54 protein-coding genes and 1 pseudogene (1 of these 55 running past the window's edge) are annotated in these 57671 nt (G+C 67.3%); 42 read left to right on the top strand and 13 right to left on the bottom strand.

Annotated features, from left to right (window positions below):
- The 3 genes from A5724_RS08365 to A5724_RS08355 form a co-directional block, all read left to right on the top strand.
- Window positions 1-339 carry the final stretch of an ArsA family ATPase gene (locus A5724_RS08365; RefSeq protein WP_067799137.1) on the top strand. The gene continues 930 nt to the left of window position 1, outside the view, so 339 of the gene's 1269 nt are visible here — the last part of the coding sequence; the start codon falls outside the window, past its left edge; it ends in the stop codon at window positions 337-339.
- Window positions 336-722 (top strand): hypothetical protein, encoded by a 387-nt coding sequence (locus A5724_RS08360; protein WP_067799273.1) that lies wholly within the window; start codon window positions 336-338, stop codon window positions 720-722. The genes A5724_RS08365 and A5724_RS08360 overlap by 4 nt, the downstream gene beginning before the upstream one ends.
- A gap of 85 nt (window positions 723-807) precedes the next feature.
- On the top strand, window positions 808-1533 hold the full coding sequence (locus tag A5724_RS08355) for a 1-acyl-sn-glycerol-3-phosphate acyltransferase (protein WP_067799134.1): 726 nt from the start codon (window positions 808-810) through the stop codon (window positions 1531-1533).
- Here the strand turns inward: A5724_RS08355 and A5724_RS08350 are convergent.
- On the bottom strand, window positions 1493-2746 hold the full coding sequence (locus tag A5724_RS08350) for a glycosyltransferase 87 family protein (RefSeq protein WP_067799131.1): 1254 nt from the start codon (window positions 2744-2746) through the stop codon (window positions 1493-1495). The two genes, A5724_RS08355 and A5724_RS08350, sit on opposite strands and share 41 nt — an antisense overlap.
- A gap of 84 nt (window positions 2747-2830) precedes the next feature.
- Between A5724_RS08350 and A5724_RS08345 the strand changes: the two genes are divergently transcribed.
- From A5724_RS08345 to A5724_RS08335, 3 genes are read left to right on the top strand one after another with little or no spacing between them, the layout of a single operon-like run.
- Complete coding sequence (locus A5724_RS08345) at window positions 2831-3712, top strand: hypothetical protein (RefSeq protein WP_067799128.1); 882 nt, start codon at window positions 2831-2833, stop codon at window positions 3710-3712.
- A 2-nt stretch (window positions 3713-3714) separates the two neighbouring features.
- Complete coding sequence (locus A5724_RS08340; protein ID WP_067799125.1) at window positions 3715-4212, top strand: polyadenylate-specific 3'-exoribonuclease AS; 498 nt, start codon at window positions 3715-3717, stop codon at window positions 4210-4212.
- 33 nt (window positions 4213-4245) lie between these two features.
- Complete coding sequence (locus tag A5724_RS08335; protein ID WP_067799122.1) at window positions 4246-5643, top strand: class II 3-deoxy-7-phosphoheptulonate synthase; 1398 nt, start codon at window positions 4246-4248, stop codon at window positions 5641-5643.
- Here A5724_RS08335 and A5724_RS08330 read toward each other — a convergent pair.
- Complete coding sequence (locus A5724_RS08330) at window positions 5585-7282, bottom strand: FAD-dependent monooxygenase (protein WP_067799119.1); 1698 nt, start codon at window positions 7280-7282, stop codon at window positions 5585-5587. The genes A5724_RS08335 and A5724_RS08330 overlap by 59 nt on opposite strands.
- Before the next feature lie 189 nt (window positions 7283-7471).
- On the opposite strand from A5724_RS08330, the gene A5724_RS08325 reads away from it, so the two are divergent.
- Window positions 7472-7672, top strand: a complete 201-nt coding sequence (locus A5724_RS08325; RefSeq protein WP_156752189.1) for a hypothetical protein — start codon at window positions 7472-7474, stop codon at window positions 7670-7672.
- A gap of 1 nt (window position 7673) precedes the next feature.
- Here A5724_RS08325 and A5724_RS08320 read toward each other — a convergent pair whose 3' ends face one another.
- Complete coding sequence (locus tag A5724_RS08320) at window positions 7674-8891, bottom strand: protein kinase (RefSeq protein WP_067799113.1); 1218 nt, start codon at window positions 8889-8891, stop codon at window positions 7674-7676.
- A 36-nt stretch (window positions 8892-8927) separates the two neighbouring features.
- On the opposite strand from A5724_RS08320, the gene A5724_RS08315 reads away from it, so the two are divergent.
- Window positions 8928-9332 (top strand): Rv2175c family DNA-binding protein, encoded by a 405-nt coding sequence (locus A5724_RS08315; RefSeq protein ID WP_067799110.1) that lies wholly within the window; start codon window positions 8928-8930, stop codon window positions 9330-9332.
- On the opposite strand, the gene A5724_RS08310 is transcribed toward A5724_RS08315, so the two are convergent.
- The 4 genes from A5724_RS08310 to A5724_RS08295 all read right to left on the bottom strand — a co-directional run bounded on the left by A5724_RS08310 (window position 9253) and on the right by A5724_RS08295 (window position 13296).
- Window positions 9253-10824: an alpha-(1->6)-mannopyranosyltransferase A gene (locus tag A5724_RS08310; RefSeq protein WP_067799107.1), complete on the bottom strand. Its 1572-nt coding sequence runs from the start codon at window positions 10822-10824 to the stop codon at window positions 9253-9255. The two genes, A5724_RS08315 and A5724_RS08310, sit on opposite strands and share 80 nt — an antisense overlap.
- A gap of 4 nt (window positions 10825-10828) precedes the next feature.
- Entirely contained in the window at window positions 10829-11917 is a 1089-nt protein-coding gene (idsA2, locus tag A5724_RS08305) for a bifunctional (2E,6E)-farnesyl/geranyl diphosphate synthase (protein ID WP_067799104.1), read from the bottom strand.
- 74 nt (window positions 11918-11991) lie between these two features.
- The gene (locus A5724_RS08300) at window positions 11992-12657 is read right to left on the bottom strand and encodes a DUF3153 domain-containing protein (protein WP_067799101.1); all 666 of its coding nucleotides are present in this window, start codon (window positions 12655-12657) and stop codon (window positions 11992-11994) included.
- Between the two features lie 36 nt (window positions 12658-12693).
- Entirely contained in the window at window positions 12694-13296 is a 603-nt protein-coding gene (locus tag A5724_RS08295; RefSeq protein WP_067799269.1) for an N-acetyltransferase, read from the bottom strand.
- Between the two features lie 227 nt (window positions 13297-13523).
- Here A5724_RS08295 and A5724_RS08290 point away from each other — a divergent pair, with 227 nt between their 5' ends.
- The 13 genes from A5724_RS08290 to A5724_RS08230 all read left to right on the top strand — a co-directional run bounded on the left by A5724_RS08290 (window position 13524) and on the right by A5724_RS08230 (window position 29154).
- On the top strand, window positions 13524-13928 hold the full coding sequence (locus tag A5724_RS08290; RefSeq protein ID WP_067799098.1) for a DUF3040 domain-containing protein: 405 nt from the start codon (window positions 13524-13526) through the stop codon (window positions 13926-13928).
- A gap of 312 nt (window positions 13929-14240) precedes the next feature.
- On the top strand, window positions 14241-14672 hold the full coding sequence (mraZ, locus tag A5724_RS08285) for a division/cell wall cluster transcriptional repressor MraZ (protein WP_067799096.1): 432 nt from the start codon (window positions 14241-14243) through the stop codon (window positions 14670-14672).
- Window positions 14647-15783 carry a 16S rRNA (cytosine(1402)-N(4))-methyltransferase RsmH gene (rsmH, locus tag A5724_RS08280; protein ID WP_197518590.1) on the top strand — a complete coding sequence of 379 codons (1137 nt, stop codon included), beginning with the start codon at window positions 14647-14649 and terminating at the stop codon, window positions 15781-15783. Before mraZ ends, rsmH begins: the two co-directional genes overlap by 26 nt.
- Window positions 15784-15785: 2 nt before the next feature.
- Window positions 15786-16712, top strand: a complete 927-nt coding sequence (locus A5724_RS08275) for a hypothetical protein (RefSeq protein WP_067799094.1) — start codon at window positions 15786-15788, stop codon at window positions 16710-16712.
- Complete coding sequence (locus tag A5724_RS08270; protein ID WP_067799091.1) at window positions 16709-18634, top strand: penicillin-binding protein 2; 1926 nt, start codon at window positions 16709-16711, stop codon at window positions 18632-18634. The genes A5724_RS08275 and A5724_RS08270 overlap by 4 nt, the downstream gene beginning before the upstream one ends.
- A 42-nt stretch (window positions 18635-18676) precedes the next feature.
- Window positions 18677-20200, top strand: a complete 1524-nt coding sequence (locus A5724_RS08265; protein WP_067799088.1) for a UDP-N-acetylmuramoyl-L-alanyl-D-glutamate--2,6-diaminopimelate ligase — start codon at window positions 18677-18679, stop codon at window positions 20198-20200.
- On the top strand, window positions 20197-21681 hold the full coding sequence (gene murF, locus A5724_RS08260; protein ID WP_067799085.1) for a UDP-N-acetylmuramoyl-tripeptide--D-alanyl-D-alanine ligase: 1485 nt from the start codon (window positions 20197-20199) through the stop codon (window positions 21679-21681). The genes A5724_RS08265 and murF overlap by 4 nt, the downstream gene beginning before the upstream one ends.
- Window positions 21678-22757: a phospho-N-acetylmuramoyl-pentapeptide-transferase gene (gene mraY, locus A5724_RS08255; protein WP_067799082.1), complete on the top strand. Its 1080-nt coding sequence runs from the start codon at window positions 21678-21680 to the stop codon at window positions 22755-22757. Before murF ends, mraY begins: the two co-directional genes overlap by 4 nt.
- 1 nt (window position 22758) lies before the next feature.
- On the top strand, window positions 22759-24150 hold the full coding sequence (murD, locus tag A5724_RS08250) for a UDP-N-acetylmuramoyl-L-alanine--D-glutamate ligase (RefSeq protein ID WP_369830615.1): 1392 nt from the start codon (window positions 22759-22761) through the stop codon (window positions 24148-24150).
- Between the two features lie 6 nt (window positions 24151-24156).
- Window positions 24157-25680, top strand: a complete 1524-nt coding sequence (gene ftsW / locus A5724_RS08245; protein ID WP_067799076.1) for a putative lipid II flippase FtsW — start codon at window positions 24157-24159, stop codon at window positions 25678-25680.
- 53 nt (window positions 25681-25733) lie between these two features.
- The gene (gene murG / locus A5724_RS08240; RefSeq protein WP_232004748.1) at window positions 25734-26786 is read left to right on the top strand and encodes an undecaprenyldiphospho-muramoylpentapeptide beta-N-acetylglucosaminyltransferase; all 1053 of its coding nucleotides are present in this window, start codon (window positions 25734-25736) and stop codon (window positions 26784-26786) included.
- Window positions 26783-28255, top strand: a complete 1473-nt coding sequence (gene murC / locus A5724_RS08235) for a UDP-N-acetylmuramate--L-alanine ligase (protein WP_067799073.1) — start codon at window positions 26783-26785, stop codon at window positions 28253-28255. The genes murG and murC overlap by 4 nt, the downstream gene beginning before the upstream one ends.
- On the top strand, window positions 28252-29154 hold the full coding sequence (locus A5724_RS08230; RefSeq protein WP_067799070.1) for a cell division protein FtsQ/DivIB: 903 nt from the start codon (window positions 28252-28254) through the stop codon (window positions 29152-29154). The genes murC and A5724_RS08230 overlap by 4 nt, the downstream gene beginning before the upstream one ends.
- A 1-nt stretch (window position 29155) precedes the next feature.
- Here A5724_RS08230 and A5724_RS08225 read toward each other — a convergent pair whose 3' ends face one another.
- Window positions 29156-29791 (bottom strand): hypothetical protein, encoded by a 636-nt coding sequence (locus A5724_RS08225; RefSeq protein WP_067799067.1) that lies wholly within the window; start codon window positions 29789-29791, stop codon window positions 29156-29158.
- A gap of 269 nt (window positions 29792-30060) precedes the next feature.
- Between A5724_RS08225 and ftsZ the strand changes: the two genes are divergently transcribed.
- The 7 genes from ftsZ (at window position 30061) to A5724_RS08190 (ending at window position 35156) form a co-directional block, all read left to right on the top strand.
- Window positions 30061-31212, top strand: coding sequence for a cell division protein FtsZ (gene ftsZ, locus A5724_RS08220; RefSeq protein ID WP_067799064.1), 1152 nt, complete (start codon window positions 30061-30063; stop codon window positions 31210-31212).
- Between the two features lie 30 nt (window positions 31213-31242).
- Complete coding sequence (pgeF, locus tag A5724_RS08215; protein ID WP_156752188.1) at window positions 31243-31959, top strand: peptidoglycan editing factor PgeF; 717 nt, start codon at window positions 31243-31245, stop codon at window positions 31957-31959.
- Complete coding sequence (locus A5724_RS08210; RefSeq protein WP_067799060.1) at window positions 31956-32705, top strand: YggS family pyridoxal phosphate-dependent enzyme; 750 nt, start codon at window positions 31956-31958, stop codon at window positions 32703-32705. The genes pgeF and A5724_RS08210 overlap by 4 nt, the downstream gene beginning before the upstream one ends.
- A 64-nt stretch (window positions 32706-32769) precedes the next feature.
- Entirely contained in the window at window positions 32770-33405 is a 636-nt protein-coding gene (locus A5724_RS08205; RefSeq protein ID WP_067799058.1) for a cell division protein SepF, read from the top strand.
- A 101-nt stretch (window positions 33406-33506) separates the two neighbouring features.
- Entirely contained in the window at window positions 33507-33797 is a 291-nt protein-coding gene (locus A5724_RS08200) for a YggT family protein (protein WP_067799052.1), read from the top strand.
- Between the two features lie 217 nt (window positions 33798-34014).
- Window positions 34015-34827: a DivIVA domain-containing protein gene (locus A5724_RS08195; RefSeq protein ID WP_067799050.1), complete on the top strand. Its 813-nt coding sequence runs from the start codon at window positions 34015-34017 to the stop codon at window positions 34825-34827.
- A gap of 11 nt (window positions 34828-34838) precedes the next feature.
- Window positions 34839-35156, top strand: coding sequence for a hypothetical protein (locus tag A5724_RS08190; RefSeq protein ID WP_067799048.1), 318 nt, complete (start codon window positions 34839-34841; stop codon window positions 35154-35156).
- On the opposite strand, the pseudogene A5724_RS08185 reads toward A5724_RS08190, so the two are convergent.
- Window positions 35153-35818 (bottom strand): annotated as a pseudogene (locus A5724_RS08185) (phosphoribosyltransferase); the annotation flags it as partial. The gene A5724_RS08190 and the pseudogene A5724_RS08185 overlap by 4 nt on opposite strands.
- Window positions 35819-35887: 69 nt before the next feature.
- Here A5724_RS08185 and A5724_RS08180 point away from each other — a divergent pair.
- Window positions 35888-37228: a TIGR01777 family oxidoreductase gene (locus tag A5724_RS08180; RefSeq protein WP_067799046.1), complete on the top strand. Its 1341-nt coding sequence runs from the start codon at window positions 35888-35890 to the stop codon at window positions 37226-37228.
- On the opposite strand, the gene A5724_RS08175 is transcribed toward A5724_RS08180, so the two are convergent.
- Window positions 37207-37926 carry a type 1 glutamine amidotransferase gene (locus A5724_RS08175; protein ID WP_067799045.1) on the bottom strand — a complete coding sequence of 240 codons (720 nt, stop codon included), beginning with the start codon at window positions 37924-37926 and terminating at the stop codon, window positions 37207-37209. The genes A5724_RS08180 and A5724_RS08175 overlap by 22 nt on opposite strands.
- A gap of 143 nt (window positions 37927-38069) precedes the next feature.
- On the opposite strand from A5724_RS08175, the gene A5724_RS08170 reads away from it, so the two are divergent.
- The 5 genes from A5724_RS08170 (at window position 38070) to A5724_RS08150 (ending at window position 44963) form a co-directional block, all read left to right on the top strand.
- Window positions 38070-39617 carry a phospholipase D family protein gene (locus A5724_RS08170; RefSeq protein ID WP_067799043.1) on the top strand — a complete coding sequence of 516 codons (1548 nt, stop codon included), beginning with the start codon at window positions 38070-38072 and terminating at the stop codon, window positions 39615-39617.
- Window positions 39618-39670: 53 nt separating this feature from the next.
- Window positions 39671-41143, top strand: a complete 1473-nt coding sequence (locus A5724_RS08165; protein WP_067799254.1) for a phospholipase D family protein — start codon at window positions 39671-39673, stop codon at window positions 41141-41143.
- Between the two features lie 272 nt (window positions 41144-41415).
- Window positions 41416-43011 (top strand): HNH endonuclease signature motif containing protein, encoded by a 1596-nt coding sequence (locus A5724_RS08160; protein ID WP_067799041.1) that lies wholly within the window; start codon window positions 41416-41418, stop codon window positions 43009-43011.
- A gap of 107 nt (window positions 43012-43118) precedes the next feature.
- On the top strand, window positions 43119-44540 hold the full coding sequence (locus A5724_RS08155) for a calcium-binding protein (protein ID WP_067799039.1): 1422 nt from the start codon (window positions 43119-43121) through the stop codon (window positions 44538-44540).
- 108 nt (window positions 44541-44648) lie between these two features.
- Window positions 44649-44963 carry a hypothetical protein gene (locus A5724_RS08150; RefSeq protein ID WP_067799036.1) on the top strand — a complete coding sequence of 105 codons (315 nt, stop codon included), beginning with the start codon at window positions 44649-44651 and terminating at the stop codon, window positions 44961-44963.
- Here the strand turns inward: A5724_RS08150 and A5724_RS08145 are convergent.
- Both A5724_RS08145 and A5724_RS08140 read right to left on the bottom strand, forming a co-directional pair.
- The gene (locus A5724_RS08145) at window positions 44960-45628 is read right to left on the bottom strand and encodes a response regulator (protein ID WP_067799033.1); all 669 of its coding nucleotides are present in this window, start codon (window positions 45626-45628) and stop codon (window positions 44960-44962) included. The genes A5724_RS08150 and A5724_RS08145 overlap by 4 nt on opposite strands.
- Window positions 45621-47240 (bottom strand): sensor histidine kinase, encoded by a 1620-nt coding sequence (locus A5724_RS08140; protein WP_067799030.1) that lies wholly within the window; start codon window positions 47238-47240, stop codon window positions 45621-45623. Before A5724_RS08140 ends, A5724_RS08145 begins: the two co-directional genes overlap by 8 nt.
- 125 nt (window positions 47241-47365) lie before the next feature.
- On the opposite strand from A5724_RS08140, the gene A5724_RS08135 reads away from it, so the two are divergent.
- The 8 genes from A5724_RS08135 to A5724_RS08100 all read left to right on the top strand — a co-directional run bounded on the left by A5724_RS08135 (window position 47366) and on the right by A5724_RS08100 (window position 57163).
- Window positions 47366-48331: a tripartite tricarboxylate transporter substrate binding protein gene (locus tag A5724_RS08135; RefSeq protein WP_156752187.1), complete on the top strand. Its 966-nt coding sequence runs from the start codon at window positions 47366-47368 to the stop codon at window positions 48329-48331.
- Window positions 48328-48831, top strand: coding sequence for a tripartite tricarboxylate transporter TctB family protein (locus A5724_RS08130; RefSeq protein ID WP_067799024.1), 504 nt, complete (start codon window positions 48328-48330; stop codon window positions 48829-48831). The genes A5724_RS08135 and A5724_RS08130 overlap by 4 nt, the downstream gene beginning before the upstream one ends.
- Window positions 48832-50373: a tripartite tricarboxylate transporter permease gene (locus A5724_RS08125; RefSeq protein ID WP_067799021.1), complete on the top strand. Its 1542-nt coding sequence runs from the start codon at window positions 48832-48834 to the stop codon at window positions 50371-50373.
- Complete coding sequence (locus A5724_RS08120; protein ID WP_067799018.1) at window positions 50370-50762, top strand: universal stress protein; 393 nt, start codon at window positions 50370-50372, stop codon at window positions 50760-50762. The genes A5724_RS08125 and A5724_RS08120 overlap by 4 nt, the downstream gene beginning before the upstream one ends.
- A gap of 9 nt (window positions 50763-50771) precedes the next feature.
- On the top strand, window positions 50772-51881 hold the full coding sequence (cax, locus tag A5724_RS08115) for a calcium/proton exchanger (RefSeq protein ID WP_067799015.1): 1110 nt from the start codon (window positions 50772-50774) through the stop codon (window positions 51879-51881).
- A 64-nt stretch (window positions 51882-51945) separates the two neighbouring features.
- Window positions 51946-52665, top strand: coding sequence for a pentapeptide repeat-containing protein (locus A5724_RS08110; protein WP_156752186.1), 720 nt, complete (start codon window positions 51946-51948; stop codon window positions 52663-52665).
- Entirely contained in the window at window positions 52662-53156 is a 495-nt protein-coding gene (locus A5724_RS08105) for a hypothetical protein (protein WP_067799009.1), read from the top strand. The genes A5724_RS08110 and A5724_RS08105 overlap by 4 nt, the downstream gene beginning before the upstream one ends.
- Window positions 53157-53266: 110 nt before the next feature.
- Window positions 53267-57163, top strand: a complete 3897-nt coding sequence (locus A5724_RS08100; protein WP_197518589.1) for a bifunctional nitrate reductase/sulfite reductase flavoprotein subunit alpha — start codon at window positions 53267-53269, stop codon at window positions 57161-57163.
- A 4-nt stretch (window positions 57164-57167) separates the two neighbouring features.
- Here A5724_RS08100 and A5724_RS08095 read toward each other — a convergent pair.
- Window positions 57168-57671: cbb3-type cytochrome c oxidase subunit I (locus A5724_RS08095; RefSeq protein WP_197518588.1), on the bottom strand; the 504-nt coding region annotated here is incomplete at its 5' end.

Below are 57671 nucleotides of genomic sequence, written 5' to 3'. Positions count from 1 at the left end.
GGTGAACCGATCGGCCCCAAGGCGCTCGGCGAGCTGCTCGACTGCGCGCGGCGGCGCGACGGATCGCCGCCGCCCGCGCCGCTGCGGCCGATCGTGGACCGCGAATCCGGAGCGGGGCTCGAATCGGTGTACCGCTTGCGGCTAGAGTTGCCGCAAATCGATTCCGCCGCCTTGACGCTGGGCCGGGTCGACGACGACTTGATCATCGGTGCGGGCGGGCTGCGGCGCCGGGTTCGGCTGGCGTCCGTCCTGCGGCGGTGCATCGTGATGGACGCTCAGCTGAAGGGCAGCGAACTGACCGTGCGATTTCGACCGAATCCGGAGGTGTGGCCAGCATGACGGAGGGCCACTCCGATATCGTTCCCGAACTGCGGCAGCTGGCCCAGACCATCCTCGACAAGCTCGACCCCGTGGTGCGACTGGCGGCCGAGCGGGCTGCCGGTAGTGCAGGCGGGCCCGGCGCGTGCCAGCAGGTCTGGTGCCCGGTGTGCGCGCTGGCGGCCTTGGCCGCGGGTGAGCAGCATCCGCTGCTCGACGTCATCGCCGAGCACAGCGTTGCGCTGCTGGCGGTGGTGCGCGCGCTCGTCGAAGGCACAGCGAACGGCCCGGGCGCACCGCAGGGCCCGTCCGGTCCTGGCGAACCGCCGCCGCCACCGGACGGTGAACCCCCGCCGAACGGCCCCGGGCGCTATCAACACATTCCCGTGACGGTGGAGGAGTGAGCGTGCGGCCCTGTGGCCGCACCCACACCGTGTAGGTAAAGTTGTCGCAAAGCACCGTCCGGTGCTCCATTGGTGGGGAGGGTCCATGTGGTACTGGCTTTTCAAGTACGTCTTCATGGGCCCGTTGCTGTCTTTACTGGGACGTCCGAAAGTCGAAGGGCTGGAATATGTTCCGCACTCCGGCCCGATGATCCTCGCCAGTAACCACCTCGCCGTCGCCGACAGCTTCTATCTGCCGCTCGTCGTTTCGCGCCGGATCACCTTCCTGGCGAAGGCCGAATACTTCACCGGCACCGGCATCAAAGGGTGGTTCACCCGCTGGTTCTACACCGTCGCCGGACAGGTGCCGATCGACCGCACCGACGCCGACAGCGCGAAGAGCGCGCTGGACACCGCGCAGCGCATCCTGAACGAAGGCAAGTTGCTGGGCATGTACCCGGAGGGCACCCGGTCGCCCGACGGCCGGCTGTACAAGGGCAAGACCGGGCTGGCCCGGCTCGCGCTGGAATCAGGCGTCCCCGTGATTCCCGTCGCGATGATCGGAACCAATGTCGTCAACCCGCCTGGTAGCAAGATGTGGCGGTTCGGCCGGGTTCATGTCAAGTTCGGCAAGCCGATGGACTTCAGCCGGTTTGAGGGTCTGGCAGGCAACCGATTCATCGAGCGCGCCGTCATCGACGAGGTCATGTACGAGCTGATGCGGCTTTCCGGTCAGGATTACGTCGACCTGTACGCCGCCGATGTCAAAGAGGGAAAAGCTGAGGCGGCTATCAAGCCGCCGGCGCGGATGCCGGAAGCAGCTGCGGGCTGACCGGACGCGTGGCCCAACCCGCGGACACCGTGCCCGCCACCGCGATCATGGCGATCGCCCACCACGCGTACGAGCCGCCTGCCAGCTGACGCCACAGCGACGCCGACGTCTCGTGGTGCTCGGGCATCAGCGGTATGGGTGTCCACACCATCAACGCGATACCCACTGCGGCCACCACGCCGAGGCCGATGTGCCGCAGACGGACCGCCGTTACGATCATCACCACCAGCCCCGGCAGCGCCCACACCCAGTGGTGCGACCACGAGACCGGCGACACCACCAGCCCGAACATCGCCACGCAGGTCAGCGCGAGCACCGGTTGGTCGGCGCGCAGCACCCGGCGCACCGCCCACACCGTCAGCCCGAGCACCGCGAAGCAGGCCACCGTCCACAGCACGAAACGCTCGCCCTCGCCGAGGCCCAGCCGGGCCAGTGCGCCCGCGATGTTCTGGTTCGTGTTCAGCGTCGCGGTGCCGATCCGGTCGGTGTTGCGGACCGTGTCGGTCCAGTACTCCCACGAGTCCTTCCAGGCGAACGCGAAACCGGTAAGTGTGGCCACCGCCGCCGAGGCGACGGTGACCAGCAATGCGCGGGTATCGCGGCGCAGCAGGAAATAGAGGAGAAACACTGCGGGGGTGAGCTTCAGCGCGATCGCGACACCGAGCAGCATGCCGCGCGGCCACGGCGTCTTGCGCGGCACGCAGTCGGCGATCACGAGCGTCATCAGCACGACGTTGATCTGACCGAAGTCGAAGTTCGACCGGATCGGTTCCAGGTAGATGATCGCGGGGGCGACTATCGCGGCCGCTAGCCAGCAGCGGCGCACCGGTGAGGCCATTACGTCCAGCCCGCTCAGCACGATCACCGTCGACGCGATCAGGAGCACCAGTGTGGTCAGCGTGATCGCGACACTGGCCACGTTCAGCGTCAGCCAGGCGAACGGCGCGAACGCGACCGCGGCCAGCGGCGGATACGTGAACGGCAGGTCCAGGCCAGCGCGGGTGTGGAACATCGCGCCGTCGGCGTAGAGGGGACGGCCGTCGAGCCACGCGCGTCCGCCCATCCGGTACACCTCGATGTCGATGCGGTACGGGATGTGGCCCAGCAGCCGCCAACCCGCCCACACCAGGGCCGCCACGGTGAGCAATTGAAACAGCCGCCAGGCGAGTGTGGGCCACCAAACAGCCCCGCCGGGCGACCGCCGATTACTCATGTCGCAGACCAGCGTATCGGGGCCCACCGGCGAGTCGGGCAGTATCCCGTCCCTGACACGCGGCCCTCGGCGTAAGTTTTCTGCGTGCACGCGACGTTCGGCCTGAATCTGTCCATCCCACATGGGCGGCTTCCGCTGGTGTTCTGCCTCGTCGCGTTCATCTTGACGTTCTTCGTGACCCGCACGATCGTGCGGTACATCCGCAGCCACCAGGACAGCGATGCGCCACGCAAGTGGTGGCAGCCGCGCAACATCTCCGCCGGAGGCGGCTTGCACATCCACCACGTGGTCATCGGTGTGATCTTGGTCATGCTCTCCGGGGTCTCGATGGTGACTCTGGCGGTCGACGGGGGAGTACCCGAATTCACGGTCGCGGCAACATTTTTCGGCATCGGCGCGGCGTTGGTGCTCGACGAGTTCGCGCTGATCCTGCATCTGCAGGACGTCTACTGGGCCGAGGACGGCCGCACGTCGGTGGACGCGGTGTTCGCCGCCGTCGCGGTCGCAGGTCTGCTGATCCTCGGGTTCAACCCGCTGTCGTTCTTCGACGTCACCATCTGGCGCGAGGAGCAGTCCTTCGAGGCGCGGGCCCTGGTGGTCGCCGCCGCGGTGCTGACGCTGATGTTCGCGGTGATCGTGCTGCTCAAGGGCAAGGTGTGGACCGGGCTGGTCGGGATGTTCATGACCCCGCTGCTGCTCATCGGCGCCATCCGGCTGTCCCGGCCGCACGCACCGTGGGCGCGGTGGCGCTACTGCAACAAGCCGCGCAAGATGCACCGGGCGCTGGAACGGGAACGCAGGCTGCGCAGGCCGGTGGTGCAGGCCAAGTTGTGGCTGCAGCACGTGATCGCGGGGGAGCCGCATTTTCCGGAGGACAGCGAGGTCGACAAGCAACTCGACCTTGAGATTCACGCCGCCGCGGTACCGCAATCACGTTCCGACCTGGAAACGGCTCAGGTGTCGTAGGCGTGCGGTACTTCTACGACACTGAATTCATCGACAACGGCCGCACCATCGAGTTGATCTCGATCGGCGTCGCGGCCGAGGACGGGCGCGAATATTACGCCATCTCAACGGAATTCGACCCGGAGCGGGCCGGCAGCTGGGTGCGTAAGCATGTGCTACCCAAGCTGCCGTCGCCCGCGTCGCCGCTGTGGCGCTCGCGTCGGCAGATCCGGACGGACCTGGAGGACTTCTTCGGGGTGGACGGCGACGAGCCGATCGAGTTGTGGGCCTGGGTCGGCGCCTACGACCATGTGGTGCTGTGCCAGCTGTGGGGCCCGATGACCGACCTGCCGCCCGCGATCCCGCGCTTCACCCGCGAGTTGCGCCAGTTCTGGGAGGACCGCGGGTCGCCGCGGATGCCGCCGCGGCCCCGCGACGCCCATGACGCCCTGGTCGACGCGAAGCACAACCTGGTGCGATTTCGCCTGATGACCGAGGGGGAACTGCCAGCCCAGCGGTAAAAAGCACGTGCGGGCGCCCGTTACCATGAACAGGTGAACTGGACCGTCGACGTACCCATCGACCAGCTGCCACCGCTGCCGCCACTGCCGGATGACCTGCGGCATCGGCTGGACGCCGCGCTGGCCAAGCCCGCGGCGCAGCAGCCAAGCTGGGACGCCGAATCGGCCAGGGTGATGCGCACGGTGCTGGAAAGTGTCCCGCCGGTGACGGTACCCGCCGAGATCGAGCGGCTGCGCGGACTGCTTGCTGATGTCGCCCGCGGCGAAGCGTTCCTGCTGCAGGGCGGCGACTGCGCCGAGACGTTCACCGACAACACCGAACCCCACATTCGTGCCAACATCCGCACCCTGCTGCAGATGGCGGTGGTGCTGACCTACGGCGCCAGCACGCCGGTGGTCAAGGTGGCCCGGATCGCGGGACAGTACGCCAAGCCGCGGTCGTCGGACCTCGACGCGCTGGGCCTGAAGTCCTATCGCGGCGACATGATCAACGGCTTCGCCCCCGACGCCGCCGCCCGCGAACACGATGCGTCGCGGCTGGTGCGCGCCTACGCCAACGCCAGCGCAGCGATGAACCTTGTGCGCGCGCTCACCGCGTCGGGTCTGGCGTCGCTGCACGCGGTGCACGACTGGAACCGCGAATTCGTCAGGACCTCGCCCGCGGGCGCCCGCTACGAGGCGCTGGCCGGTGAGATCGATCGCGGGCTGACGTTCATGAGCGCCTGCGGCGTCGACGACCGCAACCTGCAGACCGCCGAAATCTACGCCAGCCATGAGGCTTTGGTGCTCGACTACGAGCGGGCCATGCTGCGGCTTTCGACGGAATACCCGTTGGAGAATCCCGAGCCGCGGTTGTACGACCTGTCTGCACACTACGTGTGGATCGGCGAGCGCACCCGCCAACTCGACGGTGCGCACGTCGCGTTCGCCGAGGTGATCGCGAACCCGATCGGCGTCAAGATCGGCCCGACCATGACACCCGAACTCGCGGTCGAGTACGTCGAGCGGCTGGACCCGCACAACCAGCCCGGGCGGCTGACGCTGGTCAGCAGGCTGGGCAACAACAAGGTGCGCGACCTGCTGCCGCCGATCATCGAAAAGGTCCAGGCCACCGGGCATCAGGTGATCTGGCAATGCGATCCCATGCACGGCAACACCCACGAGAGCTCCACCGGCTACAAGACCCGCCACTTCGACCGCATCGTCGACGAGGTGCAGGGCTTCTTCGAGGTGCACCGCGCGCTGGGCACCCATCCCGGCGGCATCCACGTCGAGATCACCGGCGAGAACGTCACCGAGTGCCTCGGCGGAGCGCAGGACATCTCGGATACCGACCTGGCCGGTCGCTACGAGACGGCCTGCGACCCGAGGCTCAACACTCAGCAGAGTCTGGAACTGGCGTTTCTGGTAGCGGAGATGCTGCGCGACTAGGAAGTCGGCGCGCCAGGTCGGCCAGCAACCGGTCGGCGGCGACCGGGCGGCCGCGGTAGCCGACGTATTTGTCGGGCCGGATCACGAACGCGCTCGGCACGGTGACCCCGTACTGACGGTGCGCCGCCCGCGTCGGATCGCCAAGGGCTGCAGCATGATCCGCATATCGTTCCGCGGTGATCACGCGCGCCGTGACCAGGCCCGGATAGGCCTGCTCGAGTTGTTCGGCGATTCGGCACAGTTCGACGGCGGGCCGGGCCTCGTCGTCGAGACCGGTGAACAGCAACACGGTGTGCCGGGTGCCGCGGAACACCTCGTAGAGGTGACCCGGTGCGCCGTCGATCGTGACGTCGGCCTCGCGGGCCCGGTCTCCGGGGGCGGGAGCGTGGCGCCAACCCGAACCATCCTCGGCATTGAGCGCGCTGTCCGGATAGCGGATCCGCAACTGCGCGAGCAGGCCGATGGCCCGTCTGCGTAGCCAAGACCGGGTGAGCAGATGGCTGGCGAGCAACGGCGCGACCCGGCCCCTGGCCAGTCGGGCCAGCGGGTTCTGCCCCCCGAACACCGAGAAGAGGCGATCGGTGGTCTTGAGCAGTTGGACGCCGACCGGGTGGCGTTCCTGCTCGTAGGTGTCCAGTAGGCCGACGTCGGCGATCCCGCGTTCGACCAGGGCGAGCTTCCAGGCCAGGTTGTAGGCGTCCTGGATGCCGGTGTTCATGCCCTGCGCGCCGGCAGGGCTGTGCACATGTGCGGCGTCGCCGACGAGGAACACCCGTCCGTCGCGGTACCTCGGCACGGTGCGACTGTGCACGCGGTACCGGGTTACCCAGTGTTCTTTGACGACCGTGGCCGGGAACGGGACACGCTCGTCGACCATGGCCTGGAACTCTTCGTGGGTGGGTTCGCTGTATTCGGCGCCAGAGCCCTGCGGTCCTGGCGGGAAGTTGCCGAAGATCCGATACCGGTTCTCGCCCGGCATCGAGAAGGCGGCGAAAATGCCTGCGGGACTGGGGAATCCGTACAGGCCACCGTGCGGCAGCTTCCAGTCGAGTTCGGCGTCGGCCATGATGAACTCGTCGCGATACGTCGACCCCGTGAACGCGATGCCCGTGGCCTTGCGGACGGCGCTGTGGGCCCCGTCGCAGCCGATCACCCACCGACAGCGCAGCGTCTCGGTCGACCCGTCCTCGCCGCGCAACGTCACCGTCGCCGCCTCGCCGTCCTGCGTCAGGTCGGTCAACGCCAGGCCGCGGTCGATCTCGACACCCTGCTTGGTCAGCAGTTCGGTGAGGATGCGCTCGGTGTCGTGCTGCGACAGCGTGCGCGGTTCGGGATAGGCGGTGCGGTTCTGCGGCCCGGTCAATTGGTCGGCGAATTCCAACTCGACCGTGTTGTCCGCGAAGGCGACCGTCAGGTTCGCCGCCGAGGCGCCCGCCGAGATCGCCTGATCGGCCACCCCGAGGTCGTCGAAGATCTCCAGCGTCCTCGGCTGGACGACCAGCGCCCGGGATGTCGTCGCAGGCGCTGGGTTGCGGTCGATGATCCGCGGCGCGATGCCGTGTCGGGCCAACTCGTTGGCCACCGTCAGCCCGGTCGGGCCCGCGCCCACGACCAGCACTGGGAGCACTGATTCCGTCATGTCAACCACCTCGTCGTGATCTCATCAAGTGATGAATTAATTCACTACGACTGTAGTACTCGAAGCTCGGCCGCGCAATACCCAGAAATCGAGATAGGGAAACACCCGATTTATTACTTGCGCCCCTGTCAATATTGTTTGTGGTGGCTACTTGGCACGAGCGGCCAGTTGAGGATGTGGGGGACTTTCTTGAGCACCGCAGTTGTCGACCTGAAACAGTTTCCTACCGCGCCGGCATTCTCCGGCGTGGTGACCGTCACCGACCGCACGGCGGGGTGCACCTGCGGGTGGTCCGGTCGCCGACGCATCGCGGTGTTCATGGCACGCCACGACGGCTGGATGCATGCCGCAACCGGACGCTGCCAGCCAGGTGTGCCGTTCGTCAGGTGAGCTAGACCAGGTTGCCGATATTGCTGCCGAGCGTCCACGCCGCGGCGGCGATCAGGGCCGTCAGTGTCAACACGGAAAGTACCCAGAGCACCAGCACGCGTCTGGCGCGCTGCCGGGCCCAGTAGAAGTCCTCGAGATCGATCCCGGCGAATTGCCCTGAGGCGGGCGCATATTCGGGCTGCTGCGGCCAGCTGACGCGAGTGAGTTCTCGGGTGTGCTGGCGTGGGGTCAGCACGGCAGGGGCGGGCGGTCTCGCGGTGGTCACGGCGGTCACCTGCTGATCCTGCATGTGGCTGTGGTGCAACGCCGCCGACGCGTGCTGCGCCGAGTTGCGGGGGGCCGGTACGCGGAACGGGGGGAGGGCGAGTTCCGCGACGATCGCCTCCAGGTCGGCGCCCATGTCGTGCGCGTCAGTGTAGCGGTCGGCGGGTTCGCGTGCGGTCGCATGGGCCACCAACTCGTCGAATTGTGCTGGCACACCGGCGATCCTGCGGCTGGGTGGCGGGACGTCGTTGTCCATCCGCTGGTATGCGACCGCCAGCGCCGAGTCCCCGGTGAACGGCGTGACCCCGGTCAGCAGTTCGTAGGCCAGGATGCCGACCGAGTACACGTCGCTGCATGGTCCCGCGTCGCCGGTGCTGACCTGTTCCGGCGACAGGTAGGCCGCCGTGCCCAAAATGACGCTGGTGGAGGTGATCTTGGCCTCGGCGACCGCTCGCACCAGACCGAAGTCGGCGATCTTGACTTCGCCGTCGTCGGAGATCAACACGTTCTCCGGTTTGATGTCGCGGTGCACCAGGCCGGCGCGGTGCGCCACCGCCAGTCCGCTGAGCACCGGCCGCAACACCGCGGCGACCGCGTGCGGCGGCATCGGGCCGCGTTCACGCAACAGTTCGCGAAGCGTGCCCCCTTCGATGAGTTCCATCACCAGAAAGGGATGCTGGCCGTCGATGCCCTGGTCGTACACCGCGACGAGGCCGGGGTCTTTGAGCCGGGCCACCGCGCGGGCCTCGCGCTGAAATCGGGTGAGGAACTGGTTGTCTCCGGCGTATCGGGAGTCCATGACCTTCAGCGCCACCGGCCGATCGAGCCGCAGATCGAGTCCCCGGTACACCGCGGACATGCCGCCCGTCGCGATCATCACCTCGACGCGATAGCGCCCGTCCAGCACGGCCCCGACGAGTGGGTCGGATTGCTGGTAGGCCTCCACCGAACACATGTTACGAGGCACCCCTTTGGACTTAGACTCTGTGCGGTGAGCAGCATTCCGGCCGCCGACGACGTTCTGGACCCCGGCGAGGCCGTTTACGACCTACCTACCGTTGCGAATTTGCTCGGGGTCGCCGTGACGAAGGTGCATCAGCAATTGCGGGACGGCCACCTGGTCGCGGTGCGCCGCGACGGCACGGTGGTGGTGCCCAAGGTGTTCTTCGACGACACTGGCCACGTGGTGAAGAGCCTGCCCGGGTTGCTCGTGGTGCTCCACGACGGTGGCTACCACGACACCGAGATCGTGCGGTGGCTGTTCACTCCGGACCCGTCGCTGACCATCAGCCACGACGGAAGCAAGGAGCGGCAGGCTAATGCGCGTCCTGTGGACGCGCTGCATTCACATCAGGCCCGGGAAGTGGTGCGTCGGGCCCAAGCGATGGCTTACTAGGCTCAGGCGCCTTCGCCAGCGAATACCACGCCGCCACAGCGCAAGCGGTGGCCAGCAGCACATGGATCCACGAGTACATGCCGTGGGCGCCGTCGGGTTTCCATATCACCGTGATCCACGTCGAAAGCCCCGCGATCACCGCGATCGCCTGACGCGACTGGGCCAGCGCCGCCACCACCGCCAGCGGCCAGGTGTAGTACCACGGCAGCGCTGCGGGGACGAACAGCACCACCACGATCATCACCAACGCGATGCCGACCAGCGCCTCGCGGTCGCTGTGCCGAAACCGCCACCACAGCAAGGGAAGTGATATCGCGATGATCGCGATCCCGATGATGCGGGTGACATCGAGCACGGCGTAGAAGTTCACCGGGAACAGCAGGCCGCCGATCGCATTGATCAGGTTCGACGCGGCGGTCGGTATGGTCAACCAATTGATGATCTTCACCGAACCCGCCAGTGCGGTCAGCCAGCCGATGCCCACTCCGGCCAGCCATGACAACACCGCGAACACCGCGACGAAGATCAGTCCCGACGCCGCCGTCGCCGCGGCGAACGCCTTCGCCGGGCGGTAGCCCCGCCGATCGCGGAGATGCCGCATCCACACCCACACCATGAACGGGAGGGCCAGTCCCGCTGTGGCTTTGACAGCCACTGCGACCGCGATCAATCCCACCCCCCAGATGCGGCGCCCGCTGAACGTCAGCGCGATGCCCGCCATCATCAGGCCGACCATCAGCATCTCGTTGTGCACCCCACCCATCAGGTGGATGATCACCAGCGGGTTCAGCACGCAGATCCACAGCGCGGCAGCGCCGTCGGCGCCGACGTGCCGGGCCACCCTCGGCGCCGCCCAGATCAACAGCGCCAGGCCCGGCAGCATGCACAGCCGTAGCAGCATGGTTCCCGCCACCACGTCGTTGCCGACCAACATCGTGACGAACTTGGCCACCAGAATGAACGCAGGCCCGTAGGGTGCCGTCGTCGTCGTCCAGATCGGACTGACGTTGTCCAACAACGAGTTCGGATTGTCGATCGGGCCGACGATGTACGGGTCGAATCCGTCGCGCAGCAGCGCGCCCTGTGCCAGATACGAGTAGGTGTCGCGACTGAACACCGGCACGCTCAGCAGTAGCGGCGCCAGCCAGAAGCCCGTCGTCGCCACCATCGTGTATTCGGTTGCGGTGCGGTCGATCAACTGGCGGCCCAGCCAGAGCCACGCGAACAGCATCAGTGCGACGCCGATCCACAGCAGCACCGACGACAGCACCAGGCCATGGCCGAACCGCAGCCAGGACACGTGCAGCGCCTCCAGCAGTGGATCGTGCAGCCTGGTGCTGCCCGCACCGAGGCCGCCTGCGGTGATCATCACCGCGCCCACCGCGCCGAGCAACGCTGGCCGCGCCTGCGGCGACGCCGCAAACGACTTCAGCCTCCAAAGATGATGCGCCAGACCGGTTTTCGCGGCCAGCGTGGGTGTCTGGGTCGTCATACTGCTACGCCGACCGGTTCGCAGCCAATCTGGCGAGTTCGGCGAGTCCGACCTTGGCTTGGGGATCGATCGGCGCGGCACTGAGGATCTCCAGCGAGCGGCGGGTCAGCGAATCGATGCGGCCCTCGACCGCGGCCAGCGCACCGACCGACTCGATCACCAGACACAATTCCCTCACCTGCGGCTCGGTCAGCTCGGTGCCGATCGATGTGCGCAGCAGCTTCGCTGCGACCGGGTCGACCTTCTCAGCGCGCTCGACCGCTTCGGCCAGCAGCACCGTGCGTTTACCGGATCGCAGATCGTCACCCGACGGCTTGCCGGTCACCGCGGGGTCGCCGAACACGCCCAACACATCGTCACGCAATTGGAAGGCCACGCCCAGGTTGGTGCCGAGTTCGTGGAAGGCGTCCTGCACGTCGGGCCGGTCGGCGGCGACCGCGGCGCCGAACTGCAGCGGGCGCGAGATCGTGTAGGACGCGGTCTTGTAGATGTTGACGGTCATCGCCGACGCGACGGATTCGGCTCCGCTGGACTCGGCGACGATGTCGAGGTACTGCCCGCCCAGCACCTCGGTCCGGATGGCCGACCACACCCGCCGCACCCGCGTCTGCGCATCGGCGGGCACATCGGCGGTGGCGACGATGTCGTCGGCCCACACCAGCGCGAGGTCGCCGAGCAGGATGGCGGCCGAGATCCCGAACTGTTCGGCCGAACCGTGCCATTGGCTGTCGCGGTGCTTGTCCGTGAACAGCCGGTGCACGGTCGGCGACCCGCGACGGGTAGCCGAGGCGTCGATCACGTCGTCGTGCACAAGCGCGCAGGCGTGCAGCAGTTCCAGCGCGGAGAACAGCCGCAGCATCGACGGATTCAACGGATCCTGCTGCCCGTCGGCCAGCGCCCGCCAGCCCCAGTAGGCGAACGCAGGCCGCAGTCGCTTACCACCGCGGAGCACGAATTCTTCGAGGGCGGCGGTGAACTCGGCATAGTCGGCGCCGATGTACGCAGCATCGCTGCGACGGCTGCGGAGATACTCCCGCAATTGGTCGGTGACGGCGCCTGCCAACTCGACGGCTGACGGTGCCGCTGCATCCACGCTCAGCGGGCGCCCCTTTCTGCAAGGTCAGTCTGTGTGTGTACTCGCCCCCGAGTGCTCTCAGACTAGAGCTTTCAGGTCGGCCGGGGCGAGCGGTCCCGACTCGTATAGGCAATACCCCCGATGATCCCGGCCACCAGTAACGACGCGAGGCCCAGCCAGATCGCCGCGCCGGTGAACGAGCGGGCACTGGGATCGGTGTAGCGGGCCTGCGCGTTCATGGTGCTGACCACGCCGGGTCGCAGCTTCCATTCGACCACCTCGGTCGACACCTGGTCGCCGTTGGTGGAGGTGACCTCGCCGGGGAACGCGACGGACAGCGAAACGTCGGCTTCGGGATCGTTGAGCGAGGTGAGGTCGGCGCGGCCCTCCAGAATGACCAGGTCACCCGCGCGGCGCAGCGAGATGTCGACCCCGGCGGCGTCCCGGTTCATATTGGCCAGCTGCGGCAGCTCGGCGAAGGTCAGGTCCGAGAACACGGCCTGGGACCCCACGTAGTCATCGCGGTCGTAGTCCGACACGGCCACCTTCTGCGCGAACGGCAGGTTGTTCAGCAGCTGCGGGCCCTTGTCGTCGGCGTTGCGCGGTTTGGCCGCGGCGACGATCTGCCCCGAGACCCGGTCGTCAGGAGACACCGTGATGGACGCGCGTACCCGCACGCAGCCCACGGCCAACGGCAGGACGAGCACCAGTAGCAACACCACCGCAAGCTTGCGGATCCGGCGGGAGCGAGCGGGCACGTGGTCATCGTGCCAGACCGGACTGCTCAGAGAGGCTCAGAGAGGCAAAGCCCGGCCCAGGATCGCGAAGGCGCGCGGATCACCGGCGAAGTGGTAGCCGCGGATGATGTCAACGAATCCGAGCCGCCGGTACAGCCGCCAGGCCCGGTTGGCCTCCCCGTTGATCTCCGGGGTCGACAACAACACGTGCGCCTCGCCGCGGTCGGCCAGCAGCCGTCGGGCCAGCGCTTCGCCGAGTCCCCGGCCCTGCGCGCGCGGCGCGATGTGCAACTCGGTGAGCTCGAAGTAGCTCGTCATCAGCTCCGCGATCCGGGTCCGGTCCGCGCCGACCCGGTGCAGACCCTGCACGACCTGCTGCTGCCACCACTGGTCGGGCGCACCGCAGTAGCCGTAGGCGATGCCGAGCAGCGGCGCCGAGGCCAGCACTGCCGGTGAGCGCGTTGCGTGGTCGGACGGCTCGGGCACCTCGACCGCTGCGACGGCCTTCCAGCCGTGTCTGCAGGTGTGCTCCAGCCACATCGATGCCCGCTGCTCCTCGGTGCCGCGCGGGTAGCGCATGGCGTCGACGTACACCGCGAGCGCATCACCGAGACGCCGTTGCATATCGCTCGGCGAGAGATCGATGAGAAACGTCGCCAACTCTCGTTGCCTCTCTCGGGTGTCGAGCGGACCGTCCACACCATTATTGGGTGACCGAGGCGTCCAGGTGGCACCGCCTCACACTCGCCGGCCCCCGTCATAGAATCGAGGATCCAAGTAGGTGGTACGGCTCAGATTGACCTCGTATCATGACTGTTAGGTGCCCGTAAATGCGAGCACACGCAAGTTTGAACGTTTGAGACGGCAGGGCCGGCAAGGAGGGACGAATGCCACTCTCCGATCATGAGCAGCGCATGCTCGACCAGATCGAGAGCGCGCTCTATGCCGAGGACCCCAAGTTCGCTTCAAGCGTCCGCGGTGGGACTCTGCGCGCACCCTCGGCTCGGCGCCGCCTTCAGGGCGCCGCGCTCTTTGTGATCGGTCTGGCCATGCTGGTTTGCGGTGTCGCATTCAAGGCCACCATGATTGGCAGCTTCCCGATCCTTTCGGTGATCGGCTTTCTGGTGATGTTCGGCGGCGTGATCTACGCGATCACCGGTCCGCGTGTCGCGGGCGGTCGCGACCGCTCAGGCGCTGAACCCGGTGGGCCGCGGCAGAAGAAGGCCAAAGGTTCGGGTGGTTCGTTCACCAGCCGGATGGAAGACCGTTTCCGCCGCCGGTTCGACGAGTAACGCCCACCGAGGCAAGGGGTAGCCCGCAGCGGGCTACCCCTTTTTCGTGCGCGGGCGTGTCGCGGCCCGCGTTCAGATCCCCCACATCGCCCCACCAGCGGCGCTGAGGGTGTTTACCTGCAGTTTTACCCTGCGCCCGGCCCTGCGCGTGGCGCTAACCCCTGGCAAAACGCCTCGATGTGGGGGCGTAGTGGGGACATTCGGCCAAGTTTTGCTATCAAATGGAGCAATGTGGGGGATTGTGGGGTAAAGTGGCGGACAACGGAGCGACCGGGGCTCTGTTGATAGGCAGGGTGGTTGGAGGTAGGCCAGATGTTTCTGGGCACCTACACGCCGAAGCTCGACGACAAGGGGCGGCTCACGCTGCCCGCCAAGTTCCGCGACGCGCTGGCAGGAGGGTTGATGGTCACCAAGAGCCAAGATCACAGCCTCGCCGTCTACCCGCGCGCCGAGTTCGAAAAGCTGGCTCGACGGGCATCGCAGGCCTCGCGCAGCAATCCGGAGGCGCGCGCATTCCTTCGTAACCTGGCCGCCGCCACCGATGAACAGCACCCCGACGCCCAGGGTCGGATCACGTTGTCAGCCGACCACCGCCGCTACGCGAACCTGTCGAAGGACTGCGTGGTGATCGGATCGGTTGACTACCTGGAGATTTGGGACTCCTCGGCATGGCAGTCCTACCAGCAGACGCACGAAGAGAACTTCTCCGCGGCCACCGATGAAGCTCTCTCCGACATCATTTGAGGTGGCCGACCCGCACCTTGCCCGTGCATCGTGGCCTCTGCCCGAACCGGCCCTGACGTACTTCCCCGACGTCAGGTCCGCGACCTCGGACAGGGACCTCGGTGCAGGGGCCTTCATCAAAGAGGTTGCGATGGACGCGAATTCAGGCGAACACCCACACATTCCCGTCCTGCTCGACAGGTGTGTCGAGTTACTCAAGCCGGCGCTCACCCGCGAACACGCCGACGGCAAGGGCGCAGTGCTGATCGACGCGACGCTGGGTGCGGGCGGACACGCCGAGCGCTTCCTGACCGAACTGCCCGGTCTGCGGCTCATCGGCCTCGACCGCGACCCGGACGCACTGTGGATCGCGGGCGAGCGGTTGGCGCGGTTCGGTGACCGGGTCGTGCTGGTGCGCACCCGATTCGACGGCATCGAACGGGTGTTGGCCGAAACCGGTTACCGGGCAAGTCGAGTGCACGGCATCCTGTTCGACCTCGGCGTCTCGTCGATGCAACTCGACCGCACCGCGCGCGGCTTCTCCTACGCTGCCGACGCACCGCTGGACATGCGGATGGATCCCGACGCGGACCTGACCGCGGCCGAGGTCATCAACACCTACGACGAGAAGACACTGAGCCGGGTGCTGCGGGAGTTCGGCGAGGAGCGGTTCGCGAGTCGCATCGCCGCACAGATCGTCCGCCGCCGCGCGCAGCGGCCGTTCGCCACCACCGGCGAGCTCGTCGAGTTGCTGTATCAAGCGATTCCCGCGCCCGCCCGGCGCACCGGCGGGCATCCGGCCAAGCGCACGTTCCAGGCGCTGCGCATCGTCGTCAACGGCGAGTTGGACTCGCTGCGGGACGCCCTGCCCGCGGCCATGAACGCATTGACCCCCGGCGGCCGGATCGTGGTGATGGCCTACCAGTCGCTGGAGGACCGCATCGTGAAGAACCAGTTCGCCACCGCCACCTCGTCTCGCACCCCACCGGGACTGCCGGTCGAATTACCGGGCCACGGGCCGGAATTCATCGCATTGACTCGCGGAGCCGAACGTGCGGGCGCCGAAGAGATCGAACTCAATCCGCGTAGCGCGTCGGTACGGCTACGGGCACTGGAAAAGGTGGGGGGTTGACCATGAAGGCACGCAAGCCGGTGCCGGTTCGCGGTGGTGACGAATCGCGTCGCACCGGACGCAACGCCACGCGCAGGCAGGCCGACGCCCAACCCCGCAGGCGCAAGCCAACGCGTGAGCAGCGGCCGCAGCGCTCGGCGCCCGCGACCAACCCCATTCCCCGGCCGACGGACGCGCCCGCGCGGCCGAAAAACACCAGCCAGGCCAAAGCGCGAGCCAAGGCGCGAAAGGCGAAGGCGCCCAAGGTCGTCCGCCCGCCGCTGCGCGAGCGTGTCATCGTCAGGCTGGCGTCGATCGACCTGAACCCGCGAACGCTTGTCGCGCGGGTGCCGTTCGTCGTGCTGGTCATCTCCTCGCTCGGTCTCGGGCTCGGCGTCACGCTGTGGCTGTCGACAGACGCCGCGGAACGCTCGTATGAGCTCGGCCACGTCCGCGAGACGAATCAGGCTCTGCTGCAACAGAAGGAAGCGTTGGAACGCCAGGTGCTCGAAGCGCAGGCCGCGCCCGCGCTCGCCGAGGCGGCCCGCAATCTGGGCATGATCCCCTCACGTGACACCGCGCATCTGGTCCAGGATGCGTCTGGCAACTGGGTGGTGGTCGGTACGCCCAAGCCCGCGCAGGGCGTCGCGCCGCCACCACTGAACACCCCGCTGCCCGAGGACGCCCCGCCGCCACCGCCTGCCCCGCCGGCCCCGCGCGTGGTGGATCCGCGCGAGCTCACCGTCCGGATGCCAACGCGCACCCCGTTGCCCGCTCCGCTGCCGGGTGTCGAGCGTTCGGTGCCGGTGCCAGGGGCGGTGCCGGGGGCGGGTCCGCTGGCGACGCCGCCCGGCGCGGAGGTGCCGCACGGGGTCACCGGTCAGGTGCCTGCGCTCGGCCCCGCGGTCACCGCACCTGCGCCCGCCGACGTGCCCGCACCGCCCGCATGAGCCGGCCAACTCCTCGGGGCCGTGTCCCCGGCGCGCCGAAAGGCAAGAAGGCCCAAGCCGGCCAGGAACGTCCCGCGAAAGCCCGCCGGACCCGGCAGGCCGCCGCCGAAAAGGGTTTGCGCAGTGCATCGTTCGTGTTCCGGCATCGAGCAGGCAACGCGGTCATCTTCCTGGTGCTGGTGGTTGCCGCCGCGCAGCTGTTCATGTTGCAGGTGCCGCGCGCGTCGGGTTTGCGCGCCGAGGCCGCCGGACAGCTCAAGGTCACTGATGTGGAGAAAGCCGTCCGCGGTGCGATCGTCGACCGCAACAACGACAAGCTGGCCTTCACCATCGAGGCGCGGGCGCTGACCTTCCAGCCGGTCAAGATCCGAAAGCAACTCGAAGAGACCAAGGCGAAAACCCCAGGGGCACCGGACCCGCAGCGGCGACTGCGCGACATCGCCGCCGAAGTGGCGTTGCGGCTCAACAACAAACCGGATGCCGCGACCGTGCTCAAGAAGCTCAAGAGCAACGAGTCGTTCGTGTATCTGGCGCGCGCGGTCGATCCCGCCATCGCCGACGCCATCACCACCAAGTTCCCCGAAGTCGGGTCGGAGCGGCAGGATTTGCGCCAATATCCCGGTGGATCACTGGCGGCGAACATCGTCGGCGGCATCGACTGGGACGGCCATGGCCTGCTCGGACTGGAGGATTCGCTTGATGCCTCGCTCGCAGGCACCGACGGTTCGGTCACCTACGACCGCGGCTCCGACGGTGTGGTGATCCCGGGCAGCTACCGCAACCGTCATGACGCGGTCGACGGGTCGACGGTGATGCTGACCCTCGACGACGACATCCAGTTCTACGTCCAGCAGCAGGTGCAGCAGGCCAAGGACATGTCCGGCGCCAAGCACGTTTCGGCCGTCGTGCTCGACACGAAAACCGGTGAGGTGCTTGCGATGGCGAACGACAGCACGTTCGACCCGTCGCAGGACATCGGCCGCCAGTCCGACCGGGATCTCGGCAACCCGTCGGTGTCGTCGCCGTTCGAACCGGGCTCGGTGAACAAGATCGTGACCGCGGCCTCGGTGATCGAATTCGGGCTGTCCAGTCCCGACGAGGTGTTGCAGGTACCCGGTGAGATCGAAATGGGCGGCATCACCGTGCACGACGCGTGGGAACACGGGGTCACGCCGTACACCACCACCGGTATCTTCGGTAAGTCGTCGAACGTCGGCACACTGATGCTGGCCCAGCGGATCGGACCGCAGCGCTACGCCGACATGCTCAACAAGTTCGGGCTCGGCCAGCGTACCGGCGTCGGACTGCCCGGTGAGAGCGCAGGTCTGGTACCGCCCATCGACCAGTGGTCGGGCAGCTCATTTGCCAACCTGCCCATCGGGCAAGGTCTTTCGATGACCCTGCTGCAGATGACCGCGATGTACCAGGCGATCGCCAATGACGGGGTGCGTATCCCGCCGCGCATCGTCAAGACCACCATCGCCCCAGACGGCACGCGCAAGGACGAGCCACTGCCGCAGGGTGTGCGCGTGGTGTCGCCGCAGACCGCGCAGACGGTGCGCCAGATGCTGCGCGCGACGCTGCAGCGTGATCCGACGGGCGTCCAGCAGGGCACCGGCTCACAGGGCGCTGTCGACGGCTACCAGATCTCGGGCAAGACGGGCACCGCACAGCAGATCAACCCCAGCTGCGGGTGCTACTACGACGACGTCTACTGGATCACGTTCGCGGGCATGGTCCCCACCGACAACCCCCGCTACGTGATCGGGGTGATGGCCGACAACCCGCAACGCACCGCCGACGGCCAGCGCGGCACCACGATGGCACCGCTGTTCCACAACATCGCCGCCTGGCTGTTGCAGCGGGAGAACGTGCCGTTGTCACCCGACCCGGGCCCGCCGCTGACGCTGCAAGCCACCTGACCGACGTGGCCTGCGCGGCCAGGTCGGTAGGGTGTCTACGCCATGAACCTGCGTCCCACTCATCCTGTCGGCGAACTGCTGGGGCGATTGGCGCAGCAGGTGCGGGCAGTGCCCGCAGGCGGAGGAGCCGTGCCGGACGTCCAGGTCACCGGCGTCACGCTGCGGGGCCAGAACGCGCAGCCCGGCGACCTGTTCGCGGCGCTGCCTGGCGCGTCGGCGCACGGCGGGCGCTATGCCGCTGACGCGGTGGCGCGCGGCGCCGTCGCCGTCCTGACGGACCCGCAGGGTGTCGACGCGATGGGCGCCGACGTCGACGTGCCTGTGCTGCTGCACCCCGAGCCGCGTTCGGTGCTCGGCGAATTGGCGGCCGCCGTCTACGGACATCCGTCGGACCGGCTGCGGGTGATCGGCGTGACGGGCACGTCCGGTAAGACCACGACGACGTATCTGGTGGAGGCGGGCCTGCGCTCGGCGGACCGGGTGGCCGGCCTGATCGGCACCGTCGGCGTCCGCATCGACGGCCGCGAGCAGCCCAGCGCGCTCACCACGCCGGAGGCGCCCGACCTGCAGGCGCTGCTGGCGGTGATGGTCGAACAGGGCGTCGACACCGTCGTGATGGAGGTGTCCAGCCACGCGCTGGTCTTGGGCCGCGTCGACGGCGTCCATTTCGCGGTCGGCGGCTTCACCAACCTGTCGCGCGACCACCTCGACTTCCATCCGACGATGCAGGACTACTTCGACGCCAAGGCGCGGCTGTTCGACCCCCAATCACCGACGCACGCAACGCTTTCCGTGATCTGCATCGACGACGACGCGGGACGTCAGATGGTCAGGGTCGCGCACCAGCCGGTGTCGGTCAGCGCCACCGGACGTGACGCCGACTGGCGGGTGGAGGACATCACCACCGTCGATCTCGGCGCCCAGGAGTTCTTCGCCGTCGACCCGGCGGGGGTGCACCACGGACTGCGGATCGGGCTGCCGGGCCGCTACAACGTCGGCAACTGCCTGCTGGCGATCGCGCTGCTGGACGCGGTCGGGGTGTCGCCGGAGCAGGCCGCGCCGGGACTGCGCACCGCCACGGTGCCCGGCCGACTCGAACCGATCGACCGCGGGCAGGGCTTCCTCGCGCTCGTCGACTACGCGCACAAGCCGGGGGCGCTGCGTGCGGTCCTCGAGACGCTGCGGGCGCAGAGCGACGGCAGGCTCGCCGTCGTGTTCGGCGCCGGCGGCAACCGCGACCCCGGCAAGCGGGAGCCGATGGGCCGAGTGGCGGCCGAACTGGCCGATCTGGTGGTGGTCACCGACGACAACCCCCGCGACGAGGAACCCGCCGCGATCAGGGCGGCGATCGTGGCCGGCGCCAAACAGGGCGCGGCCCAGGTGGTCGAGATCGGCGACCGCCGTGAGGCGATCGACCATGCGGTGGCATGGGCGCAACATGGTGACGTGGTGCTGATCGCGGGCAAGGGCCACGAGGCGGGCCAGACCAGCCGCGGGCGGACCAAGCCGTTCGACGACCGCGTCGAACTCGCGCAGGCCCTCGAAGCGCGAAGGCCGAGGCCGTGATCGAGCTGACCGTGGCCCAGGTCGCCGACATGGTCGGCGGCAGGCTCGCCGACATCTCGCCGCACAAGGCGGAGACCACGCGCATCACGGGAACCGTTGAATTCGATTCGCGCGCAGTCACTCCCGGCTCGCTGTTCCTCGCTCTGCCCGGCGCGCGGTCCGACGGCCACGACTTCGCCGCCGCCGCCGTCGACGCGGGCGCCGTCGCGGTGCTGGCCGCACGTCCGGTGGGGGTACCCGCGATCGTGGTCGACTCCGCGCCCGCCCGCGATGCCGGGGCGAGCGTGTTGGAACACGACACCGACGGATCGGGCGCCGCAGTGCTCGCGGCGCTGGCGCGACTGGCACAGGCGGTCGCGGCGGAATTGGTCGCGGGCGGTCTGACGATCGTCGGGATCACCGGTTCGTCGGGGAAGACGTCGACAAAGGATCTGCTGGCCGCGGTGCTCGCGCCGCTGGGCGAAGTGGTCGCACCGCCGGGTTCCTTCAACAACGAACTCGGCCACCCGTGGACGGTGCTGCGCGCCACCGAGTCCACCGACTACTTGGTGCTGGAGATGTCGGCGCGCCATCCCGGCAACATCGCGGCGCTGGCCGAGATCGCACCGCCGTCGATCGCCGTCGTGCTCAACGTCGGCACCGCGCACCTCGGCGAATTCGGCTCCAGGGAGGCCATCGCTGCGACCAAAGCCGAACTGCCGCAAGCAGTTCCAGCGTCGGGCGTGGTGATCCTCAACGTCGACGACAGCGCGGTGGGCGCGATGGCCGAGCAGACGTCCGCGCGGGTGGTGCGGGTGGGTCGATCGGCCACCGCCGATGTGCGGGCCGACGTCGTCACGCTCGACGCGCTGGCCCGGCCTCGGTTCACCCTGCACACCGAAGCCGGGCAGATCGACGTCGCGCTGGCCGTCCACGGCGACCATCAGGTGTCCAACGCGCTGTGCGCGGCGGCCGTCGCGCTCGAGTGCGGTGCGACGCTCGACCAGGTCGCCGCCGCGCTGGCCGCGGCCGCCCCGGTGTCCAAACACCGGATGCAGGTGGCCACCCGCGCCGACGGTGTGACCGTCATCAACGATGCCTACAACGCCAACCCGGACTCCATGGCGGCGGGGCTGAAGGCGCTGGCCGCCATCGCCCGCGAGGGCGGCGGGAAGCGGCGCAGTTGGGCGGTGCTCGGTGAGATGGCCGAACTCGGCGACGCTGCGATAACCGAGCATGACCGCATCGGCCGGTTGGCGGTGCGATTAGATGTGTCTCGACTCGTCGTCGTGGGAACCGGGAGGGCTATGAGCGCCATGCACCACGGGGCGGTGATGGAGGGATCGTGGGGCTCCGAGGTCACCATGGTCGCCGACGCCGACGCCGCGCTGGCATTGCTTCAGGCCGAACTGCAGGCCGGCGACGTGGTGCTGGTGAAAGCCTCGAACGCGGCAGGGCTGGGTGCGCTGGGCGACGCGCTGACCGCTGAGGCTCGCCGATGAGGCAGATCCTCATCGCCGTCGGCATCGCGCTGACGGTGTCGATCCTGCTCACACCGCTGCTGATCAAGTTGTTCACCCGCCAGGGGTTCGGCCACGAGATCCGCGAGGACGGGCCGCCGAGCCACCACAAGAAGCGCGGCACCCCGTCGATGGGCGGCGTCGCGATCGTGGCGGGCATCTGGGCGGGTTACCTGGGCACCCAGTTGATCGGCGTCGTGATGGACGGCAAAGGACCGTCGGCGTCGGGCTGGCTGGTGCTGTTCCTCGCCACCGCGTTGGGCGCCGTCGGGTTCGTCGACGACCTGATCAAGATCCGCCGGGCCCGGAATCTGGGGCTGAACAAGACCGCCAAGACGATCGGCATCCTGGCGGCCGCCGTGTTGTTCGGCGTGCTGGCCCTGCAGTTCCGCAACGCCGACGGGCTGACGCCGGGCAGCCCCGAACTGTCGTATGTGCGCGAGATCGCCACCGTCACCCTGGCTCCGGCGATCTTCGTGCTGTTCTGCATCGTGATCGTCAGCGCTTGGTCGAACGCGGTGAACTTCACCGACGGCCTCGACGGCCTCGCCGCGGGCGCGATGGCCATGGTGTGCGCGGCATACGTGCTCATCACGTTCTGGCAGTTCCGCAACGCCTGCGCCACCAGCCCCGGCCTCGGCTGCTACAACGTGCGCGACCCGCTGGACCTCGCGATCATCGCGGCGGCGACCGCGGGCGCCTGCATCGGCTTCCTGTGGTGGAACGCCGCGCCCGCCAAGATCTTCATGGGCGACACCGGGTCGCTGGCGCTGGGCGGCATCATCGCCGGGCTGTCGGTGACCAGCCGCACCGAGATGCTGGCCGTCGTGCTCGGCGCGCTGTTCGTGGCCGAGGTGACGTCGGTCGTCGTGCAGATCATGGCGTTTCGCACCACTGGGCGCCGTGTCTTCCGGATGGCGCCGTTTCATCACCACTTCGAACTCGTCGGCTGGGCGGAGACCACCGTCATCATCCGGTTCTGGCTGCTCACGGCGATCGCGTGTGGTCTTGGGGTCGCGCTCTTCTACAGCGAGTGGCTGACCACTGTCGGAGCCTGACGTGGAGCTGTCAGGGGCCAAGGTTCTCGTCGCCGGTGCCCGCGTCACCGGCCGCGCGATCCTGGCCGCGCTGACGCCGCTCGGCGCGCGCGCCACGCTGACCGACGACAGCCCGTCGATGCTGACCGAGTTCGCGCAGAACGGCGTCGCGGTCATCGACGCGGCCAGCGCCGCCGAGCGGATAACCGATTTCGACCTGGTGGTCACCAGCCCCGGCCTGCCGCCGACCGCGACGGTGCCTGCCGCGGCAGTGGCAGCGCGCGTGCCGATCTGGGGCGATGTCGAATTGGCTTGGCGGCTGGACGTTTCCGGCCGGTTCGGGCAGCCGCGTCGCTGGCTCGTCGTGACCGGCACCAACGGCAAGACCACGACCACGTCGATGTTGCACGCGATGCTGGTCGCCGCGGGCCGCAGCGCGCTGCTGTGCGGCAACATCGGCGACCCGGTGCTCGATGTGCTCGAGCAGAGGGCCGAGTTGATGGCCGTCGAGCTGTCCAGCTTCCAACTGCACTGGGCGCCGTCGCTGCGCCCGGAGGCGGGCGCGGTGCTCAACGTCGCCGAGGATCACCTCGACTGGCACGGGTCTATGGAGGCCTACGCCCGCGACAAGGCCAGGGTGCTCGACGGCCGCGTCGCCGTGGTCGGACTCGACGACCCGGTCGCTGCCGGCCTGCTGCCTCGCGCTGCCGCGGGTGTGCGGGTCGGCTTCCGGCTCGGTGAACCGGGGCCGGGGGAGTTGGGTGTGCGCGACGGGGTGCTCGTCGACAACGCGTTCGGCGACGACGTGCCGCTCGTCGACGCCGCCGCCATTCCGGTGGCGGGCCCGGTGGGGGTGCTCGACGCGTTGGCCGCCGCGGCGCTGGCCCGCGCCGTCGACGTGCCACCGGAGGCCATCGCCGCCGCGCTGCGCGACTTCGAAGTTGGTAAGCACCGCGCGCAGGTGGTCGGTGACGTCGACGGCGTCAGCTACGTCGACGACTCCAAAGCCACCAACCCGCACGCGGCGCAGGCGTCGATCACCGCCTATCCGCGGGTGGTGTGGATCGCCGGTGGTCTGCTGAAGGGCGCCTCGGTCGACGAACTGGTTGTTGCAGTGGCGAATCGCCTGGTCGGAGTGGTGTTGATCGGTCGCGACCGGAACCTGATCCGGGATGCGTTATCGCGACACGCCCCGGATGTACCCGTCGTGGAGGTTGTGACGGGGGAGGATTCTGGGGTGCGTGGGGTAAATGTGACTCGACTGATGACTGAGGTCGTCGACGCCGCCCGCGGCTTGGCGACTCCCGGCGACACCGTGTTACTGGCCCCGGCCGGTGCGTCCTTCGACCAGTTCAGCGGCTACGGCCAGCGCGGCGATGCGTTCGCCGCCGCCGTGTCCGCACTGATCCGGTAGCCGCCGGTGAGCAACATCCTGAGCCGGTTGCGGCACCGGCGTACGAAGCCGAACACCGAACCGGGCAGCGACGGGTCCGAGGCCGGTGTCGTCACGGCCGAGGCGCCCGCGCCGCGGACCAGATTCGGCGCGTGGCTCGGCCGGCCGATGACATCGTTCCACCTCATCATCGCGGTCACCGCGCTGCTCATCACGCTTGGCCTGACCATGGTGTTGTCCGCCTCGGGCGTGCACAGCTACGACGAGGACGGCTCACCGTGGGCGATCTTCGCCAGGCAGGTGCTGTGGACCGTTGTGGGATTACTTGCCTTCTACGTCGCGCTGCGCATGCCCGTGCAGTTGATGCGCAGGCTGGCGTTCACCGGCTTCGCGCTCACCATCGTGATGCTCGTGCTGGTGCTGATCCCGGGCATCGGCACCGAAGCCAACGGTTCCCGCGGCTGGTTCGTGATCGCCGGGTTCTCCATGCAGCCGTCCGAACTGGCCAAGATCGCATTCGCCATCTGGGGTGCGCATCTGCTCGCGGCGCGGCGCATGGAGCATGCCTCACTTCGCGAGATGCTGATCCCGCTGGTGCCCGCCGCGGTGATCGCGCTGGCGCTGATCGTCGCGCAGCCCGACCTGGGGCAGACGGTGTCGCTCGGCATCATTCTGCTCGGCCTGCTGTGGTACGCGGGCCTGCCGCTGCGGGTGTTCTTGTCCTCACTGCTCGCGGTCATTGCCTCAGCGGCCGTGCTGGCGGTCTCCGAGGGATACCGATCCGACCGGGTGCAGTCCTGGCTCAACCCGGGCGCCGACTCGCAGGGCTCCGGCTACCAGGCACGCCAGGCCCGGTTCGCCCTGGCCAACGGCGGCGTGTTCGGCGACGGACTCGGGCAGGGCACCGCCAAGTGGAACTACCTGCCCAACGCCCACAACGACTTCATCTTCGCGATCATCGGCGAGGAACTCGGGTTCGTCGGGGCCGTCGGGTTGCTGTGTCTGTTCGGGTTGTTCGGCTACACCGGCATGCGGATCGCGCGGCGCTCCGCCGACCCGTTCCTCCGGCTGCTGACCGCCACCGCGACGCTGTGGGTGATGGGTCAGGTGTTCATCAACGTCGGCTACGTGGTCGGCCTGCTGCCGGTCACCGGACTCCAGCTACCGCTCATCTCAGCGGGCGGAACATCAACCGCGACAACACTTTTGATCATCGGCATCATGGCGAATGCGGCCAGGCACGAACCAGAGGCGGTAGCCGCGCTGCGTGCGGGGCGCGACGACCGGGTCAACCGGTTGTTGCGGCTGCCGCTGCCGGAGCCGTACGTGCCGACCAAGACCGAGGCGTTGCGCGACCGGTTGCGCACCAAGCCCGGCGCGGGCTCCGCCAAGGCACCGCGCAAACCCGAGCGCAAACCGGACCGCAAGCCCGCGCCCGCCAAGAAGCGCAAATCCCAACCGGCCGACCGGCAGGGTCGGCGCGCAGGGCATCATGGAGGCGCCCAGCGACCGCGCCGGGCGCGAACATTGGAAGGTCAGCGTTACGGGTGAGCACGTCAGTCGTCCTTGCGGGCGGCGGCACGGCAGGGCATGTCGAGCCCGCCATGGCCGTGGCCGACGCGCTCACCGCGCTCGACCCGGAGATTCGCATCACGGCGCTGGGCACCCAGCGTGGCCTGGAAACGCGACTGGTGCCCGAGCGCGGATATCGCCTCGAGTTGATCACCCCCGTGCCGCTGCCTCGCAAGCCCTCGGGTGACCTGGTGCGGTTGCCGCTGCGGGTGCGACGCGCGGTCCGGCAAACCCGGGCAGTGCTCGACGACGTAGACGCCGACGTGGTGATCGGCTTCGGCGGCTACGTCGCACTGCCCGCGTACCTGGCCGCCCGCGGCGGGCCGCTGAGGCGTCGCGTTCCCGTCGTGGTGCATGAGGCCAACGCGCGCGCCGGGTGGGCCAACCGGGTGGGGGCGCGCTCCGCACAACGGGTGTTGTCGGCGGTCCCCGATCCCGGGTTGAAGCGCGTCGAGGTCGTCGGGGTGCCGGTGCGCGCATCGATCACGGCACTGGACCGCAAGGCGCTACGCAGCCAGGCGCGGGCCCACTTCGGCTTCGCCGAGGACGCCAAGGTGTTGCTGGTGACAGGCGGCTCCCAGGGCGCGCAGCGAATCAACCAGGCCGTCGCCGGTGCTGCGAAAGACCTTGCCGCCGCTGGCATTTCGGTGCTGCACGCGCACGGCCCGAAGAACACCCTCGACCTTAGCGAACCCGCCGACGGCGACCCGCCGTACGTCGCGGTGCCGTATCTGGATCGGATGGACCTGGCATATGCGGCGGCCGACCTGGCGGTCTGCCGGTCGGGGGCCATGACGGTCGCCGAGGTGACCGACGTCGGCCTGCCCGCGGTGTACGTGCCGCTTCCGATCGGCAACGGCGAACAACGACTCAACGCGCTGCCCGTGGTCACCGCAGGCGGCGGTCTGCTGGTCGACGACGCCGACCTCAGCCCGGCCTTCGTCGCGGACACGGTGACCGGCCTGCTCAACGACGACGCCAGGCTGCAGGCGATGACCGCCGCCGCCGCGCTCGCCGGGCACAGGGACGCGGCGCAGCGAGTCGCCGAAGTGGCGCTCGAAGTCGCGAGAAAGCGGTTGCGATGAACGGCAATTCGCTACCGGAAGAGCTGCAGCGGGTGCACATGGTCGGCATCGGCGGAGCCGGGATGTCCGGTATCGCGCGCATCCTGCTCGACAGGGGCGGCATGGTGTCCGGTTCGGACGCCAAGGAATCGCGCGGGGTGATCGCGCTGCGCGCCCGCGGCGCCTCGATCCGGATCGGACACGACGAGTCGTCGCTGGACCTGCTGCCGGGCGGACCGACCGCGGTGGTCACCACACACGCCGCCATTCCCAAGACCAACCCCGAACTGGTGGAGGCGCGTCGCCGCGGCATTCCGGTGATCATGCGGCCTGTGGTGCTGGCCAAGCTGATGGCCGGGCACACCACGCTGATGGTCACCGGCACCCACGGCAAGACGACGACGACGTCGATGTTGATCGTGGCGTTGCAGCACAGCGGCTTTGATCCGTCGTTCGCGGTGGGAGGCGATCTCGGCGAGGCGGGCACCAACGCCCACCACGGCAGCGGCGACTGTTTCGTCGCCGAGGCCGACGAGAGTGACGGATCGCTGCTGGAGTACACCCCCGACGTCGCCGTGGTCACCAACATCGAGGCCGACCACCTCGACTTCTTCGGCAGCGCCGAGGCCTACAGCGCGGTGTTCGACGGCTTCGTCGAGCGTCTGAAACCAGGTGGCGTTCTGGTGGTCTGCACCGACGACGCCGGTGCCGCCGGTCTTGCCGAACGCACTGCCGCGCTTGGCATTCGGGTGCTGCGGTACGGAAGCGACCCGACGCAACAGCTGGCGGGCACACTGTTGAGTTGGGAACAGCAGGGCACCGGCGCGGTCGCCCACATCCGGCTCGAGGGGGAAACGCACCCCCGGGTGATGCGGCTGTCGGTGCCTGGCAGGCACATGGCGCTCAACGCTCTCGGTGCGCTGCTGGCGGCCACCCACATCGGCGCGCCCGTCGACGGGGTGCTCGACGGGCTGGCCAATTTCGAGGGGGTGCGGCGACGGTTCGAACTGGTCGGCACCACAAACGGGGTGCGGGTCTTCGACGATTACGCGCATCACCCGACCGAGGTGGCCGCCACGATCACCGCTCTGCGCGCGGTCGCTCAGCAGGGCGACCCCGGATTCGCCGGCCGCTCCATCGTCGTTTTCCAACCGCACTTGTATTCGCGGACAGCGACTTTCGCCCGCGAGTTCGGGCAGGCCCTCAGCCAAGCCGACGAAGTGTTCGTCCTCGACGTCTACGCCGCCCGTGAACAACCGATGGCGGGCGTCAGCGGCGCGATGATCGTCGACCACGTCACCGCACCCGTGACCTACGTGCCGGACCTCTCCGCGGTGGCGGAGAAGGTGGCCGCCGCCGCCGATCCCGGCGACGTCGTCATCACCATGGGCGCAGGCGATGTCACGGTGCTCGGCAAGGAAATCCTTGCCGAGCTTCGCATCAAGGCCAACCGCAGCGCACCGGGCGGGTCGGGGAAAGCGCTCCGATGACCGAGCCGACCGAATCGACTGATCAGGACGCAAGCGAGGCGGGCGCCCCGCAGGAGACGTTGCCACCTGCCGCCGCGGCCGACTACGAGGGGCCGCGACGGCGGGCCCGGCGGGAGCGCGAGGAGCGCCGCGCCGCGCAGGCCAGGGCGATGGCGATCGAGAATGCCCGCCGGGAGGCGAAGCGCCGCGTCATGGGCGGGCCAGCCGACGACTCGAAAAAGCTTGGCCGCCGGGCGGTTCGGGGCCTGAAGGTGTTGATGTGGTCGGCGCTGATCAGCGTCGTCGTGGTCGGCCTCGGCCTGCTGCTGTACTTCACGCCGATCATGTCTGCGCGCAACATCGTCGTGGTCGGGTTGGGCGCGGCGACACAGGACGAGGTGATCGCCGCCGCCGCGGTACAACCCGGCACACCGCTGCTGCAGGTCGACACCGACGCGGTGGCCGAGCGCGTCGCGGCGATCCGGCGGGTGGCCACCGCGCGCGTTCAGCGGCAGTACCCGTCGACGTTGCGCGTCACCGTCACCGAGCGAATCCCCGTCGTGGTCAAGGACTATCCGGACGGCCCGCACCTGTTCGACAAGGACGGCGTCGATTTCGCGACGGCACCGCCGCCCGCCGGCGTGCCCTATCTGGACACCGACAACCCGGGGCCCAGCGACGCCCCGACGAAGGCGGCGTTACAGGTGATGACCGCGCTGCGCCCCGAGGTGGCCGGACAGGTCGGCCGCATCGCCGCGCCGTCGGTAGCCGCGATCACGCTGACGTTGATCGACGGCAGAACGGTGGTGTGGGGCACCACCGACCGCACCGAGGAGAAGGCGCTCAAGCTGGGCGCGCTGCTGACTCAGCCGGGTCAGACGTATGACGTGTCCAGCCCGGATCTGCCCACCGTCAAATAGCTCACTGCTGTTCGGGCGCGGTGCAATCCAGCCATACCCCGTTCTCGCGGACCAGCGTCACCGGAGAGGTCCTGTTCTGAGGTTCCTTGGTGCCGGTCCGCTGCGTCAGCGTGACGTCGGCGGTCGCGGTGTCGCCATTGACCACGATGTTGTCCACCTTGACCAGTTGAACCGACATGGAGTTCTTCACCACGTCGAGCATGGCGGCCTTGTAAGCGGGCTCGTCCTGGCGGATCACCGCGTCGGCCACCGCCTGCAGTGATTGCTCGGAGGCGCCGGCGAACTCACCGCCGAGTTGCTGGGCGAACGCCTGCGCACCCATCGACGCCGCCGCGTCGGCGGAGAACATCTTCATCGGGGGGATGGCGCTGTCCGGGGATGCGGCGTGGTCGCGATATTTCGGGCAGGTGAACTGCCCGACCTTGGCGAAGTCCCACGCGCTGAAAGCCGCGCTTTCCTGGGTGATCACGTCGCGGATCTGGTCCTCGTCAGACGCTTTCGGTGTCGGTGTCGCCGACGACTCGGTGGCCGCGGAGGATGTCGGCGTCGCGGTGGCGTCGCTCTTGTCGCCGCAGCCCGGGACAACGAGCACTGCGGAAAGCATCGCGATTGCCGCGATACGGATGTCCCAACCCATCAAGCCCCCTAGGCGCGAAGCACAGCTCAGCAAAGTGTCCGCCCGATTGTGGCAGCAACGGGGTGCGGTTAGCGCCGACTTCGGCGAACATACGTTGCGCGGAAAATCTCGACATGCGCTTCGGCGCGCCTGCACGGCTATGCCGCGACCGCCCCCTACCGTTCTGGATGCGCGGAACAACTTGACATAACTATAACCCTCTGGTTGAGGTTGAGAGTTTGCCCGAGGTGTTTCGCGTGTTGAATCGCAACAAGGGAGGAAGGCGACAGATGACCCCCCCGCATAATTACCTCGCCGTCATCAAGGTGGTCGGTATCGGCGGTGGCGGCGTCAATGCCGTCAACCGGATGATCGAGCAGGGCCTCAAGGGCGTCGAGTTCATCGCCATCAACACCGACGCGCAGGCGTTGTTGATGAGCGACGCTGACGTCAAGCTCGACGTGGGCCGCGACTCCACGCGCGGTCTTGGCGCGGGCGCCGACCCCGAGGTCGGTCGCAAGGCCGCCGAAGACGCCAAGGACGACATCGAAGAGCTGCTGCGCGGCGCCGACATGGTGTTCGTCACCGCCGGTGAGGGCGGTGGCACCGGTACCGGTGGCGCGCCGGTCGTCGCGACCATTGCGCGCAAGCTCGGCGCGCTGACCGTCGGCGTGGTGACTCGGCCGTTCTCCTTCGAGGGCAAGCGCAGGAGCAACCAGGCGGAGAACGGCATCACCGCGCTTCGCGAAAGCTGCGACACCCTGATCGTGATCCCCAACGACCGACTGCTGCAGATGGGCGACGCCGCGGTGTCGCTGATGGACGCGTTCCGGGCCGCCGACGAGGTGCTGCTCAACGGCGTGCAGGGCATCACGGATCTGATCACCACGCCCGGTCTGATCAACGTCGACTTCGCCGACGTCAAGGGTGTGATGAGCGGCGCGGGCACGGCGTTGATGGGCATCGGGTCGGCGCGTGGTGACGGTCGGGCGCTCAAGGCCGCCGAGATCGCGATCAACTCGCCGCTGCTCGAGGCTTCGATGGAGGGCGCGCAGGGTGTGCTGTTGTCCGTGGCGGGCGGCAGTGACCTCGGGTTGTTCGAGATCAACGAGGCCGCGTCGCTGGTACAGGACGCCGCCCATCCAGAGGCCAACATCATCTTCGGCACCGTCATCGACGACTCGCTCGGCGACGAGGTCCGGGTGACGGTGATCGCGGCGGGCTTCGATGCCCAGGGCCCCGGCCGTAAGCCGGTCGTCGGCGCCACGGGTGCGCAGTCGATCACGCCCGGCAAGGCCGGGACGGTCAGCACCTCGCTGTTCGATCCTGCTGATGCGGCCAGCGTGCCGGTGCATACCAACGGCGCGACGGTCAAGATCGGTGGCGACGACGGTGGCATCTCCGACGACGACGTCGACGTGCCGCCCTTCATGCGGCACTGACCGTCAAGTCCGCTCCGAGATACTGAGCGAGTGACCGTTCGTATCCGCCGCGTGACCACCACCCGCGCGGGCGGCGTCTCCGCGCCGCCGTTCGACACCTTCAACCTCGGCGACCATGTCGGCGATGATCCGGCGGCCGTGGCCGCCAATCGGAAGCGACTAGCCGCCGCGCTCCAATTGGGCGACGACCGTGTGGTGTGGATGAACCAAGTGCATGGCGATCATGTGGTACGTGTCGACGGAGCCCTAGCGGCCGGAGTGGCGGCCGTCGACAATACCGATGCATTGGTCACTACCACGCCGCGATTGGCTTTGGCGGTGGTAACCGCCGATTGTGTTCCAGTTTTAATGGGCGATGCCCGCGCGGGCGTGGTGGCCGCCGTTCACGCCGGCCGGGTCGGCGCTCAGATGGGTGTCGTGGCCAGGACGGTGGATGCCATGCTCGACGCGGGCGCACGCGTCGACGACATCTCGGCGTTGTTGGGTCCTGCGGTCAGCGGAGCCAATTACGAAGTGCCCGAGCAGATGGCCGCCGACGTCGAGGCCGCGCTGCCCGGCAGTCGCACGACCACATCGCGGGGCACCCCCGGCTTGGATTTGCGGGCCGGAATCGCAAGGCAATTAACGGCTTTGGGGATCACGGCCATCGATGTCGACCCGCGCTGCACGGTGGCCGACCGCAACCTGTTCAGTCATCGTCGCGATGCACCGACGGGACGGCTGGCGTCGTTGGTGTGGATGGAATGACCGCGATGGCGAACACACGTGAACGGGAACTGGCCGATGCGCTGACAGCGCTGCGGGCAAGGCTGAGCCGCGCCGCCGAGGCCGCCAGTCGCAATGCAAATGAAATTGAATTACTGCCCATAACGAAATTCTTTCCGGCTAGTGACGTACTTATTTTGTATGGTTTGGGGTGTCGACAATTCGGCGAATCGCGCGAACAGGAAGCGTCGAATAAATGCGCGGAAGTCGGTGCGGTGTTGGTGACTGAGCCGATTCGCTGGCATATGGTCGGGCGGATTCAGCGCAACAAAGCGCGGTCGATCGCGGGATGGGCGTACGCCGCGCACTCGGTCGACAGCGGCAAGCTGATCGCCGCGCTGGACCGGGCCGCCTGCGGCGCGCTGGCCGACGGTCGCCGGGCCGAACCGCTGCGGGTCTACATCCAACTGAGCCTCGACGGCGACGAGTCCAGGGGAGGGGTGGACATCGGCCGGCCGGAATCGGTGGACGAACTGTGCGCCGCGGTCGACGCCGCGGACGGGTTGGACTTCGTGGGCCTGATGGGCATTCCGCCGCTGGGCGCCGATCCGGACGACGCGTTCGCGCGGTTGCAAGAGGAAAGGGATCGGGTGCAGAAGTCCTACGACCAGCGCCTCGGGCTGTCGGCAGGGATGTCCAGCGACCTCGAAAGCGCGGTCGAACACGGTTCGACGTGTGTGCGTGTCGGTACCGCGCTAATGGGGCAACGACCGCTAACGTCACCCTGAGTAGTCACTCTAGTCACACCTTCATCACAGACAACAGAGTCAGAAGAGTCGGAAGGGTCCACCGATGAGCACACTGCACAAGGTCAAGGCCTACTTCGGTATGGCGCCGATGGAGGACTACGACGACGAGTACTACGACGACGACGACCGCGCCCCCGCCCGCAGCTACTCACGTCGGTCCCGCGACTTCGAGGACGACGGATACGGCCGCGGTTACGACGACAGGCTGCCCGGCCGCGACTACGACGAGCCGACCTTCCGTGGCGGCTACCGCGACGAGGAGCGGTTCGACGCCAGGCTGCGTGGCCCGCGCGAATTCGACCGGCCCGCACCCCGATTCAGCTCCCTACGTGGCTCGACGCGCGGCGCGCTTGCGATGGACCCGCGCCGGATGGCCGAACTCTTCGACGCAGGCAGCCCGCTGTCGAAGATCACCACGCTGCGTCCGAAGGACTACAGCGAGGCCCGCACGATCGGCGAACGCTTCCGTGACGGCACCCCGGTGATCATGGACCTGGTGAGCATGGACAACGCCGACGCCAAACGCCTCGTCGACTTCGCTGCAGGGCTGGCGTTCGCACTACGCGGTTCGTTCGACAAGGTGGCCACCAAGGTCTTCCTGCTCTCACCGGCCGATATCGACGTAAGCGCCGAGGAGCGCAGGCGGATCGCGGAGGCCGGCTTCTACGCGTACCAGTAGGTATTCGCCGCGGCAGGTAGGCTGGCGTCGCGCTTCGCACGCGATGAGCTGCGGAGCTGTATCCAATGTCACACCTCTGCCCGTAGTGAGGACGGCTGTCGTTGTCGCTCTTCTTCGAGATCCTCGGTTTCGCGCTGTTCGTCTTCTGGCTGTTGTTGATTGCGCGCGTCGTCGTCGAGTTCATCCGGTCGTTCTCCCGCGACTGGCAGCCCAAGGGGCTGACGGTTGTTGTGCTCGAGGTGATCATGACGGTCACCGACCCGCCGGTGAAATTGCTGCGCCGGCTCATTCCGCAGCTCACGATAGGCGCGGTCCGGTTCGATCTGTCGATCATGGTACTGCTGCTGGTGGCGTTCATCGGGATGCAGTTGGCGTTCGGCGCCGCGGCCTGAGATCCAGACCGAGGGGCGGTGTTTGGCGACCGGGACGCTAGCTGCGAAGGGTTTGCCGAGGGCAATATCGCGGGTAAGAAGATTGAAATTCGCTCTTAAAATTCAGCCTCTTCTGCAACCGCCGGGTCTGGTGTGACAGGATGGACGCCAGTTACGTTCCAGTTAGGCTCTACACTTTGAGATCGGTTGACGGTCCAGAACTCCAAGGGGGCAGACAATGCCGCTCACACCAGCCGACGTTCACAACGTCGCGTTCAGCAAGCCACCGATCGGCAAGCGAGGCTACAACGAGGACGAGGTCGACGCCTTTCTCGATCTGGTGGAGAACGAGCTGACCCGCCTCATCGAGGAGAACGCCGACCTTCGTCAACGCGTCTCGGAGCTGGACCAGGAACTGGCCAGCGCCAGGGCCGGCGGCGGGGCGCAGCCCACCACGAGCATCCCGGTCTACGAGCCCGAGCCCGAGCCGACCCCGGCGCCGCAGCCGGTCTACGAGGCGCCGCCGGCCCAGCCTGCCGGTCCCGCGAGCGAGGAAAGCCACATCAAGGCCGCGAAGGTGCTCAGCCTGGCCCAGGACACCGCCGACCGGCTGACCGGAACCGCGAAGGCCGAGTCGGAGAAGATGCTGTCCGACGCCCGCGCCCAGGCGGACGCGATGGTCAGCGAGGCCCGGCAGACCGCCGAGGCCACGGTGGCCGATGCGCGTCAGCGCGCCGACGCCATGCTCGCCGACGCCCAGACCCGGTCGGAGGCGCAGCTGCGCCAGGCCCAGGAGAAGGCCGACGCCCTGCAGGCCGACGCCGAGCGCAAGCACTCCGAGATCATGGGCACCATCAATCAGCAGCGCACCGTGCTGGAAGGCAGGCTCGAGCAGCTGCGCACGTTCGAGCGCGAATACCGCACCCGGCTCAAGACCTATCTGGAATCGCAGCTCGAAGAGTTGGGTCAGCGCGGCTCCGCGGCACCGGTGGATTCCAGCGCCAACAACGACGGCGGTGGCTTCAACCAGTTCAATCGGGGTAACAACTAACCCGCTGACACATGCTCATAGTCGCGCTAGTCCTTGCCGTCATCGGCCTGGCGGCCTTGGTGACTGCCGTCGTCACCAGCAACGAACTGATCGCGTGGGTCTGTATCGCCGCCAGTGTCATCGGTGTCGTGTTGTTGATCGTCGATGCGCTGCGCGAGCGGTCCAAGGGTGATGCGGCGCAGGCGCCTGCAGAAACCGAGCCCGGACCCGAAGAGCCCGAGTTCGCCGAGGATTATCCCGAAGAGGAGCCTCCGCTCGCGCGGGACGACGAGTCCGAGGCGGAGACCACCGTGGTGGAGCCCCACGACGAGGACACCAACACTCGCTAAACCGTTGGGGTAGCGAGCAATTCACGCACCTCGGCGTCGGTGACCTGATGGAAGTCTTCGAATACCTGGCCGACGGCCTCGAAGCCGGGCGGTGTCGTCGCGCACACCACGTCGTCGGCCTCTTCGGCTAACTGCCTGCACGCCGATGCGGGCCCTACCGGCACCGCCACCACCACCTGAGCCGGTCCGACCGCCCGCACCGCGCGGACGGCCGCGAGCATGCTGGCACCCGTCGCGATGCCGTCGTCGACGAGGATCACCGTGTTGCGCGCGATGTCGACTGGCGGCCGCCCGCCGCGGTAGGCGGTCTCGCGGCGGTGCAGTTCCTCGGTCTCGCGGGCGATCGCGGCCTTCAGTTGTTCGTCGCTGATGCCGAGATTGCGCACCAGGTTGTCGTTGATGACGACGCCGCCGCCGGTGGCCAGCGCGCCCATCGCGAGTTCCTCCCATTGCGGTACGCCCAGCTTGCGCACCAGGAACACGTCCAGCGGGGCATGCAGGAACGACGCCACTTCCCAGGCTACGGGCACGCCGCCACGCGCCAACCCCAGCACCAACAGGTTTTCTGTTCCACGGTAGGACGCCAACTCCTCAGCCAGGACGTGGCCGGCTTCGCGGCGGTCCCGGAAGGTGCGCCTCGCATTGCGGCGGGCGAGCCCGCTCCATCCGCTCATCGCGATCTTTTCGATATCGGGGACATGTTCAGCGTACGTCCAGGGGTACCCACAGATGTGGGCATCGAATACGAAAGCGTCGTCAACCATCCGCTCGACGAGGTGTTCGCCTGGCACACCCGGCCCGGCGCGATGAGGCGGTTGGTGCCGCCGTGGCAACCGATGACAGTGGTGGCGGAGACGCAATCGCTGGCCGACGGCCGGGCGGTGCTGGGCCTGCCGGGCGGACTGCGGTGGGTGGCCCAGCATGATCCGTCGGGATTCGATCCCCCGCATCGTTTCGTCGACGAATTGTCGTCGCAGGGTCTCCCGTCGTGGCCCGCGCGGATCGTCGGTCGGTGGCGGCACACGCATGAGTTCAGCGAGCACGCGGGCGGCACGAAGGTGCACGACCGCGTCGACACCACCGTGCCCGGCGCGGCGTTGCGCTCGACGTTCGTCTACCGGCATCGGCAGTTGGCCGAGGATCTGGCCGCACACCGCGCCGCGGCAGCGCCGCCGATGGTGGTGGCAATCACCGGGGCCTCGGGGTTGATCGGTTCGGCGCTCGCGGCGTTTCTCAGCACAGGTGGACATCGCGTCATCCGCCTGGTGCGCCGAAGGACCACCAATAGCCTTGAGCGCCAATGGGATCCGAGCTGTCCGGCACCGGATCTGCTGTCGGGGGTCGACGCGGTCGTGCATCTGGCCGGTGCGTCCATCGCGGGCCGGTTCACCGATCGGCACAAGGCTGTGATCCGTGACAGCCGCATCGAGCCGACCCGCAGGCTCGCCGATGCCGCGGCGCTGTCAGACGACGGACCCACCACGTTCGTCAGTGCCTCGGCGATCGGCTACTACGGATTCGATCGCGGCGATGCGCTGTTGGGGGAGGACAGCGCGCGCGGTGACGGCTTCCTGGCCGACGTGGTGGCCGACTGGGAAGCGGCGACTGCGCCCGCCGCGGAAGCGGGCCTACGAGTGGTGACCGTGCGCACCGGAATCGTGCAGTCCGCCCGCGGTGGAACGCTGAAGTTGATGCGACCGCTGTTTGCGGCGGGTTTGGGCGGGCGCCTCGGCAGCGGCGAGCAGTGGTTGTCGTGGATCGGGTTGGACGACCTGCTCGACGTGTATCACCGGGCGCTGTACGACGGGCGGCTGAGCGGACCGGTCAACGCGGTGGCGCCGGATCCGGTGCGCAACGCCGATTACACCAAGGTGCTGGCGGCGGTGCTGCACCGGCCGGCGGCGCTGCCGGTGCCGTCACTGGGTCCCAAGCTGCTGTTGGGGGAGCAGGGCGTGCGCGAACTGGCGGCGGCCAACCAGCGGGTATTACCCGCGAAGTTGCAGTCGCTGGGGCACCGCTTCCGGCGGTCCAAACTCACCGACGCGCTCGGTCACGAACTCGGGCGTGGCTGACGCGCGACGTACGCCAGGAAACCGTCGACGAGGGCGCGCACCCGCTTACCGTCAGCGAATTCACTTGTACGGGTGAGCAATTCGTCGTGACGCAAGCCGGCGCCGACGACTTCGCCGTCCCGGTCGTCGGCCAGCCACGTGTCGAGCAGTTCGCGATCGATCTCCGGGTGGAATTGCAGCGCGAGGCAGCGGCCGAGCACGAACGCCTGTGACGAGTCGGCCGTCCTGGCGATCTCGGTGGCGCCAGGCGGCAGCGTCCAGCGGTCGAAGTGCCACTGGAACCACGGCCCCCTCGGTATCAGGTCGGTGTCGTCGGTTTCGATGTCGTACCAACCGATCTCGGCTGTCGGTGCCCGGCTCACCGACCCGCCGAAGGTCTGGGCCAGGAGTTGACCGCCGAAGCAGACACCCAGCACGGCGACTCCGGCGTCGACGGCGTCACGGATGAGTTGGGTTTCGGCGCCCACCCAGGTGCGGCGCAACGCGTCGTCGTAGACGGGCCAACGGGCGCCGAGGGGGACGATCACGTCGTAGCCGCTTACGTCGGGGAAGATGACGTCGCAGGCCGGGCTGTCCACGCGCTCGGCGGGTACCACCTCGAAGCTGTCGACGTCGAAGCCGCTTTCGGAGAAGGCTTCGCCGAGCAGGCCCTCGGTCGCGAGGTGCTCGTTACGGAGAAACAGAACCTTGGACGTCACGGAGACATTATTTCGGCGGTGGCATGGGCGGCGCATCGTCGGGAGCACAGCTGCTGAGCATGACGAGAGCGCACATGCAGGCGAGCAGGCGCCGTACCGCAGCCATAGTGCGTAAATTAACGCACCAGCGGGCATTCCAAGGCGTGTCTGTCCTTGCGGAGTGGTTCCTCACGTCCGCGCAGCGCGGGAATCCCAGTTGGCGCCTGCCGGCGTGGAGCGAGGGCAACGAGGCCGAGGCACTCATCCACGGGGCGACGTACTTCGACCGCCTCGTGGACGAGGTGCAGGCGCTCGGACCCGGTGATCACCTGTTTTTCAGCGACTGGCGCGGCGACGCCGATCAACGGCTGCGGGACAGCGGTCCGACCGTCGCGCAACTGTTCCGTGCGGCCGCCGAGCGCGGGGTCCTCGTCAGAGGGCTGATGTGGCGGTCCTATCCCAACAAGCTGCAGTTCAACGAGGAGCAGAACCGCCATCTCGCCGAATCGATCGAACGCGCGGGCGGCGAGGTGATGCTGGACCAGCGGGTGCTGCTCGGCGGGTCACACCATCAGCGCCTCGTGGTGCTTCGCCATGTCGAGGAGCCACACCGCGACACCGCGTTCATCGGCGGGATCGACCTGTGCCATTCGCGGCGCGACGACGCCTCGCACCGCGGTGATCCGCAGGCGGTCAAGATGTCCGGCCAGTACGGCGCGCGGCCTCCGTGGCACGACGTCCAGTTGCAGGTACGCGGTCCGGTGGTGGCCGCGTTGGATGTCACCTTCCGTGAGCGGTGGACGGCCAGGGCACCGCTGAACGTCTTCAATCCGCTCGAGTGGCTGCGGGGCCGGTTCGCCGACGCCGACGCCGGCAGGCGTTCATTGCCGGAGCAGCCACCTGACCCGGCGCCGTGCGGTCGGCATGCCGTGCAGGTGTTGCGGACGTATGGCGATGCGCTGATCAAATACGAGTTCGCCAAGGACGGTGAACGCAGCATCGCCCGCGGCTACACCAAGGCCGTGCGGCGCGCCAGGCGGCTGATTTACCTCGAAGACCAGTACCTGTGGTCGGAGGAGGTGGCGAAGCTGCTCGCCGGAGCGTTGACGGCGAATCCGGAGTTGCAGTTGGTGGCCGTCGTGCCAAGGTATTTCGATCTGGAGGGCGGGTTCGGCCATCCCCCGACGGTGGTGGGGCGCCAGCTGGCGGTGGACGCCTGCCGACGCGCGGCGCCGGATCGGGTACACGTGTTCGACGTGGAAAACCACGAGGGCACACCGGTTTACGTGCACTCGAAGGTCTGCGTCATCGACGACACGTGGGCATGTGTGGGCAGTGACAACTTCAATCGGCGGTCGTGGACGCATGACAGCGAACTGTCCTGTGCGGTGCTGGATGCCGACGACGTGTTCGCACGCGATCTGCGGCTGCAATTGTTGCGCGAGCACCTCGACAGGGCCGACGACGGCAGCGAGGACGGCGGACTGGTCGATCCCGACACCGCCGTCGACGAGATCCGTTCGGTTGCAGAGAGGTTGGAAGCATGGCATGCATCGGGCCGACAGGGACGGCGGCCGCCTGGCCGGCTGCGTCCTCACCAGATCGACCGCGTCGACCCGCTGACCCGGCTGTGGGCGGAACCCGCGTACCGGCTGATCTACGACCCCGACGGGCGGTCGTATCGCGATCGGCTGATGGGGTGGCGGCCGTGAACTTCGCCGACTGGTTCCTCACCGAATCCGAACGCGGCAATCCCGCTTCGACGATGCCGGCCTGGTGTGAAGGCAATCGGGCCGAACCCCTGATCCACGGTGCGACGTACTTCGATCGCCTCGTGGACGAGGTGGAGGCGCTCGGCGAAGGAGACCACCTGTTCTTCACGGACTGGCGCGGTGACCCCGACGAGAAGCTGCGCGACAACGGGCCGACCATCCGCGACCTGTTCTGCCGTGCGGCCGAAAGAGGCGTCGTCGTCAAGGGTTTGGTGTGGCGGTCGCACCTGGACAAGTTCCAGTACAGCGAGGAGGAGAACCAGCATCTCGGCGAGGCGATCGAAGAGGCAGGCGGCGAGGTGCTGCTCGATCAGCGGGTGCGGTTGGGTGGTTCGCATCATCAGAAGCTGGTGGTGCTGCGTCATCCGGCAGAGCCCGCGCGGGACGTGGCTTTCGCGGGCGGCATCGATCTATGCCACTCGCGCCGCGACGACGCGTCGCATCGAGGTGACCCGCAGGCGGTGCAGATGTCGAAGCGCTACGGCGACCGTCCACCGTGGCACGACGTCCAGTTGGAACTTCGGGGGCCGGTCGTCGGCGCGCTCGATCACACGTTCCGGGAGCGATGGAACGATCCGGCGCCGCTGGACACCTTGTCACCGATCGCGTGGATCGAGGACAAGCTGCGCGGTGCGGACCTGAAGCCGGGGGAGTTGCCGCAACAACCGCCGGATCCGCCGGTGTGCGGGCCGCACGCCGTGCAGGTGCTCCGCACATATCCCGACGCGCACTTCGAATACGACTTCGCGCCCCGCGGCGAGCGCAGCGTGGCGCGCGGCTACAGCAAGGCGGTGCGCCGGGCCAGGAGGTTGATCTACCTCGAGGACCAATACCTGTGGTCGAAGCGGGTGGCGCGGCTGTTCGCACGCGCGTTGGAGGAGAACCCGGAACTGCATCTGGTTGCGGTGGTGCCGCGGTATCCCGACGTGGACGGGGCACTTGCGTTGCCGCCCAACATGGTTGGCCGACGTCAGGCGATCGATGCGTGCAAGGAGGCCAGCCCGGAGCGGGTACACATCTTCGACGTCGAAAACCACCACGGCACACCGGTTTATGTGCATGCGAAGGTCTGCGTCATCGACGACACCTGGGCAAGCGTCGGCAGCGACAACTTCAACCGTCGGTCGTGGACGCACGACAGCGAATTGTCGTGCGCGGTGCTGGACGAGGATGGCGAGTTCGCACGCGACCTTCGACTGCGGTTGATGCGGGAACACCTCGATCGCGACGACGACGACGGGCTGGCCGATCCCGATGCGGCCGTGCAGGAGATGGTCGCCGCCGCGGAGGCGTTGGAGGACTGGTACGCGTCGGGGTGTACGGGACCGCGGCCGCCGGGGCGGTTGCGACCACACAAGGCCGAACGGCTCGGACTGCTGACCCGGCTGTGGGCCGATCCCGCCTATCGGATGTTCTACGACCCGGACGGCCGGTCGTACCGCGATCGGCTCAGACGCAGGTTGTGACTTTGATCGGCAGGCGCGCCGGTCCGGTGATGTGGAAGCGCTCCGACTCGTGATAGATCAGCGGACACGGTTGGCGGCAGCGGTATAGACGATGAAGATTGTGCGCGCGGGGATGAATTCGTCGGCGGAAGACACCAGGTTCAAACCATTCCACCGGGCGCGTGCATTCCGGTGAGGCAAACGCTTATCCGTTTGGCGCGCGTTTCTGATGAGTCAACCGGCCTGGGGATAACTTTGTGCCCGTGTCGGGCTGCTCTGGCATAGTCGAACATATGTTCGAAGGGGTGACCGTGGATGCCTTGGTCGGCGAGATCGCCGACAGTGTGCGGGGCGAGTCGGTGTTGCTGGCCCGGCGGTGTGCGGCGATCGCGGCGTTGTTGGCGGTGCGTACCGCTGAGGCTGAGGCCGCTGATCCGGATCCGGGGTGGTCGATGATCACCGGGTTCGCCCGCACCACCGCCGAGGTGTCGGCGGCGATGAACATGACCGCGCGCGGGGCGCAGCATCTGGTGGCCCAGGCCGAGGCGCTGGATGTGCGGTTGCCGAAGGTGGCGGCGCTGTTGGCCGCCGGGGGCACTGATTGGCGCACCGTGGAGCAGGTCATCAAGCGCACCGAACTGGTCGACGACGCACAGTGCATGGCCACCCTGGACAGCGGGTTGGCTGAGCGGATCGGGTCGTGGCTGTGCTGGTCACGCCAGCGCATCAGCAACGCCGTGGACGCCGCGGTGCGCGCCGCTGATCCGGCGGCGGCCAAGGAACGTCGGGTGCGCGCCCATGATGAACGCTTCGTCCATGTCAGTGCGGGCCCGGACGGCACCGCGGTGTTGCGGGCCAAGCTGCCCGCGCCGGTCGCCGCGATCGTGGACAAACAGTTGGCGCAGATGGCCAAATCGGTGTGCGGCAAAGATCCGCGCACCATGGATCAGCGGCGCAGTGACGCGTTGTGGGCGCTGGCCGAGCGCCGCGAACTGACGTGTGCGTGCGGGCAATCCGACTGCCCGGCCCGCACTCAGGACCCGCAACGCCCGGCGGGCTCGGTGTCCCTGGTAATCAATGTGATCGCCACCGAGGACACAGTGGCCGGTGACAGTGATCAGCCTGGCTATTTGGAGGGCTACGGGGTCATCGACGCCGAGCAGGTGCGTGAGTTGGCCGAGACCGCGGTGATCCGCCCGGTGGAATGCCCAGAAGTCTCCGCCGAGCAGGCGCATCGGTATCAGCCCTCGGCGGGGTTGGAGAACTGGATCCGGTGTCGGGACTTGACGTGTCGGTTTCCCGGGTGTGACCGCAAAGCCTGGATCTGCGATATCGACCACACCGTGGCGTTCAACCACAATGATCCGGCCGCCGGTGGGTTGACCGTGGCCGACGATTTGAGTTGTGAGTGCCGCGAGCATCACCGGTTGAAAACCATTCATGGCGGTCCCGGTGGGTGGCGTGACACACAGTTGCCCGACGGGCGTATCGAGTGGACCTCGCCGACCGGGCGGACCTACACCACCAGCCCACTGGGCTATGACCTGTTTCCGCAACTGCGGCAAGCCTGTCGAGCGCCCACCGGACGTAAACGCAGCCGAGCGAAAGAACTCGCCGCGCGGATCGGCCGTGCCCGCGCGCACCTGCATCAACAACGCCCGGTCAACGCCGAAAACCGCCGGGTCAACTACGCCCGCCGCCGCGAGATCGAACTACGCAAGTGGCGCAACCAATCCCGCCGCTACCTGATCCTGTTCAAAGGCGAACAACACAGCACCAGCCCCTGGTGCACCTGGCTCAACGAACCCTTCGAACCCGAAGAACTCCCACCCGACTGGAAACCACCACCACCCACACCCACCACCGACAACGACGACCCACCTTTTTGATCTGGGCCGGATGGAATTCGAGTAGACGAATACTCGACCAACTCTGTTCCTCCGCAAATAGCGTCAATGGAGGTAGTTGCGCCTTCAAACGAAACGGGGAGAACAAGATGGGTTACGCGAAGTACATCGGTCGTATCGGAGCCATGGCCATTGCGCTCGGTGTCGGTGCGGGGCTTGCCGCGACGCCGTGGGTCGCGTCTGCGGAGCCATCCAAAGACGCCTCGGCATCTGATTTGTCGACCCCGAAGACGCCTGAAGGGCAGAACATGAGTGTTTCGACGAACGGGGAGGTGAGGGTGCAGAAGGGCGATGCGATCGCCCAGTCGGATGGCCAAGGCTCAGTCGCGATCGCCCGTGGCGACGGTACCAGTGCGTACGCGGTTGGCGGGAACCACAACAGAGCGATGGCCAATGGGACCGGGAGCACTGCCATCGCAGGAGCCGACCCCAATGACCCCACCGTGGGGGGCGACGGTAACCGCGCCACTGTCAACGGCGACAACAGCTTCGCCGGCGCTGCGTTGGGTGACGGCAACACCGCCACTGTCCGCGGTGACGGCAGCCAGGCGGTCGCTGCGGTAGGTGACAACAACACCGCCGTCATCGATGGCGACGGCGGCCACGCGACTGCCGCGTCTGGGAGCGGCAACACCGCTATCGTGCACGGCGACGCCGGCACTGCCGACGCTATCGAAGGTGACGACAACACTGCTGTCGTTCACGGTTCCGGTGGTGCGTTCGCAGCAGACGGGAACGGCAACCTCGCCGTCGTCGACGGAGAAAGCTTCGCCACCGCGCAAGGTGGTAACGACAACACGGCGATCGTGCAGGGCGACAACAGCAGTGTTTCCGCAGGGGGCGGTGACGGCAACACCGCCATCGTCGCCGGTGATGGAAGCTTCGCGGGCGCGATCATCGGAAGCGGCAACACCGCCACCGTCAACGGCGACGGCAGCGCTGCGGTCACGACTTTCGGCGACGACAACACCGTCTCCGTGGCTGGAGACGGCAGTCGCGCTACCAACGACAACGGCAGCAACAACACCGTGACCGTCATCGGTGACGACAGCCAGGCCACCGCGACGCGCGCCCACGACAGCACCGCGACCGTCAGAGGTGACGGCAGTCTGGCTGATGTTGCCAACGGAGACAACAACTCTGCCGTCGTCACCGGCGACAGAAGCGAGGCCAGCGCTTCCGGCGTCTTCGCCTCAGGAGGCGATGACAACACCGCCAGCGTGACCGGCGACGGCAGCGTTGCCACCGCATTCGGTGGCGACAACAACACCGCCACAATCACCGGCGACAACAGCAGCGCGACTGCCAACGGCCCCAGAAACAATACCGCCACTGTCAGCGGCGACTCCAGCACTGCCACGGCCATCGGCACTGACAACAACGCAAAGGTGACTGGCGATAGCAGCAATGCCATTGCGGGCCCTGGCGGCAGCAACACGGCCATCGTGAACGGCGACGGTTTGACCGCCGATACCGGCGGAGGCTTCGGGAACACTGTGATCGTGCCCTGACCCCAGGTACCCGACGCACAGGAAATAGGTGTCGACTACCCCAGCTGAGGATGGGTCTCGCGGATCGAAACTGTCGCTGCACCAAACCAACCCACACTAGGAGGGGAAATGGCGAGAGTCGCCGATTACGTGATCATTCGGGATGCCTGGAAGGTCGACGATGGCAGCACCAACCCGATCAAGTTCAGCGTTCCCGGCAACATCGACAGGGGATCACGCTGTGTTCTCAACTTCATGTTCAAGGTCGACACCTCCGATGACATGACGTTGAACATCCTCATCAACGGCGATGTCGTGTGGACCTGGCACGCCACCGGCGCACAAGACCCGCCGATCCGCGCCATCCAGGAGGTCGTCGCCGCCAACATCGTTCATCCGGGGGAGAATCTCCTCCAATTCGTCTGGTTCCAGGCGAATATCTAGCGCGCCGAACGATAGCGTCGTTCGGGTCGGCCGACGCCGTATTGCAGCCGCAACTCCAGCGCGCCGGTACTGAGATAATGCTCGAGGTACCGGCGCGCGCTGACTCGCGAAATCCCCACCAGCTCAGCACATTCGGCGGCAGACACCTCGCCGGCGTCGCGGACCGCGTCCAGCACCAGCCGACCCGTCTCTGCACCGAGCCCCTTGGGCAGCACCTCCTGCGGCGATGCGGCGGGCGGACCGCCGAACAGGGTGTCGATCAACGACTGGTCGACGCCGCCCGCGGACTCAAGCGCATCCGCGCGGGCGGCGAACGCCTCCAATTTGGCCTTCAATTGCGGAAATTCGAACGGTTTGATCAAGAAGTCCGCCGCGCCGCCGTCCAGTGCACCCTTGACGGTGTCCAGTTCGCGGGCGGCGGTGATCATGATGACGCCCACCCGATCACCCTCGGATCGCAACCGCTGCAACACTTCCAGGCCCGTCATATCGGGCAGGTACACGTCCAGCAGGATCAACTGCGGGCGCAACTCGCGCGCCGCGGACAGCGCCTCTGCGCCGGTACGGGCCACACCCACCGCGCGGAAGCCGCCAACCTGTTCGACGAACCGGCGATGGATCTCGGCGACCATGAAATCGTCGTCGACCACCAGTACGTCACGCATGCGCCGCCCTTCCCGCCTGCACCGCCGCCGTCCCGACCGGCAACCGCACCACGAACAACGCGCCACCGGCGGGTCCGTCGCTGACCTCCACCGTCCCGCCGTGCTGCGCGCTGACCAGGCGCACCAACGCCAACCCGATACCCCGGCCGCCAGGGACGTCGGGCTTGGAGGTCACCCCTCTGGCGAAGATCTCCTCGCGAAGATGTTCCGGCACACCGGTTCCGGAATCCGCCACCGAGATGGTCAGCGCGTCGCGGTCTTGGATGGCGACGGTGACTTTGGCCGGACTCGCCCCGACGGAAACATCGACCGCGTTGTCGATCAGGTTGCCCAACAACGTGATCACGTCCGTCGCGAGCGCCGGATCCAGCGCCGCGAGATGCGAATCGGGCGCAATCTCCAGCGACACACCACTCTCGGCGGCCAGCGATGTCTTCGCGATCACCAACGCGGCGACGGCAGGGTCGGCGATCCGCTGGGTAACCGCATCACTGATCTCCGCGCGGCGCCGCGTCAACGTGCCGACCAGATCACGCACCGAGTCGTACTCACCCAACTGCACCAAACCCGAGATGGTGTGCAATTGGTTGGCGAACTCGTGCGTCTGTGCCCGCAGCGTGTCGGTCACGCTCTTGTGTGACGACAACTGGCCCTGCAGCGCGGCGAGTTCGGTGCTGTCGCGCATGGTCGTCACGGTTCCGATCTGCTGGCCCTGGCTGGTCGCCGCACGCCGGTTCAGCGCCAAAACCCTTGTCCGGGTCGCGATCACGACGTCTCGACCGTCCTCGCCGGACAACAGGAACTGAACGATCGCGGGCTCGAGGCCGACGCTGTCGGCGCGCATCCCAACGGCCGCCGACGACAGCCCCAGCAACTCCTGGGCGCTGTCGTTGAGCAGGGTGATGTCACCCTCGTTGTTCACCGCGACCACACCCTCACGGATGCTGTGCAGCAACGCTTCCCGATGGTCGGCGAGTCCGGCGATCTCCGCGATCTCGAGTCCACGCGTGTGCCGCTTGATCCGCCGCGACAGCAGCCACGACGCCAGCATGCCCAGGGCCGCGCCGAGTCCGAGGTAGATCAACAACCGCTCGCCCGCCCCGCTCAGCAATTGCCAAATGGACGGATACGGTTCGCTCACCGAAGCGACCGCCAACACGTCGCCGTTGGTGGACAGGATGGGCACCTGGCCGACCAGGCTGTGCACCCCGTCGATGGTGTCGTCCCCGAACCACGCCCGGCCTTCGTCGGCGCGACTCGGTCCCAGGTTCATCCGCTGGCCGATGCGCGAGGGATCAGACGACGCGCGCACGGTTCCGTCCGGGTCGAGGATCTCCGCCAGATCCGCACCGGAAAGCGCGACCGCGCGGTCCACCTCCGGCGCAAGCACCTTGCCCGCGAACGGGTCGGCGTAGCGGTCACGCACGACGGGCGTCGACGCCATGTTCTCGGCGACGGCGATCATCCGCTGACCGCGCACGTCGCGGAACTCGCGCGTCGATTGCGCCACCGACACCGCCGCCACCGCGACCAGCACGATGGCGACGACCAGCAACTGGAACACCAGGAACTGGCCCGCCAGGCTGCGGATGCTACGGACCGGGGATCTCATTGTTCACAACGACCAATACTTCCTTTGCGTACTCATCGGTGACGTGGGTCACTGTGAGGTCCAGTATTGCTGAGCATCACAACCGAAGTGATTGGGGACAACCAATGTTGCGACGGCATCAAATGATGACCGGCCTGATCGTCGCGTTGATCGCCGCACTCGTGCTGTCGGCCTGCGGCGTCACCAAAGGCAGCGAGGCACCGGGCTTACACCGGCTTCGGATGATGGTGCCGAACAGCCCCGGCGGCGGGTACGACCTCACTGCGCGCACCGCCGTGAAGATCATGGAGGACGACGACATCACCGGCCGCGTCGAGGTCTTCAACGTCATCGGCGCAGGCGGCACCGTCGCGATGGCGCGGCTGATGAACGAAAAGGGCAACGACGACCTCATGATGACCATGGGGCTCGGGGTCGTCGGCGCCACCTACACCAACGGATCCAAGGCGAGGGCATCCGATGCCACCGCGCTGGCCAAGCTGATCGAAGACCCGGGCGCGATCTTCGTACCCGCCGATTCGCCGTTCAAGACGGTGCAGGATTTCGTAGCGGCGTGGAAGGCGGACCCGTCGAAGGTGACCATCGGCGGCGGGTCCTCACCCGGCGGACCCGACCACCTGTTCCCGATGGAGCTGGCCAAAGCCGTTGGGGTGCAACCGAAGTCGGTCAACTTCATCACTTACGACGGCGGCGGCGACCTGTTGACCGCCCTGCTCGGCAAGAAGGTCACCGTCGGCACGTCGAGCCCCGGCGAACTCATCGACCAGATCGAGGCAGGCCAACTGCGTGTGCTCGCAGTGTCGAGTGACAAGAGGGTCGAGGGTGTCGATGCGCCCACTCTCAAGGAGTCGGGCATCAACCTCACTTTCGCCAACTGGCGCGGAGTCCTTGCGCCGCCGGGCATCTCCGACGGCGCCAAACAAGCGATGGTCAAGGTTCTCGAAGACCTGCACAGCACACCCCAGTGGAAGGAGGCGCTGGTGAAGAACGGTTGGACCGATGCGTTCGTGACCGGTGCACAGTTTGAACAGTTCCTGAAGGACCAGGACAACCGTGTCTCGTCGACGCTCACCGAATTGGGGCTGATATGACCGACCTGCCCGCGAAAACAATCGACAAAGCGCAGTACATCGTTTGCGTGGTGATGGCCGCTGTCGGCGCGTTCCTGATCTACGACGCACTGAGCCTCGAGGCCGGCTTCGCCAAGGTGGACCCCGTCGGGCCAAGGCTGTTCCCGATCGGTATCGGCAGCATTCTGATTCTGCTGGCAATCGTTCTGGCCGTCGCCATTCCGCGCGGCTCGGTGGGCGAGGCGGACGCAGGCGAGGACGTCGACCCCACCACCCCCGGCGACTGGCGCACGGTCGGACTGCTCGTCGGGCTTTTCGTGGCAGTCATCGTGCTCGTCAACCCGCTGGGCTGGGCGATCACCGGCACCGTGTTGTTCGCCGGCGCGTCCACCATCCTGGGCAATCACCACTATGTGCGGAACATCGTCATCGGCGCGGTGCTCTCCGTCGCCAACTTCTACGCGTTCTACTCCGGGCTCGGAATCCCGCTGCCCGCAGGCATTCTGGACGGGATTCTGTAGATGGACAATCTGAACTGGCTCCTGCAGGGCTTCGAGCAGGCCGCGACGCCCACCAATCTGCTCTACGCGGTCATCGGCGTGCTGCTGGGCACCGCCGTCGGCGTGCTACCCGGCATCGGCCCGGCCATGACGGTCGCGCTGCTGCTGCCGGTCACCTACAACGTCAGCCCGAGCGCGGCCTTCATCATGTTCGCCGGCATCTTCTACGGCGGCATGTACGGCGGGTCGACCACGTCGATCCTGTTGAACACGCCCGGTGAATCGTCGTCGGTGATCACCGCGATCGAGGGCAACAAAATGGCCAAAGCAGGCCGGGCTGCGCAGGCCCTCGCGACCGCCGCGATCGGGTCGTTCGTCGCGGGCGCGATCGGCACCGCGCTGCTCGCCGCGTTCGCGCCGCCGATCTCCAGATTCGCCGTGACCCTTGGCGCCCCTTCGTACTTGGCCATCATGCTGTTCGCGCTCGTCGCCGTGACGGCCGTGCTGGGTGCGTCGAAATTGCGCGGCGCGATCTCGCTTTTCCTCGGCCTTGGTATCGGCGTCGTCGGCATCGATTTCCTCACCGGTCAGCCGCGGGCGACGTTCGGACTTCCGCAGTTGTCCGACGGCATCGACATCGTCGTGATCGCGGTCGCCATCTTCGCCGTCGGAGAAGCGCTGTGGGTCGCCGCGCATCTGCGCCGCCGACCTGCCGAGGTCATCCCGGTCGGCAGGCCGTGGATGGGCCGTGAAGACTTCAAGCGGTCGTGGAAGCCGTGGCTGCGCGGCACCGCGTTCGGATTCCCGTTCGGCGCGCTGCCGGCCGGTGGAGCCGAGCTGCCGACGTTCTTGTCGTACATCACCGAGAAGCGGCTGTCGAATCACAAGGATGAGTTCGGCAAGGGCGCGATCGAAGGTGTCGCAGGGCCGGAGGCGGCCAACAACGCCTCCGCCGCAGGCACATTGGTGCCCATGCTGTCGCTCGGCCTGCCCACCAACGCGACCGCGGCCGTCATGCTCACCGCGTTCGTGTCGTACGGAATTCAGCCCGGCCCAACTCTTTTCCAGAAAGAGCCGCTGCTGATCTGGACCCTGATCGCCAGCCTGTTCATCGGCAACCTCCTGCTGCTGGTGCTGAACCTGCCGCTGGCGCCGTTGTGGGCCAGGCTGCTGCGCACCCCGCGGCCGTACCTGTACGCCGGCATTCTGTTCTTCGCGACGCTCGGCGCGCTCGCGGTGAACGTCCAGCCGCTCGACCTGGCGCTGCTGTTGGTGTTCGGCCTGCTCGGGCTGATGATGCGACGCTTCGGCCTGCCGGTGCTGCCGCTGATCATCGGCGTCATCCTCGGTCCGCGGATCGAGCGCCAACTGCGGCAGGCCCTGCAACTCGGCGGCGGCGATTGGGGCAGCCTGTTCACCGAGCCGGTCGCGATCGCCGTGTACGTGCTGATGGCGATCCTGCTGCTGACCCCGTTGGTGCTGCGTTTGATGCACCGCAGCGAGGAAACACTGCTCGTTGTGGAAGACGACGCGGACCAGAAGGAGAAGGCGGCGCAGGCATGATCGTCATCGGATACAGCGCCGACGCGTTCGGCCGCGCGGCGCTCGAACACGGCATCGCCGAAGCCAAGGTGCGGGGGACGGCGCTGCACGTGATCAATTCCACCGCAGGTAACGCCTACGTCGACGCCCACTTCGCGCCATCCGGCGAAATCCACAACATCGAAGAGCGCTTGGCCGACTGTGGTGTCGAGTACGAGCTGCACCAGCCGGTCGGGGTCGATCCCGCCGAAGAACTGCTCAAGGCGATGGACCGCCCCGAGGCCGAACTGCTGGTGATCGGCATCCGGCACCGCAGCCCGGTCGGCAAGCTACTGCTGGGCAGCATTTCGCAGCAGCTGCTCCTGGAGTGCCCGAAGCCGGTGCTGGCGGTCAAACCCGACGAGCTGTAAGCAGAGTTCATGGCGGGCAAGCCGTACGTGCTGTCCGGCGAAGGCTGGCCCTATCTGCTTGTGCCCCTGATCCCGGTCGCGATCGTGCTGGAGTTCACGCATGCCGACGCCGTGCTGGTGTTCTTCGCCTCCGCGCTGGGCGTGATTCCGACCGCGGCGTTGATGGGCCGTGCCACCGAGGAACTGGCCGCGCGGTCGGGTCCGGGGATCGGCGGCCTGCTCAACGTCACGTTCGGCAACGCGCCCGAGTTGATCATCGCGCTGTTCGCCCTTGGCGCCGGGCTGCAGGAGGTGGTCAAGGCCTCGCTCGTCGGCTCGATCCTGGGCAACATCCTGCTGGTCCTGGGCATGTCGATGCTGGCGGGCGGGCTGAAACGGGAGCGACAACACTTCGAACTGCGTGCCGCCACCGCGCAGTCGTTGATGCTGCTGCTCGCCACGGTCGCGTTGGTGATGCCCGCGATCTTCGAACTGGTTGCGGGCGGTGGACTGCCCAACCCGACGGCGAAGGCGGTGGCGTTTCCCAGCGACCTGCAGGCGCTGTCGGTCGGCGTCGCGATCGTGCTGCTGTTGTCGTACGCCGCTGGGCTGGTGTTCTCGCTGAAAACGCACTCACACCTGTTCAACCCGCACGGCGACGACGACCACGACGGCGAACCGTGGTCGGTGCGCAGAAGCGTGCTGATGCTGGCCATCGCGGGCGCGGCGGTCGGCTGGATGTCGGAAATCCTGGTGCATTCCATCACCGACGCGTCGGACGCGATCGGGCTGTCGCCGTTCTTTGTCGGCGTCATCGTGGTGGCGATCGTCGGCAACGCGGCCGAACACTGGGTCGCGGTCTACTTCGCGGTCCGCGACAAGATGGACATCTCGATAAACATCGCGGTGGGATCGGCGGCGCAGATCGCGTTGTTCGTCGCGCCGGTGCTGGTGCTCGCGTCGTTCTTCATCGGCCCGTTCCCAATGGCTCTGGTGTTCAACGGCTTTGAGATCGGAGCCATCTTCCTGGCGGTCATCATCGCCAACGAGGTCACCCAGCGTGGAGAGTCGACCTGGTACGAGGGGTTACAGCTTCTTGCCATCTACGCCGTGGTCGGGCTCACGTTCTATTTCGTGTGACCTGCGTCAACGCATTGCGGCAAACGCCAGAATCGCGAAGGCTCGCTGAATAAACTCTCATGTCGTGAATGCGCCTGCATGGGTTGCCGCTTTGGTCGCGATCCTGACCGCGGTCGCGTCGGTCCTCAGCTACTTCAACTACAAGTCGAAACGTGACCGCATCGCCAGTGTCGGCAATTCATTCGCGTCCACCGTCGACGCCCTCTCCACCGACAACGAGGTGAAACGGATGGCGGCCGCCGTGCTGCTTCGCCGATTCTTCGATCGGACAAGCGAGCAAGGCGTCAGAGGGGCCGCTCCGTACCGCAAAGAGGCCGTCGAGGTCATTGCCGGCATGCTGCGTGAGCCCCAGCCGCAACGGCTTCAGAAGGTCCTCGCCGACGGTTTGAGATACGCCGTCAACCTACGAAACTCCGATCTGCAGAATTGCGATCTGAGCAATGCGTACCTCGGTCAGAAGGCCGGGGACGACTCAAGCTTGGACATGTCACATGCTGACTTGTTCAAAGCCATCTGTGTACGAACATCTTTCAAGAAGGTGAAGGCCGTCGAGACGGTCTTCTACGGCGCCAATCTCGAGCGTGCGGTTTTCACTGACGCGGATTGCCAGAAGGCGGATTTTCGCGAGGCGGAACTATCCCGCGCGGTTTTCACCGGCGCGCAGATCGGCGGGGCGAAGTTCAAGGGGGCGCTGAACATTCCGGCCGCAGTGTCGCGGCTGCTCGACGACGACGGGGTGGCCGCGCCGCAGAGTGTCGTCACAGAACCAAGTGCCGCGCGATGAGCCCGGTCACGCTGATCTGCGCGCCGTCGGTGCGCAACGAAATCCAACAGGCGCTCTTCGAGCAGTGGCGTAACAGTCTTGGCGCCCAGGGCTTCCTCGTCGATGCGCTCGGGCGCGAGCACTACACAATCGACCCGTGGGGGCAATTGGCGAAACTGATGGCCGACGTCGACGGCGTCGTCGTGTTGGGCTTTCGGCAGATGGATATCCGCGACGGACTGTGGCGAAGGGGTACCCCGGAGGCGGCTGCGGTCAGTACGGTGTGGACGTCACCGTGGATGCACGTCGAGGCGGGGATGGCCATAGCGTCGGGCAAGCCGGTACTGGTGGCACCTGAACGCGGAGTGGCCGAGGGTGTGTTCGCAGCGCAGAACTGGACGGCCGATGTCTTCGGCGCCTCTGCAGAGCACCCTTGGTCGCTGGATGTGAAGCGGTGGGCATGGGTGGTACGGGATCGACATTCGTCACGGCTTCCTGCGCTCAACCGCTGACCTGGGCAAACGCCGCTCACCGCAGCGATTGTGACCGGGTGAGGATCAGTTTTCACCGCGATAACGTCGCCGCAAAGCAACGCGAAACATAGCTGACCCACCATGGCATCATGGCGGTGACAAGGACGGCGTGCTCGTATTGCGGCGTCGGCTGTGGCATCGAGGTGCATACCGTCGAAAAGGACGCCAGGCCCGTCATCGCCAGGGTCGCCGGCGACAAGCTGCACCCGGCCAACCTGGGCCGACTGTGCACCAAAGGGGCCACCCACGCCGAGATGATGGCGGCCGACGGCGACCGACTGGAGTCCGCGCTGCTGCGCCCGACCCGCGACGACGAACCCGTCCCGACTCCGGTCGACGACGCCGTCGCCGAGGCGGGCAGACGGTTGCGCGAGATCATCGACGAGCACGGCCCGGATGCGGTTGCGCTCTACGTCTCCGGGCAGATGTCGATCGAAGCGCAGTACCTGGCCACCAAACTCGCCAAGGGTTTCATTCGCACCGTGCACATCGAATCGAACTCGCGGCTGTGCATGGCCAGCGCGGGCACCGGCTACAAGCAGTCGTTGGGCGCCGACGGGCCGCCCGGCTCGTATGACGACTTCGACTGCACCAACTTGTTTTTCGCGATCGGGTCGAATATGGCGGACTGCCACCCGGTGCTGTATCTCCGGATGGTCGACCGGCTCAAGGCAGGGGCGAAGCTGATCGTCGTCGACCCGCGTCGCACCACAACCGCCGAACACGCCGACCTGTACCTGCCGATCAAGGCGGGCACCGATCTGGCGCTGCTCAACGGGCTACTGCACCTGCTGGTCGAAAACGGCGACATCGACGCGGACTTCATCGCGGCGCACACCACCGGCTGGGACGAGATGCCCACGTTTCTCGCCGACTACCCGCCGCACCGCGTCGCCGCGATCACCGGCCTCGCCGAATCCGACATCCGCACCGCCGCGCGAATGATCGCTGAGGCGGGGGAGTGGATGAGCTGCTGGACGATGGGGCTCAACCAGAGCACACACGGCACCTGGAACACGAACGCGATCTGCAATCTGCACCTGGCGACCGGCGCGATCTGTCGACCGGGCAGCGGGCCGATGTCGTTGACGGGTCAGCCCAACGCCATGGGCGGGCGCGAAATGGGTTATATGGGACCGGGTTTGCCGGGGCAGCGGTCGGTGCTTTCGGCCGACGACCGAGCCTTCGTCGAGACCCAATGGGAGCTGCCCTCCGGGACGATCCGCGCCGACGTCGGCCCGGGCACCATCGACATGTTCAGGCAACTCGCCGACGGCACCGTCAAGGCGTGCTGGATCATCTGCACCAATCCCGTTGCCAGCGTTGCCAATCGGGATACGGTGATCGCCGGTCTGCAGAAGGCGGACTTGGTCGTCACCCAGGACGCGTACCGCAGCACCGCCACCAACCACTACGCGGACATCGTGTTGCCCGCCACGCTGTGGGCCGAATCCGACGCCGTGATGGTCAACTCAGAGCGCAATGTCACGCTGCTGCAGCAGTCGATCCCGGCCCCCGGCCGGGCGCGGCCCGACTGGCAGTTGATCTGCGGTGTCGCCGCGCACCTGGGATTCGGTGAGCACTTCGCCTACCGGTCCAGCGAGGAGATCTTCGACGAGATCCGCCGATTCGCCAATCCGCAGACCGGCTACGACCTGCGCGGAGCCACCTATGCGCGGCTGCGACAGACACCCGTGCAGTGGCCGTGCCCGCCGGACGGCGATGCGCGCAACCCGATCCGGTACGTCAGCAGCGGTGTGCTGACGTTCCCGACACCGTCCGGGCGGGCGGTGTTCCACGCCCGACCGCACATGGACGCCCGCGAACTGCCCGACCCAGCTTTTCCTGACTTCCCTTTCGTTCTCAACACCGGTCGCCTGCAACACCAGTGGCACACCATGACCAAGACCGGCAGGGTCGACAAACTCAACAAACTCGACAGCGGGCCGTTCGTCGAAATTCACCCCGTCGACGCCGCCGGCCTCGACATCGTCACGGGCCAGCCCGTCGAACTCACAACGCGCCGCGGCAGGGCGGTACTGCCTGCGGTGGTCAGTGACCGGGTGCGGCAGGGGAACTGCTTCGTGCCGTTTCACTGGAACGATGAGCACGGCGACCACCTGACCATCAACGCGCTGACCAACGACGCGGTCGATGCCGACTCGCTACAGCCGGAGTTCAAGGTCTGCGCGGTCAGCCTGCAGCCGGTGAAGCAGGCGAACCCATTGGGTCTCGACGTCTCCAAGCCGACCTTGACGGGCGACGAAAAGATATATCTGGCAGCGTTCTTCAGCGGGCTCGGGGAAGGCTTCAGCGGCGTGCCCGTGCTGCCCGCCTCCGCCCCGGTGGCCAGAGACGTCCGATTGTGGATCGACGGCTTGCTGGCGGGCCGCTATTCCCGCACCCCGGCACCTGCAGAGGCGCGCCCCGTCAAGGCTGGCCCGCTGGTGTTGTGGGCGTCGCAGACCGGCAACGCCGAGGACTTCGCCGCCCGGCTTGCCGGTCGGCTCGGTGATTCCCAACTGGTCAACATGGACGATATGCCGTTGGCCGAATTGGCCACCGCCAAGGACGTGCTGGTGATCACCAGCACCTTCGGGGACGGCGGACCGCCGGACAACGGTGCGCAATTCTGGGACCGCCTGCACTCCGCAGACGCGCCTGCGCTGGACGGTGTTCGGTACGCGGTGCTGGGCATCGGGGACCGGTCGTACACCGACTTCTGCGGGCACGCCAAGGCCATCGACGGCAGGCTCGCGGCGTTGGGCGCCACGCGGATGCTGGAGCGCATCGAATGTGAGGCCTACGACGATGCGCCGATGGACAAGTGGGCCGACCAGGTCGCCGCGCTGCTGACAGGCACCATGGCCGCACCGTCGATCGTCAAGCGCGGCAAAGTGGCGGAGCCGTTCACCCGCGCCAAACCGTTACTGGCACCGCTGAGCCGCAATGTGGTGCTGACGGCGCCGACATCGCGAAAAGAGGTGCGCCAGTTCGGGTTCGACGTCTCTGAATACGACGTCAGCTATGCCGTCGGCGATTCGTTGGGGGTGTATGCGACCAACGATCCCGCGACGGTCGACGCGTGGCTGGCGGCCACCGGGTTGAACGGCGACGTGTCGGTGGAAGTCGACGGCAACGAGCAGAGCCTGCGCGATGCACTGATCATGTCGTACGACATCTGCCGGGTGACGCCCGACCTGCTGCGGTTCGTCGGCGCGCCGAAGATCAACCGCGACAAACTCGCGAAGTGGCTGGTGAACCGCAACGGGCTCGACGTTGTACAGGAGTTCGCCGTCCGCGCCGCACCCGAGGAGTGGCAGGAGGTGCTGGTGCGGCTGACGCCGCGCTGCTACTCGATCTCGTCGAGCCCGCTGATCAGCCCGAACGAGGTGCAGGTGACGGTGTCGGTGGTGCGATACCGCGGGATTGACGGCGGCCGGCGCGGCGGCGTGTGCTCGACGTTCCTTGCCGACCGGGCGGCGGCGGCGCCGGTGTTCCTGCAGCGCTCACCGCACTTCCGCCCACCGGAAGACGGCGAGACCCCGATGATCATGGTCGGTCCCGGTACCGGTGTGGCGCCGTTCCGCGGCTTCCTGCAGGAGCGCCGCGCGCTCGGGCACAGCGGCCGCAATTGGCTGTTCTTCGGTGACCGGCACCGCAGCGAAAACTACTACTACCGCGACGATTTGGAGGACATGGTCCGCGACGGCTTCCTCAACCGACTGGATCTGGCGTTCTCCCGCGATCAAGCCGACCGGGTCTACGTACAACACAAGATGCTCGACTACGGCGCCGACGTCTGGCGCTGGCTGGACGACGGCGCGCACTTCTACGTGTGCGGAGACGCCAGCCGGATGGCCAAGGATGTCGATGCGGCGCTGACGTCCATCATCCGCCGGCACGGCTCAATGTCGGACGAGGACGCGCACGACTACAAGCGCGAACTCGTCGCGTCGAAACGCTATGTGCGCGACGTGTATTGACCCGCTACGTACGCACGTTCTGGTCGTCTTGTCGGGTCACGTCGCCGTGGCCGGGGCCGTGTGCGCGGCCGATGTGGGCTTCGGCGCGCATCCGGTCCACCATGTGCGGGTAGTGCAGTTCGAACGCCGGACGCTCGGAGCGGATGCGGGGCAGCTCGGTGAAGTTGTGTCGCGGCGGCGGGCAGCTGGTGGCCCATTCCAGTGAGTTGCCGTAGCCCCACGGGTCGTCGACCAGAACCGGTTCGCCGTAGCGCCAGCTCTTGAACACGTTCCACGCGAACGGAATGGTGGAAACGCCGAGGATGAAGGCGCCGATCGTGGACACGATGTTCAGCGTGGTGAAGCCGTCGGTGGGCAGGTAGTCGGCGTAGCGGCGTGGCATGCCCTCGTCACCGAGCCAGTGCTGCACCAGGAACGTGGTGTGAAAGCCGATGAACGTCAGCCAGAAGTGCAGCTTGCCCAGCCGCTCGTCGAGCAGGCGACCGGTCATCTTCGGGAACCAGAAGTA

The organism is Mycobacterium sp. ACS1612 (assembly GCF_001667505.1).
Lineage (GTDB): Bacteria > Actinomycetota > Actinomycetes > Mycobacteriales > Mycobacteriaceae > Mycobacterium.
This window is presented reverse-complemented; position numbering and strand designations above follow the sequence as displayed.

Excerpts from the sequence above, each read along its gene's own strand:
- A5724_RS08320 (WP_067799113.1), bottom strand. The coding sequence starts at position 8,891 with ATGTGTTCGGTGGAGGCCTACCAGCAATCCGACCCACTCGTCGGGGCC.
- A5724_RS08360 (WP_067799273.1), top strand. The coding sequence starts at position 336 with ATGACGGAGGGCCACTCCGATATCGTTCCCGAACTGCGGCAGCTGGCC.
- A5724_RS08100 (WP_197518589.1), top strand. The coding sequence starts at position 53,267 with ATGGCGGTGACAAGGACGGCGTGCTCGTATTGCGGCGTCGGCTGTGGC.
- A5724_RS08140 (WP_067799030.1), bottom strand. The coding sequence starts at position 47,240 with ATGAGATCCCCGGTCCGTAGCATCCGCAGCCTGGCGGGCCAGTTCCTG.
- A5724_RS08275 (WP_067799094.1), top strand. The coding sequence starts at position 15,786 with ATGAAGGCACGCAAGCCGGTGCCGGTTCGCGGTGGTGACGAATCGCGT.
- A5724_RS08265 (WP_067799088.1), top strand. The coding sequence starts at position 18,677 with ATGAACCTGCGTCCCACTCATCCTGTCGGCGAACTGCTGGGGCGATTG.
- A5724_RS08135 (WP_156752187.1), top strand. The coding sequence starts at position 47,366 with ATGACCGGCCTGATCGTCGCGTTGATCGCCGCACTCGTGCTGTCGGCC.
- murG (WP_232004748.1), top strand. The coding sequence starts at position 25,734 with ATGGCCGTGGCCGACGCGCTCACCGCGCTCGACCCGGAGATTCGCATC.
- A5724_RS08310 (WP_067799107.1), bottom strand. The coding sequence starts at position 10,824 with ATGACGACCCAGACACCCACGCTGGCCGCGAAAACCGGTCTGGCGCAT.
- A5724_RS08125 (WP_067799021.1), top strand. The coding sequence starts at position 48,832 with ATGGACAATCTGAACTGGCTCCTGCAGGGCTTCGAGCAGGCCGCGACG.
- ftsZ (WP_067799064.1), top strand. The coding sequence starts at position 30,061 with ATGACCCCCCCGCATAATTACCTCGCCGTCATCAAGGTGGTCGGTATC.
- A5724_RS08165 (WP_067799254.1), top strand. The coding sequence starts at position 39,671 with ATGCCGGCCTGGTGTGAAGGCAATCGGGCCGAACCCCTGATCCACGGT.
- A5724_RS08270 (WP_067799091.1), top strand. The coding sequence starts at position 16,709 with ATGAGCCGGCCAACTCCTCGGGGCCGTGTCCCCGGCGCGCCGAAAGGC.
- mraY (WP_067799082.1), top strand. The coding sequence starts at position 21,678 with ATGAGGCAGATCCTCATCGCCGTCGGCATCGCGCTGACGGTGTCGATC.
- A5724_RS08160 (WP_067799041.1), top strand. The coding sequence starts at position 41,416 with ATGTTCGAAGGGGTGACCGTGGATGCCTTGGTCGGCGAGATCGCCGAC.
- mraZ (WP_067799096.1), top strand. The coding sequence starts at position 14,241 with ATGTTTCTGGGCACCTACACGCCGAAGCTCGACGACAAGGGGCGGCTC.
- A5724_RS08350 (WP_067799131.1), bottom strand. The coding sequence starts at position 2,746 with ATGAGTAATCGGCGGTCGCCCGGCGGGGCTGTTTGGTGGCCCACACTC.
- cax (WP_067799015.1), top strand. The coding sequence starts at position 50,772 with ATGGCGGGCAAGCCGTACGTGCTGTCCGGCGAAGGCTGGCCCTATCTG.
- A5724_RS08155 (WP_067799039.1), top strand. The coding sequence starts at position 43,119 with ATGGGTTACGCGAAGTACATCGGTCGTATCGGAGCCATGGCCATTGCG.
- A5724_RS08355 (WP_067799134.1), top strand. The coding sequence starts at position 808 with ATGTGGTACTGGCTTTTCAAGTACGTCTTCATGGGCCCGTTGCTGTCT.
- A5724_RS08120 (WP_067799018.1), top strand. The coding sequence starts at position 50,370 with ATGATCGTCATCGGATACAGCGCCGACGCGTTCGGCCGCGCGGCGCTC.
- A5724_RS08190 (WP_067799048.1), top strand. The coding sequence starts at position 34,839 with ATGCTCATAGTCGCGCTAGTCCTTGCCGTCATCGGCCTGGCGGCCTTG.
- A5724_RS08150 (WP_067799036.1), top strand. The coding sequence starts at position 44,649 with ATGGCGAGAGTCGCCGATTACGTGATCATTCGGGATGCCTGGAAGGTC.
- A5724_RS08145 (WP_067799033.1), bottom strand. The coding sequence starts at position 45,628 with ATGCGTGACGTACTGGTGGTCGACGACGATTTCATGGTCGCCGAGATC.
- rsmH (WP_197518590.1), top strand. The coding sequence starts at position 14,647 with ATGAAGCTCTCTCCGACATCATTTGAGGTGGCCGACCCGCACCTTGCC.
- murC (WP_067799073.1), top strand. The coding sequence starts at position 26,783 with ATGAACGGCAATTCGCTACCGGAAGAGCTGCAGCGGGTGCACATGGTC.
- A5724_RS08130 (WP_067799024.1), top strand. The coding sequence starts at position 48,328 with ATGACCGACCTGCCCGCGAAAACAATCGACAAAGCGCAGTACATCGTT.
- A5724_RS08225 (WP_067799067.1), bottom strand. The coding sequence starts at position 29,791 with ATGGGTTGGGACATCCGTATCGCGGCAATCGCGATGCTTTCCGCAGTG.
- A5724_RS08105 (WP_067799009.1), top strand. The coding sequence starts at position 52,662 with ATGAGCCCGGTCACGCTGATCTGCGCGCCGTCGGTGCGCAACGAAATC.
- A5724_RS08230 (WP_067799070.1), top strand. The coding sequence starts at position 28,252 with ATGACCGAGCCGACCGAATCGACTGATCAGGACGCAAGCGAGGCGGGC.
- A5724_RS08205 (WP_067799058.1), top strand. The coding sequence starts at position 32,770 with ATGAGCACACTGCACAAGGTCAAGGCCTACTTCGGTATGGCGCCGATG.
- A5724_RS08290 (WP_067799098.1), top strand. The coding sequence starts at position 13,524 with ATGCCACTCTCCGATCATGAGCAGCGCATGCTCGACCAGATCGAGAGC.
- A5724_RS08195 (WP_067799050.1), top strand. The coding sequence starts at position 34,015 with ATGCCGCTCACACCAGCCGACGTTCACAACGTCGCGTTCAGCAAGCCA.
- A5724_RS08330 (WP_067799119.1), bottom strand. The coding sequence starts at position 7,282 with ATGACGGAATCAGTGCTCCCAGTGCTGGTCGTGGGCGCGGGCCCGACC.
- A5724_RS08210 (WP_067799060.1), top strand. The coding sequence starts at position 31,956 with ATGACCGCGATGGCGAACACACGTGAACGGGAACTGGCCGATGCGCTG.